General features: G+C 67.4%; 54 protein-coding genes (1 of these 54 running past the window's edge). 18 read left to right on the top strand and 36 right to left on the bottom strand.

Translation table 11 applies throughout. The features are described 5' to 3' along the window. Window positions 1-155, bottom strand: the 5' end (the start) of a protein-coding gene (locus BR47_RS31105; protein ID WP_020103406.1) for a hemophore. Its footprint begins 379 nt before the window's first position; the window shows 155 of its 534 coding nt (coding positions 1-155); it begins with the start codon at window positions 153-155; its stop codon lies beyond the left edge, outside the window. Window positions 156-566: 411 nt separating this feature from the next. On the opposite strand from BR47_RS31105, the gene BR47_RS0121680 reads away from it, so the two are divergent. Next, the gene (locus tag BR47_RS0121680) at window positions 567-3485 is read left to right on the top strand and encodes an MMPL family transporter (protein ID WP_029120757.1); all 2919 of its coding nucleotides are present in this window, start codon (window positions 567-569) and stop codon (window positions 3483-3485) included. Next, window positions 3482-4021, top strand: coding sequence for a helix-turn-helix domain-containing protein (locus tag BR47_RS0121675; protein ID WP_029120756.1), 540 nt, complete (start codon window positions 3482-3484; stop codon window positions 4019-4021). The genes BR47_RS0121680 and BR47_RS0121675 overlap by 4 nt, the downstream gene beginning before the upstream one ends. Window positions 4022-4100: 79 nt before the next feature. On the opposite strand, the gene BR47_RS0121670 is transcribed toward BR47_RS0121675, so the two are convergent. Both BR47_RS0121670 and BR47_RS0121665 read right to left on the bottom strand, forming a co-directional pair. Then, window positions 4101-4790, bottom strand: a complete 690-nt coding sequence (locus BR47_RS0121670; protein WP_020103403.1) for a hypothetical protein — start codon at window positions 4788-4790, stop codon at window positions 4101-4103. Then, window positions 4787-5455, bottom strand: coding sequence for a hypothetical protein (locus BR47_RS0121665; RefSeq protein WP_020103402.1), 669 nt, complete (start codon window positions 5453-5455; stop codon window positions 4787-4789). Before BR47_RS0121665 ends, BR47_RS0121670 begins: the two co-directional genes overlap by 4 nt. A 59-nt stretch (window positions 5456-5514) precedes the next feature. Here BR47_RS0121665 and BR47_RS0121660 point away from each other — a divergent pair, with 59 nt between their 5' ends. After that, a complete protein-coding gene (locus tag BR47_RS0121660) occupies window positions 5515-7488 on the top strand; it encodes a M13 family metallopeptidase (protein WP_029120755.1) in 1974 nt (657 codons plus the stop codon). A gap of 57 nt (window positions 7489-7545) precedes the next feature. Here BR47_RS0121660 and BR47_RS31100 read toward each other — a convergent pair whose 3' ends face one another. Beyond that, window positions 7546-8628, bottom strand: coding sequence for a L,D-transpeptidase (locus BR47_RS31100; RefSeq protein ID WP_036427648.1), 1083 nt, complete (start codon window positions 8626-8628; stop codon window positions 7546-7548). 222 nt (window positions 8629-8850) lie between these two features. Here BR47_RS31100 and BR47_RS0121650 point away from each other — a divergent pair, with 222 nt between their 5' ends. From BR47_RS0121650 to BR47_RS0121635, 4 genes are all read left to right on the top strand, one after another. Beyond that, window positions 8851-9150 (top strand): MTH1187 family thiamine-binding protein, encoded by a 300-nt coding sequence (locus BR47_RS0121650; protein WP_029105672.1) that lies wholly within the window; start codon window positions 8851-8853, stop codon window positions 9148-9150. A gap of 82 nt (window positions 9151-9232) precedes the next feature. Continuing rightward, a complete protein-coding gene (locus tag BR47_RS0121645; RefSeq protein WP_029120754.1) occupies window positions 9233-10642 on the top strand; it encodes an allophanate hydrolase in 1410 nt (469 codons plus the stop codon). Then, a complete protein-coding gene (locus BR47_RS0121640; protein ID WP_020103397.1) occupies window positions 10639-11337 on the top strand; it encodes a cysteine hydrolase family protein in 699 nt (232 codons plus the stop codon). The genes BR47_RS0121645 and BR47_RS0121640 overlap by 4 nt, the downstream gene beginning before the upstream one ends. Window positions 11338-11350: 13 nt before the next feature. Next, window positions 11351-12943, top strand: coding sequence for a SulP family inorganic anion transporter (locus tag BR47_RS0121635; RefSeq protein ID WP_029120753.1), 1593 nt, complete (start codon window positions 11351-11353; stop codon window positions 12941-12943). An 89-nt stretch (window positions 12944-13032) separates the two neighbouring features. Here the strand turns inward: BR47_RS0121635 and ricR are convergent, their stop codons facing one another. Next, window positions 13033-13386, bottom strand: a complete 354-nt coding sequence (gene ricR, locus BR47_RS0121630; RefSeq protein WP_029120752.1) for a copper-sensing transcriptional repressor RicR — start codon at window positions 13384-13386, stop codon at window positions 13033-13035. Between the two features lie 75 nt (window positions 13387-13461). On the opposite strand from ricR, the gene ilvD reads away from it, so the two are divergent. Further along, on the top strand, window positions 13462-15162 hold the full coding sequence (gene ilvD / locus BR47_RS0121625; RefSeq protein ID WP_036427647.1) for a dihydroxy-acid dehydratase: 1701 nt from the start codon (window positions 13462-13464) through the stop codon (window positions 15160-15162). Window positions 15163-15371: 209 nt separating this feature from the next. Continuing rightward, window positions 15372-16538, top strand: coding sequence for an ankyrin repeat domain-containing protein (locus BR47_RS0121620; protein WP_029120750.1), 1167 nt, complete (start codon window positions 15372-15374; stop codon window positions 16536-16538). Here BR47_RS0121620 and BR47_RS0121615 read toward each other — a convergent pair. The 7 genes from BR47_RS0121615 to BR47_RS0121585 all read right to left on the bottom strand — a co-directional run bounded on the left by BR47_RS0121615 (window position 16475) and on the right by BR47_RS0121585 (window position 22975). Next, a complete protein-coding gene (locus BR47_RS0121615; RefSeq protein ID WP_051634939.1) occupies window positions 16475-17305 on the bottom strand; it encodes a PaaX family transcriptional regulator C-terminal domain-containing protein in 831 nt (276 codons plus the stop codon). The two genes, BR47_RS0121620 and BR47_RS0121615, sit on opposite strands and share 64 nt — an antisense overlap. 91 nt (window positions 17306-17396) lie before the next feature. Continuing rightward, window positions 17397-18608, bottom strand: a complete 1212-nt coding sequence (locus BR47_RS0121610; RefSeq protein WP_029120748.1) for a saccharopine dehydrogenase family protein — start codon at window positions 18606-18608, stop codon at window positions 17397-17399. Next, complete coding sequence (locus BR47_RS0121605; RefSeq protein WP_051634933.1) at window positions 18605-19675, bottom strand: alpha/beta hydrolase family protein; 1071 nt, start codon at window positions 19673-19675, stop codon at window positions 18605-18607. The genes BR47_RS0121610 and BR47_RS0121605 overlap by 4 nt, the downstream gene beginning before the upstream one ends. A 77-nt stretch (window positions 19676-19752) precedes the next feature. Then, complete coding sequence (locus BR47_RS0121600) at window positions 19753-20499, bottom strand: DAPG hydrolase family protein (protein WP_029120746.1); 747 nt, start codon at window positions 20497-20499, stop codon at window positions 19753-19755. Then, window positions 20496-21836, bottom strand: a complete 1341-nt coding sequence (locus BR47_RS0121595; RefSeq protein ID WP_029120745.1) for an FAD-binding oxidoreductase — start codon at window positions 21834-21836, stop codon at window positions 20496-20498. The genes BR47_RS0121600 and BR47_RS0121595 overlap by 4 nt, the downstream gene beginning before the upstream one ends. Window positions 21837-21914: 78 nt before the next feature. After that, window positions 21915-22310, bottom strand: a complete 396-nt coding sequence (locus BR47_RS0121590) for a hypothetical protein (protein WP_020103387.1) — start codon at window positions 22308-22310, stop codon at window positions 21915-21917. Then, entirely contained in the window at window positions 22310-22975 is a 666-nt protein-coding gene (locus BR47_RS0121585; protein WP_029120744.1) for an O-methyltransferase, read from the bottom strand. Before BR47_RS0121585 ends, BR47_RS0121590 begins: the two co-directional genes overlap by 1 nt. An 84-nt stretch (window positions 22976-23059) precedes the next feature. Between BR47_RS0121585 and BR47_RS0121580 the strand changes: the two genes are divergently transcribed. Beyond that, window positions 23060-24064 (top strand): DUF4331 family protein, encoded by a 1005-nt coding sequence (locus BR47_RS0121580; RefSeq protein ID WP_029120743.1) that lies wholly within the window; start codon window positions 23060-23062, stop codon window positions 24062-24064. A 99-nt stretch (window positions 24065-24163) separates the two neighbouring features. Here BR47_RS0121580 and BR47_RS0121575 read toward each other — a convergent pair whose 3' ends face one another. The 4 genes from BR47_RS0121575 to BR47_RS0121560 all read right to left on the bottom strand — a co-directional run bounded on the left by BR47_RS0121575 (window position 24164) and on the right by BR47_RS0121560 (window position 27368). Then, a complete protein-coding gene (locus BR47_RS0121575; RefSeq protein ID WP_020103384.1) occupies window positions 24164-24655 on the bottom strand; it encodes a TIGR04338 family metallohydrolase in 492 nt (163 codons plus the stop codon). Continuing rightward, complete coding sequence (locus BR47_RS0121570) at window positions 24652-25401, bottom strand: DUF2786 domain-containing protein (protein ID WP_020103383.1); 750 nt, start codon at window positions 25399-25401, stop codon at window positions 24652-24654. The genes BR47_RS0121575 and BR47_RS0121570 overlap by 4 nt, the downstream gene beginning before the upstream one ends. A 76-nt stretch (window positions 25402-25477) precedes the next feature. After that, window positions 25478-26515, bottom strand: coding sequence for an alpha/beta hydrolase family protein (locus tag BR47_RS0121565; RefSeq protein ID WP_020103382.1), 1038 nt, complete (start codon window positions 26513-26515; stop codon window positions 25478-25480). 13 nt (window positions 26516-26528) lie between these two features. Beyond that, window positions 26529-27368 carry an alpha/beta hydrolase gene (locus BR47_RS0121560; protein WP_020103381.1) on the bottom strand — a complete coding sequence of 280 codons (840 nt, stop codon included), beginning with the start codon at window positions 27366-27368 and terminating at the stop codon, window positions 26529-26531. 60 nt (window positions 27369-27428) lie between these two features. Between BR47_RS0121560 and BR47_RS0121555 the strand changes: the two genes are divergently transcribed. Both BR47_RS0121555 and BR47_RS0121550 read left to right on the top strand, forming a co-directional pair. After that, on the top strand, window positions 27429-28460 hold the full coding sequence (locus tag BR47_RS0121555) for a sigma-70 family RNA polymerase sigma factor (protein ID WP_029105666.1): 1032 nt from the start codon (window positions 27429-27431) through the stop codon (window positions 28458-28460). Between the two features lie 190 nt (window positions 28461-28650). Further along, window positions 28651-29778, top strand: coding sequence for an NDMA-dependent alcohol dehydrogenase (locus BR47_RS0121550; RefSeq protein WP_029105665.1), 1128 nt, complete (start codon window positions 28651-28653; stop codon window positions 29776-29778). 71 nt (window positions 29779-29849) lie between these two features. On the opposite strand, the gene BR47_RS0121545 is transcribed toward BR47_RS0121550, so the two are convergent. Further along, on the bottom strand, window positions 29850-30737 hold the full coding sequence (locus tag BR47_RS0121545) for a helix-turn-helix transcriptional regulator (RefSeq protein ID WP_231388117.1): 888 nt from the start codon (window positions 30735-30737) through the stop codon (window positions 29850-29852). A gap of 191 nt (window positions 30738-30928) precedes the next feature. Between BR47_RS0121545 and BR47_RS0121540 the strand changes: the two genes are divergently transcribed. Further along, complete coding sequence (locus BR47_RS0121540) at window positions 30929-32239, top strand: hypothetical protein (RefSeq protein ID WP_141772283.1); 1311 nt, start codon at window positions 30929-30931, stop codon at window positions 32237-32239. 65 nt (window positions 32240-32304) lie between these two features. Here BR47_RS0121540 and BR47_RS0121535 read toward each other — a convergent pair whose 3' ends face one another. Both BR47_RS0121535 and BR47_RS0121530 read right to left on the bottom strand, forming a co-directional pair. Next, a complete protein-coding gene (locus BR47_RS0121535) occupies window positions 32305-33213 on the bottom strand; it encodes a DUF4349 domain-containing protein (RefSeq protein ID WP_020103376.1) in 909 nt (302 codons plus the stop codon). Window positions 33214-33412: 199 nt separating this feature from the next. After that, the gene (locus BR47_RS0121530; RefSeq protein WP_029105664.1) at window positions 33413-34189 is read right to left on the bottom strand and encodes an SDR family NAD(P)-dependent oxidoreductase; all 777 of its coding nucleotides are present in this window, start codon (window positions 34187-34189) and stop codon (window positions 33413-33415) included. Window positions 34190-34343: 154 nt separating this feature from the next. Between BR47_RS0121530 and BR47_RS31095 the strand changes: the two genes are divergently transcribed. Beyond that, the gene (locus tag BR47_RS31095; RefSeq protein ID WP_177127415.1) at window positions 34344-35165 is read left to right on the top strand and encodes a maleylpyruvate isomerase N-terminal domain-containing protein; all 822 of its coding nucleotides are present in this window, start codon (window positions 34344-34346) and stop codon (window positions 35163-35165) included. Between the two features lie 20 nt (window positions 35166-35185). On the opposite strand, the gene BR47_RS0121520 is transcribed toward BR47_RS31095, so the two are convergent. Both BR47_RS0121520 and BR47_RS0121515 read right to left on the bottom strand, forming a co-directional pair. Further along, the gene (locus tag BR47_RS0121520) at window positions 35186-35566 is read right to left on the bottom strand and encodes a hypothetical protein (RefSeq protein WP_029120742.1); all 381 of its coding nucleotides are present in this window, start codon (window positions 35564-35566) and stop codon (window positions 35186-35188) included. A 68-nt stretch (window positions 35567-35634) separates the two neighbouring features. Further along, window positions 35635-36069 (bottom strand): MarR family winged helix-turn-helix transcriptional regulator, encoded by a 435-nt coding sequence (locus BR47_RS0121515; RefSeq protein ID WP_036427646.1) that lies wholly within the window; start codon window positions 36067-36069, stop codon window positions 35635-35637. A gap of 76 nt (window positions 36070-36145) precedes the next feature. On the opposite strand from BR47_RS0121515, the gene BR47_RS0121510 reads away from it, so the two are divergent. The 3 genes from BR47_RS0121510 (at window position 36146) to BR47_RS33265 (ending at window position 38771) form a co-directional block, all read left to right on the top strand. Next, on the top strand, window positions 36146-36904 hold the full coding sequence (locus BR47_RS0121510; protein ID WP_029120740.1) for a pirin family protein: 759 nt from the start codon (window positions 36146-36148) through the stop codon (window positions 36902-36904). Window positions 36905-37074: 170 nt separating this feature from the next. Next, window positions 37075-38181, top strand: coding sequence for a phosphodiester glycosidase family protein (locus BR47_RS0121505; protein ID WP_081633528.1), 1107 nt, complete (start codon window positions 37075-37077; stop codon window positions 38179-38181). Beyond that, window positions 38181-38771, top strand: coding sequence for a hypothetical protein (locus tag BR47_RS33265; RefSeq protein WP_141772281.1), 591 nt, complete (start codon window positions 38181-38183; stop codon window positions 38769-38771). The genes BR47_RS0121505 and BR47_RS33265 overlap by 1 nt, the downstream gene beginning before the upstream one ends. A gap of 80 nt (window positions 38772-38851) precedes the next feature. Here the strand turns inward: BR47_RS33265 and BR47_RS31090 are convergent, their stop codons facing one another. From BR47_RS31090 to fadD5, 14 genes are all read right to left on the bottom strand, one after another. Next, a complete protein-coding gene (locus tag BR47_RS31090; RefSeq protein ID WP_020103368.1) occupies window positions 38852-41224 on the bottom strand; it encodes a hypothetical protein in 2373 nt (790 codons plus the stop codon). A gap of 491 nt (window positions 41225-41715) precedes the next feature. Beyond that, the gene (locus tag BR47_RS0121490; protein ID WP_020103367.1) at window positions 41716-42519 is read right to left on the bottom strand and encodes a hypothetical protein; all 804 of its coding nucleotides are present in this window, start codon (window positions 42517-42519) and stop codon (window positions 41716-41718) included. Window positions 42520-42533: 14 nt separating this feature from the next. Continuing rightward, complete coding sequence (locus tag BR47_RS0121485; protein WP_029120739.1) at window positions 42534-43097, bottom strand: Rv1363c family protein; 564 nt, start codon at window positions 43095-43097, stop codon at window positions 42534-42536. Continuing rightward, window positions 43097-44032, bottom strand: coding sequence for an RDD family protein (locus BR47_RS0121480; protein ID WP_029105660.1), 936 nt, complete (start codon window positions 44030-44032; stop codon window positions 43097-43099). Before BR47_RS0121480 ends, BR47_RS0121485 begins: the two co-directional genes overlap by 1 nt. Before the next feature lie 32 nt (window positions 44033-44064). After that, window positions 44065-44700, bottom strand: a complete 636-nt coding sequence (locus tag BR47_RS0121475) for a hypothetical protein (RefSeq protein WP_020103364.1) — start codon at window positions 44698-44700, stop codon at window positions 44065-44067. After that, on the bottom strand, window positions 44670-46229 hold the full coding sequence (locus BR47_RS0121470) for a virulence factor Mce family protein (RefSeq protein ID WP_029120738.1): 1560 nt from the start codon (window positions 46227-46229) through the stop codon (window positions 44670-44672). Before BR47_RS0121470 ends, BR47_RS0121475 begins: the two co-directional genes overlap by 31 nt. Before the next feature lie 3 nt (window positions 46230-46232). Then, window positions 46233-47420 carry a virulence factor Mce family protein gene (locus tag BR47_RS0121465; protein WP_231506749.1) on the bottom strand — a complete coding sequence of 396 codons (1188 nt, stop codon included), beginning with the start codon at window positions 47418-47420 and terminating at the stop codon, window positions 46233-46235. Then, on the bottom strand, window positions 47420-49039 hold the full coding sequence (locus tag BR47_RS0121460) for a virulence factor Mce family protein (protein ID WP_020103361.1): 1620 nt from the start codon (window positions 49037-49039) through the stop codon (window positions 47420-47422). The genes BR47_RS0121465 and BR47_RS0121460 overlap by 1 nt, the downstream gene beginning before the upstream one ends. 10 nt (window positions 49040-49049) lie before the next feature. Next, entirely contained in the window at window positions 49050-50627 is a 1578-nt protein-coding gene (locus BR47_RS0121455) for an MCE family protein (protein ID WP_029105659.1), read from the bottom strand. Beyond that, window positions 50624-51655 carry a virulence factor Mce family protein gene (locus tag BR47_RS0121450; RefSeq protein WP_020103359.1) on the bottom strand — a complete coding sequence of 344 codons (1032 nt, stop codon included), beginning with the start codon at window positions 51653-51655 and terminating at the stop codon, window positions 50624-50626. Before BR47_RS0121450 ends, BR47_RS0121455 begins: the two co-directional genes overlap by 4 nt. Next, on the bottom strand, window positions 51652-52932 hold the full coding sequence (locus BR47_RS0121445; RefSeq protein ID WP_029120737.1) for an MCE family protein: 1281 nt from the start codon (window positions 52930-52932) through the stop codon (window positions 51652-51654). The genes BR47_RS0121450 and BR47_RS0121445 overlap by 4 nt, the downstream gene beginning before the upstream one ends. A gap of 4 nt (window positions 52933-52936) precedes the next feature. Beyond that, the gene (locus BR47_RS0121440) at window positions 52937-53806 is read right to left on the bottom strand and encodes an MlaE family ABC transporter permease (RefSeq protein WP_020103357.1); all 870 of its coding nucleotides are present in this window, start codon (window positions 53804-53806) and stop codon (window positions 52937-52939) included. Between the two features lie 4 nt (window positions 53807-53810). After that, on the bottom strand, window positions 53811-54614 hold the full coding sequence (locus BR47_RS0121435) for an MlaE family ABC transporter permease (RefSeq protein WP_020103356.1): 804 nt from the start codon (window positions 54612-54614) through the stop codon (window positions 53811-53813). A gap of 262 nt (window positions 54615-54876) precedes the next feature. After that, complete coding sequence (gene fadD5, locus BR47_RS31085; RefSeq protein WP_051634938.1) at window positions 54877-56499, bottom strand: fatty-acid--CoA ligase FadD5; 1623 nt, start codon at window positions 56497-56499, stop codon at window positions 54877-54879. A 136-nt stretch (window positions 56500-56635) separates the two neighbouring features. On the opposite strand from fadD5, the gene BR47_RS0121425 reads away from it, so the two are divergent. Continuing rightward, window positions 56636-57334, top strand: a complete 699-nt coding sequence (locus BR47_RS0121425) for a GntR family transcriptional regulator (RefSeq protein WP_020103354.1) — start codon at window positions 56636-56638, stop codon at window positions 57332-57334. A gap of 4 nt (window positions 57335-57338) precedes the next feature. Here BR47_RS0121425 and BR47_RS0121420 read toward each other — a convergent pair. Beyond that, window positions 57339-57671, bottom strand: a 333-nt coding sequence (locus tag BR47_RS0121420; RefSeq protein WP_020100013.1) for an integrase core domain-containing protein, incomplete at its 5' end; no start/stop codon positions are given.

Below are 57671 nucleotides of genomic sequence, written 5' to 3'. Positions count from 1 at the left end.
ATGCCGATGGTCTTGGCGACCTGACTGGCCGCGCACGGATCCTGGCCCGCACCGGCCGACGGCGCCCCGAACGACGTCACCATCACACCGCCGAGTGCGGTTACAGCGAACGTCCCGGCAAGCCCGCGGCGAACCGCGACACTGGTGGTCTTCATGGCAAATCTCCTCACCGGTTTACGAGCCAGAGACGGCCATGTAAACACTCGGCAAACACTGGTTTCCCGGGGTAGCGCCGATGGCGGCGCCGGCCTCATCCGGGATTCGGCTCCCGCCATCTTGCCATCGCGGCGAGGGCGGTGCCCAATCCACACAGCAAACATCCAGGTCACTGCGGTGTTCAAACCTGGCGCCGAAGCCCGCCGACGGCCTCCGACAACGTTGCCGGCGGGGCCGGCCAGGGGGCCGGTTGCAGTTGGATCAAGGTTCCCGTCAGGCGCCTCATCGCCGCTCGCGAGCCGGTCACCCTACCCCATACTGGGGTAGGGTCGGCGGCACGAAACGCCGATCAAGACACTCCGGTGGCAACCGGGACGACCGCAGGAAGAGGGTTCGCCATCCAGCAGTTGATGATGCGGCTGAGCGGTCTGCTGCGGCGCTGGCGCTGGGTGGTTTTCGCCACCTGGCTGCTGCTCATGGTGCCGTCTCTGTATCTCGCGGCGACCCAGTCCAGCAACCTCAGCGGCGGCGGGTTCGAGGTCGCCGGCTCCCAATCGCTGCACGTCCAGCGCGAACTCGAGGACCACTTCCCCGACGAGGGCGCCTCGCCGCTGGCTCTGGTCGCGGCTCCCAACGCCAACGCCACGCAGGAAGACATGACGGCCGCCGTCGACGAGCTCAAACGCATCGCGGCCGGAGTCTCCAGCGTCAAGGTCGTCCCCGACCCCAATCAGGCCGAGCCGCAGGCCGGCAAACCCTATGTCGTGACGTTGCGCCTCGACTTCAACAACAGCGGCGCCGTCGACATCGCCAAGAAGCTCCGTACCGCGGTCGGCATCAAGGACGGTAAACCCGGCCAGACCGCCGACGGCAAGGTCCGGCTGTACGTCATCGGGCAGGGCGCACTCGGCGCAGCCGCCAGCGAAACCACCAAGCACGACGTGGCCGAAGCCGAGAAGTGGAACCTGCCGATCGTGCTGATCGTGCTGCTGGCGGTGTTCGGTTCCCTGGCCGCCGCGGCCATGCCGATGCTGCTCGGCGCCTGCACGGTGATCGTGACGATGGGAGTGGTCTACCTCCTGTCCATCTGGGTCACCATGAGCGTCTTCGCGACGACGACGCTGTCGATGTTCGGCATCGCGCTGGCCGTGGACTATTCGTTGTTCATCCTCATGCGCTTCCGCGAGGAGCTGCGGGCCGGCCGCGATCCGGAACAGGCCGTCGACGCGTCGATGGCGACCTCGGGCCTGGCGGTGGTGCTGTCCGGGCTCACCGTGATCGCCTCGATCACCGGCATCTACCTCATCGGCACGCCGGTGCTGTCATCGATGGCGACCGGCGCCATCCTGGCCGTCGCCATCGCGGTGCTGACCTCGACGACCCTGATCCCGGCGGTGCTGGCCACGTTCGGCAAGCGGGTCGCCAAGCGCTCGTCGTGGCTGCACGTCTCGCGCCGCTCCGACGCCACGCAGTCGCCGTTCTGGACCCAGTGGACCGAACGCACCATGCGCTGTCCGTGGCTGTCGGCGCTGCTGGCCACTGTCTTCCTGGTCCTGCTGGCGGCACCGTCGTTCGGCATGCAACTGGGCAACAGCATGCTGCGCCAGTTCTCCCCGACCCATGAGATCCGCAGCGGCGTGGCCGCAGCAGCGGAAGCGCTGGGCCCGGGTGCCCTCGGCCCCCTCCGGGTGCTCGCGACGTTCCCCGACGCGACGGCCTCCGACCCGCAGAACACCGCGACGCTCGACGCGCTGCACCAGACCATGACGCAGGCGCCGGACGTGGCCCAGGTGGCCCCGCCGGTGTTCAGCAACGACAACCGCAGCGCCCTGTTCACGGTCGTGCTGTCGGTCGACCCCGAAGACCTCGTCGCGCGCGACTCCATCACGTGGCTGCGACAACACCTGCCGGGCGTCGCCGGCCCGAATGTCGCCGTCGCGGTGGGCGGACCGACGGCGCTGATCATGGACTTCGACCACCGCGTCGCGAACACCGAGGTCCTGGTGTTCGTCTTCGTCTCGCTCATCGCGTTCGTGATGCTGCTGATCTCGATCCGCTCGGTCGTACTGGCGCTCAAGGGCGTCCTGATGACGGTGCTGTCGGTGGCCGCGGCCTACGGCAGCCTGGTGATCGTCTTCGAGTGGGGCTGGTTCAAGGCGCTCGGGTTCAAACCCCTGGAGTCGCTGGACACCACCATTCCGCCGCTCGTCCTGGCGATGACGTTCGGCCTGTCCATGGACTACGAGATCTTCCTGCTGACGCGCATCCGGGAACGCTTCCTGCAGACCGGCAACACCCGCGACGCCGTCGCGTACGGCGTCAGCACCAGCGCCCGCACCATCACCAGCGCCGCGCTGATCATGATCGCCGTCTTCATCGGTTTCGCGTTTGCCGGTATGCCGCTGGTGGCCCAGATGGGTGTGGCCTGCGCCGTGGCCATCGCGGTCGACGCGACGGTGGTGCGGCTGGTCCTGGTACCGGCGCTGATGGCGATGTTCGACCAGTGGAACTGGTGGCTGCCCAAGTGGCTGGACCGCCTGCTGCCGTCGGTGGACTTCGAGAAGCCGCTGCCCGCCACCGATACCGGCAGCCTCGTCATCATCCCCGACGACATCTCCGCGCTGGGACCCTCCGGCTCCGAACTGCGCAGCGTCGTCAAGTCCGCGGCGAAGCTGCAAACCCTTGCCGCACAGACGGTTACGGTCGCCGACCCGCTGGCGTTCAGCGGCTGCGAGCCGGGCGAGCAGCAGTACGTGCCGCGCGCCGTCCCCCGCCGGATCGCCGCGGCGCCCCCGCGCAAGGACCGCTCCCGCACCGGGCTGGCGCTGCTGCGGCGGCGCGCGCACGGCCAGTCCCGGTCCGCGTCGGACAACCCCGACGTGCACCCCGTCACCATGTGGGGCGGACGGCTGTCGGTCGCGCTCGACGCCCTGTCGCTCGACGAGACCGACGGCCCCGCCATCGAACGCCGCAGCCCCGTGGAGACGACGACGGTGCTGCTGCCCACGGGCGACCGGCTCGAAATCCCGACGGGCGCCGAGACGCTGCGGCTCAAGGGCTACCTGATCATGTCCCGCAACAGCGTTCAGGACTACACCGACTTCGTCGATCTGGTGTCGTGCATGGACATCCGGACCGCAGCCGCGGTTCTTGCCGGAATTGACGGGTATTACTGTGGAGAACGGTCGAAGAACCAGTGGGTCGCCACCCAGTTGGTCCGCAGGTTGGCCGACCCGCACCCGTTCGACGACCACGAATCGGCAGATTGGCCCGACGTCAAACAGCGTTGTCTGGCGGTGGCAGTGGCCATGTTGGAGGAGGCGAGGTGACGTTGACATCCGAGGTGAGGGACACCCCTTCTGGTGCCGACGATCCCCGTGAGCCCACCGCATCCGGCACCAACGGGGCACCCACCGTCGCATTCCCGGCGCAGGCCCCCGGAGAGAAGCCCGTCGAGTTCTGGTCGACGTCCGCCATCCGCGCCGCGCTGGAGAACGACGACCTCGCGGTGTGGCAGCGCATCGTCGTCGCCATCAAGCGCGACCCCTTCGGCCGTACCGCTCGTCAGGTCGAGGAGATCCTGGCGACCACCAACCCGTACGGCATCTCCAAGGCGCTGGCCGAGGTGCTGTCCCGCGCCCGCACCCAGCTCGAGGCCAACGAATGCGCCGAGGTGGCGCGCCAGATCCGGTTGCTGATGGAGCGTTCCGGTCTCAGCGAGACCGAGTTCGCGTCCCGCATCGGTGTTGGCGCACAAGAACTTTCGGCCTACACCGCAGGCACCACCAGCCCGTCGGCCGCGCTGCTGGTACGCATGCGCCGGCTCTCGGACCGGTTCGCCCGGATGCGTTCCGCCCGCTCGTAGCCACCCGCCGAGAAGGACCAAATGGTCGCTTCTCGCGCGCCGAGACGACCATTTGGTCCCTCTCGAGCGGCTACCACCCCTACCGCGACGCGATCGGGGTCACGTCCATGACGAGCCAGCGCCCGTCCTGCTTCGTCAGCGTGACCCGCAGCCCCAGCACCGTCGCCTGCGCGGGTTTGTTCGGCGCGTTCTGCGAAGCCCGCATGACCACCGCGACACTGGCGAAGTTCGGGCCGATGGTCTCGATACCGGCCGAGATGGTGCTGGCCTGCCCGGCCACCCCACGACTGGTCAGGTCCTTGGCGACAGCATTGAACTCGTTGCGGTAGGCCTCCGCGCGCTGCGGCGCCATCAACGACGTGGCCCGGTCGATCGACACGTTCGGCGCGCCGGGGGTGAAGGTCGCCGACGCCTCCGCGACGCTGCTGGCGATGCCGACCACCATGGACATGTCGGCGCTCGTGGTGCGATCCGGCACCGTCCACTTGGTGTAGCCGACGATGGCGGCCGCGACCACGGCGACCGCCGTCAGCCCGACGACCGCGAGCCGCAACCTGGGCGCGTCGTCATCGGTGCCCATGGTGACGCCGTCACGGCGGAACAGCACGAAGTTGACGATCGACGCCTGCAGCACCAGCAGCCCGACGATGGTGCCCACCACGACCCACCACAGCGGCCGCTCCAGCGCCAGCCCGATGTAGACGAGGCTCGCCAGCACCGCGAGCGGCGCCAGGATGTCGAAGACCAGTACGCGCCACGCGTTCCTCATCGCAGCGTCTCCAATCGCGAGATCAGCAACTTGCCGCCGACATCGGACACCCCGAGGCGCAGCCGCCAGCGCACGGTCTGCGGCTTGGCACCGGCGTTCTGGCTCACGGACGTCGCGATCACCAGCACCGTCGTCGTATCCGAGGAGATGGCCGCCAGCTCCGGCTGGACCGCCGGTTTGCCCTGCTCCCCCGGCGGCGCGTGATGCAGCGTCTCCAGCGCGACGGACTCGATCTGCCCCGTGGTCTGGCTCTGCAGCTTCTGCACCAGCTGGGTGAACGGCGCGACGGTGGCGTCGAAATCGGCGTTGAGCTGGCCGACGGTGCCCTCGTGCAGCTTCGGCACGTTGACGGCGACGTTGTCCTTCGTCATGTTGATCAGCAGGCCGGCCCAGTCGGCGGCGGCCTTCATCGCCTGCGCCTCGTGCACGCGGTCCTTGTCGTCGGCCCGGTGCCCCAGGTAGACCCAGGTCGCGACGACGACGGCGACGGCCGCCACGACACCCAGTACCGCGGAGGCGATGCCGTAGCGGCTGAAGATTCCCTCAGCCTGATCGCTCGGCGGTGCGGCTTTGGCGGCGGGCTTGGTGTCACTGGCCGCGCCGGCTGATGCTGTGTCTTTCGCAGCGTCTTTTTCGGCGGAGTCTTCGCTGCGCTCGTCGGGCATGGGCGTGAGGCTACCCGCAGCGCCCACCGGCACTGCAGCGGCGATGGCAGGATGGCGAGGTGACTCTCGAAGCTACCTCTCCCCGATCCGGTATCGACCTGAGCTACCTCGACCCCGACGCCCGTCCGCAGGACGACCTGTTCGGTCACGTCAACGGCCGCTGGCTCACCGACTACGACATCCCGGCCGACCGTGCCACCGACGGCGCCTTCCGCCTGCTGGCCGACCGCGCCGAGGAGCAGGTGCGCGATCTCATCACGACGGCCTCGGGCCCGGTCGGCTCGGATGCGCAGCGCATCGGTGACCTGTACGCCAGCTTCATGGACACCGAGCGGGTGGCTGCCGTCGGCCTCGCGCCGCTGCGGGCGGAGCTGAGTCTCGTCGCGAACGCTTCGACGCCGGAAGTACTGGCCGCCGTGCTGGGCGGGCTGCAGCGCGCCGGCGTCGGCGGTGGTGCCGCCGCGTACGTCGACACCGATTCCAAGGACTCGACGCGGTACCTGCTGCACTTCACGCAGTCCGGCCTGGGCCTGCCCGACGAGTCCTACTACCGCGAGCCGGCGCACGCGGCGGTGCTCGCGGCCTACCCGCAGCACATCGCCCGCATGCTGAGCCTGGTCTTCGGCGGCGATCAGGCCGAGACGGCCGCCCGCATCGTCGCGCTGGAGACCAAACTGGCCGCGGCGCACTGGGATGTGGTCAAGCGCCGCGACGCGGACCTGAGCTACAACCTGCGGCGGTTCGCCGATCTGGCCGACGAGGCGCCCGGTTTCGACTGGGACGGCTGGCTGGCGGCGGTGGGCGCGCCGGCCGATGTGGTCGCCGAAGTCGTTGTGCGGCAACCGGATTTCCTGGTCGCGTTCGCGGCGCTGTGGGCGTCCGAGCCGCTCGAGGACTGGAAGGCGTGGCTGAGCTGGCGCGTGATCAGCGGCCGCGCCCCGATCCTGACCGACGACCTGGTGGCGGAGAACTTCGACTTCTACGGCCGCACCCTTTCCGGCACCGAGGCGATCCGGGACCGCTGGAAGCGCGGCGTCGGTCTGGTCGAGAGCCTGATGGGCGACGCCGTCGGAAAGCTCTATGTGGACCGGCACTTCCCGCCGTCGCACAAGGCGCGGATGGACGAGCTGGTGGCCAATCTGCGCGAGGCCTACCGCGTCAGCATCACCAACCTGGAGTGGATGACGCCCGAGACGCGGCAGCGCGCGCTGGCCAAGCTGGACAAGTTCACCCCGAAGATCGGTTACCCGGCGCGCTGGCGTGACTACTCGAACCTGGTGATCGACGCCGGCGACCTGTACGGCAACTACCTGCGCGGCCAGGCCGTCGAGCACGACCGGGAGCTGGCCAAGCTGGGCAGCGAAGTGGACCGCGACGAGTGGTTCATGACGCCGCAGACGGTGAACGCCTACTACAACCCGGGCATGAACGAAATCGTCTTCCCCGCAGCCATTCTGCAGCCGCCGTTCTTCGACGCCGAGGCCGACGACGCCGCCAACTACGGCGGTATCGGCGCGGTGATCGGGCACGAGATCGGGCACGGCTTCGACGACCAGGGCGCCAAGTACGACGGTGACGGCAACCTGGTCGACTGGTGGACCGACGCCGACCGTGCGGAATTCGGTTTGCGCACAAAGGCTCTCATCGAGCAGTACGAGGCCTTCACGCCGCGGGCACTGGAGGCGGGCCACCACGTGAACGGCGCGTTCACCGTCGGCGAGAACATCGGCGACCTGGGCGGACTGTCGATCGCGCTGCTGGCCTACGAGCTGTCACTGGGCGGCGAGGAGGCGCCCGTCATCGACGGCCTGACCGGTGTCCAGCGCGTCTACTTCGGCTGGGCGCAGGTGTGGCGCACCAAATCCCGTGACGCCGAAGCCATTCGGCGCCTCGCCGTCGACCCGCACTCGCCGCCGGAGTTCCGGTGCAACGGCGTGATCCGGAACATCGACTCGTTCTACGAGGCGTTCGACGTCAACACGACCGACGAGCTGTACCTGGATCCCGCCGAGCGCGTGCGCATCTGGAATTAGCCGAACAAAGCGAAACCCCCTATTTCGTTGGAAATAGGGGGTTTTCGCGTTGCCGGGTCAGCGGGTGCTGGCGCCCGATCCTGAGCCCGAACCGGTGGACGGAGCGGCGGGGGTCTGCATGCCCCACTGCCAGTCGCCCGCGCCGTCGGAGTAGTTGTACAGGCCGACAGAGTTCTTCACGACGATCGGGTCACCGCTGCCGAACTGGTCGTAGAACCACTTGGCGTTGTCGGGCGCGAGGTTGATGCAACCGTGGCTGACGTTGCGCTTGCCCTGGTCGGACACCGACCACGGCGCGCTGTGCACGAACGCGCCGCTGTTGTCGATGCGGACCGCCCACTGCACCTTGAGCTTGTAGCCCTGCGGTGAGTCGACCGGGACGCCGTAGGTCGACGAGTCCATGATCACGTCCGGGAACTTCTCCAGCACGTAGTAGGTGCCGTTCTTGGTCTCGTCGCCGGTCTTGCCCATGGACATCGGGAAGGTCTTCTCGACCACGCCGTTGCGGCTGATCGTCATCTGGTGCGTCGCGTTGTCGGCGGTGGCAACCAGCGAGTCACCGGTGCGGAAGCTGGACTTGGTGCCCGCGGCGTCGATGTTGACGACGGTGTTCGCCGGCCAGAAGGCGATGGGCCGCCAGCGCAGCTGGGTGTCGGTCACCCAATAGAACATGCCGGGCACCGGCGGGTTCGACGAGATGTGCACGGCGTCCTGCGCCATCTGCTTGTTGGCGATGGGTCGCGCGAAGTTGATGTAGATCGGCTTGGCCACACCCACCATGGACCCGTTCACCGGGTTGAAGGTCGGCGGGTTGAACGGCGGCTGGCCGACGAACGGCGTCGGGTTCTGGCCGGCCGGGGTGCCTGCCGGGATCGGCTGCGGCTCGCCGGGGATCGGGGCGCCCGGGATGACCGGAGCCGGCGCGACGGGCGCGCCGGGGGCGAGCGGGTCACCGACCGGCGGGATCGGCGGCGGCAAAGGGGCCTCAGTGGGAAGGCCGGGGTCGATCGGCGCTGCTGCCACACCGGGGTCCGGCGCATCCGGGTCGGCCACCGCCGACGGGGTTGCGACGGTCATTCCGGCGACCAGTCCGGCCGCCACGACCGCGGTCAGTAGCTTGCTCTTGTTCCACTGCGGCATCCGCCACCTCCAGTTCACAACGTCCCCAGTCTCTCATAGCGCGCTGACCGGCCCCTCCCGCGAAAGGCCGTCATACCCCGCTTCCGGCCCCATCGAAGGCCGCTGAACTGCACAGTTGATCGCCTCAGATATGTCGGGCGTTACTGTCCCGGCCCGCGCTCGACACCCCCGAAACGCCGCGGACGGCTGTCGAAGCCCGGGGATCCGCGCACAATCGGACCTGTGATTGTTGCCTTCAGCGTCAGCCCGATGGGCGGCGACGAGTCCGGCGGTGTCGCCGCGGCCGTCGCCGCAGCCGTGCGGGTGGTGCGCGAGTCCGGCCTGCCCAACGAGACCAACGCGATGTTCACGAACATCGAAGGTGAGTGGGACGAGGTGATGGCCGTGGTCAAACGAGCCGTGGAGGCCGTGGCTGCGGTGTCCCCACGCGTCAGCCTGGTCCTCAAGGCCGACATCCGGCCCGGCTACACCGGCCAGCTGACCGCGAAGGTCCAGCGCATCGAGGACGAACTCGGCGCCTAGCCGGCACTCGGCCGACGACCCCTAACACGATCGACACACGCCCGTACTGCCGGCGCCATCATGCTGCTGACAATGGTCAGGCATGGGTTCTGATGTGCACGGGTTCGCCACCGGTCCGACGATCGGCCCGTCGGTGGCCGAAATCCTGGATTCGCACGCCGGCGGCACCGGCTCCCCGGTCAAGACCGCGGCCCGCGTGGCCGATGCGATAGCCGCCCGCGGGGACGACGGCACCTGGTTGTCCGTCGTGCCGCGCGAGGAGCTGCTGGCGGCCGCAGCCGAGATCGAGAACCGGCCCGGCGCACGTACGCTGCCGCTGTACGGCGTGCCGTTCGGGGTGAAGGACAGCATCGACGTCGCCGGGGTGCCCACGACGCTGTCCTGCCCGGACTACGCGTACGTCGCCGAGCGGACCGCGCCGGCGGTGCAACGCCTGCTCGACGCGGGTGCGCTCTACGTCGGCAAGACCAACCTCGACCAGTTCGCCACCGGCCTCAACGGCACCCGGACGCCCTACACGGTGCCGCGCAGCGTCTATGGCGGTGGCCTCATCTCGGGCGGGTCCAGTTCGGGCTCCGCGCTGGCCGTCGCCCTGGGCCAGGTGCCGTTCGCGGTGGCCACCGACACCGCCGGGTCCGGGCGGGTCCCCGCCGCCCTCAACGGCGTGGTGGGTTTCAAACCGTCCCGCGGGCTGATCAGCACCGTCGGACTGGTACCGGCGTGCAAGTCGCTGGACTGCCTCAGTGTGATGGCGGGCTGCATCGACGACGTGGACCGGGTGTTCGACGTGCTGGCCGCCCGCGACGACGCCGACGCCTGGTCGCGCGACCGGGGACCGCGTCACGGCGACGGTCCGATCCGGGTCGGCCTGCCGCCGATCGCCGAGCTGGAGTTCTTCGGCGACGAGGCCATGCGCGCGGCGCATCTGAGTTTCCGTGAACACCTTGAGCGCCTGGCCGACATCGTCGAGGTGTCACTGGCGCCATTTCTCGCCGCGGGCGCCCTGCTCTACCAGGGCCCGTGGGTCGCCGAGCGGCTCGTCGAGTTCGGTGATTTCCTTGCTGCGCAACCCGATTCGATCCACCCCGTGGTGCGGGACATCTTCCGCAGCGGGCTGAACTACACCGCGGTGGACGCGTTCGCCGCCCTGCAGAAACTGCAGGAGCTCAAAGCCGAGGTGGGCCGCCTCTGGCAGACCATGGACGTCCTCGTGGTGCCGACCATCGGAACCACCTTCACCGTCGAGCAGGTGTTGGAGAACCCGATCAACTGCAACACGATGCTGGGCCACTACACGCACTTCGGCAATCTGCTCGATCTGCTGGGCGTCGCGGTCCCGCTCGGCACGACCAGTGACGGCCGGCCCTACAGCGCGATGCTGCTGGGCAACGCCCTGGCGGACGACACCGCGCTGACGCTGGCCGCGCGCATCCTCGACGAGCCCCGCGCGACGACCGAGGTCGCCGCGGCGGCGGTCACGGAGCTCGCATGACGTCCGTCGCGGTACCGGCCGCACCGACACCGTTCACGCTGACCGCCGGTCAGACCGCGCTGATCGTCATCGACATGCAGCGTGATTTCCTGCTGCCCGGCGGCTTCGGCGAGAGCCTCGGCAACGACGTCGACCAGCTGCTCAAGGTGGTGCCACCGCTGGCGGCGCTGCTCGCCGCGGCCCGCGCGGCCGGGGTCATGGTCATCCACACCCGCGAGGGCCACGAACCCGACCTGTCGGACTGCCCGCCCGCCAAGCTGAATCGCGGTGCGCCGTCGAAGCGCATCGGGGACCCCGGCAAGTACGGGCGCATCCTGATCCGCGGCGAATACGGTCACGACATCGTTGACGAGCTGGCCCCTATCGACGGCGAGTTGGTGATCGACAAGCCCGGCAAAGGCGCCTTCTACGCCACCGGGCTGCAGGACGCGCTGACCGGCGCGGGCATCACGCAGCTGCTCGTCACCGGTGTCACCACCGAGGTGTGCGTGCACACCACCACCCGCGAAGCCAACGACCGCGGCTACGAGTGCCTCGTCGTATCCGATTGCGTCGGTTCATATTTCCCGGAGTTCCAGCGCGTGGGCCTGGAAATGATCGCCGCGCAGGGCGGCATCTTCGGCTGGGTCGCGGACACCGCGGCCGTCATTCCGGCACTGCAACAACTCGCCGCCCCATCACCTTCCGCGGTCTAGAGAGGACCAGCCCATGTCCACCGACGTCTCCGATCCCCCGGCCGCCGGAACCCCCAAGCCGGCCCTGTCCATTCCGTGGTGGACGCGCGGCGACACCAACGCGTTCTTCGGGCTGGGCTTCAACATCCTGGTCAATGTCCTGACGCTGACGGGTCTCATGATCGGCGTCGTCAAGGTCCCCGCCGGCGACGTGCTCGGCACCATCCTGCCCGCGCTCGGCGTGGCCCTGATCCTCGGCAACCTCTACTACACGTTCCTGGCCCGTCGCCTCGCCCGGCGCGAAAACCGCACGGACGTAACAGCTTTGCCCTACGGCCCGAGCGTGCCGCACATGTTCATCGTGGTGTTCGTGGTGATGCTGCCGGTCTACCTGCACACCAAGGATGCGATGCAGGCCTGGCAGGCGGGGCTGGCGTGGGCCTTCATGATCGGCATCATCGTGATGATCGGCGCCTTCGTCGGCCCCTACATCCGCAAGCTGACACCCCGGGCGGCCATGCTCGGGACGCTGGCCGGCATCTCCATCACCTTCATCTCGATGCGGCCGGCCGCCCAGATGTGGGAGGCGGCCTGGATCGGGCTGCCCGTGCTGGCGATCATCCTGATCGGCTTCTTCACCGACGTGAAGCTGCCGTTCGGCATCCCGACCGGACTGGCCGCGCTGCTCGTCGGTACCGCCATCGGCTGGATCGGCGGGTTCATGTCGGCGCCCGATGTCGCCAAGGCGGTGTCCGACATCGCGATCGGGCTCCCCGATCTGCGGGTCGGCATGCTGCTCTCGGGCCTGTCGCATCTGGCCCCGCTGCTGGGGACCGCGATACCCCTCGGCGTCTACAACTTCACCGAGGCGATGAGCAACGTCGAGAGCGCGGCCGCCGCCGGCGACAACTACAACCTGCGCAGCGTGCTGCTGGCCGACGGCGCGGGTGCGGTGATCGGGTCGGCCTTCGGCTCGCCGTTCCCGCCTGCCGTCTACATCGGCCACCCCGGCTGGAAGGACGCCGGCGGCCGGGCCGGGTATTCACTGGCCAGCGGCGTGCTGATCGGAGCCTTCTGCTTCCTGGGCCTGTTCGGCGTACTCGACGCGCTGTTGCCGGTGCCCGCGATCGTGCCGATCCTGCTCTACATCGGTCTACTGATCGGCGCACAGGCCTTCCAGGCGGTGCCGCGCCTGCATGCCGTCGCCGTCGTCGCGGCGCTGCTGCCCAACCTCGCGCAGTGGGCCGGCGGCCTGGTCGACAATGCGCTGAACGCCGCGGGCACCTCGGCCTCAGCTGTGGGCCTGGACAAGCTCAACGGCGCCGGCGTGGTCTACCAGGGGCTGCAGACGCTCGGCGAGGGCGCGGTACTCGTCGGCCTGATCCTGGGGACCATGGTGACCTTCATCCTGGAGAAGAAGTTCCTCTACGCGGCGATCGCGTCGGCCGTCGGTGCGGCGTTGTCCTTCATCGGCCTCATCCACGCACCCGAGGTGGCATGGGCGGCCAATCCACAGGTCGCCCTGGGCTACCTGTTCTTCGGTCTGGTGTGCGCCGCGTACTCCCGGTTACCCGGGGCCGATGAACCCGTCACGGTCGACGAGTCGGACGTCGTCGCCGGGCATTAGCGTCGCGGCACGATCACAACGTCCGGCTGAGAGCGTCGTTGAACGTATAAACGGTTATCGCCGCTCTCAGCCGAACGTTGTGATCGGCGTCAGGACCGGACGAGCCGCGCAATCGCCGCGGAGGCCTCGGCCAGCTTCTGCTCGGCCTCGTCGCCGCCGACGGCCACCGCATGGCTCACGCAGTGCCCCAGGTGCTCGTCGAGCAGCGCCAGCGCGACCGACTGCAGGGCGCTGTTGACCGCGCTGATCTGCGTCAACACGTCGATGCAGTACTTGTCCTCGTCGATCATCTTGGCGATGCCGCGGACCTGTCCCTCGACGCGCCGCAGCCGCTTGGCGTAGTTATCTTTGTTGGGCGAGTAGCCGTGCTGGGCTTCCTTCGGCGCATCGCCGTGCGAAGCCTCAGGGTGGCCCCCTGGTGCCCCCGACTCGTCTGCCGTCATAAGCCCAGCGTACCGCATACCCCTTAGGGGTATCCAATGCAAGTTCGCTTGGTAGCGACCGGCATACTTACCTGCATGTCTGCAGATCAGCCCGATATCAAGCCCCGCAGCCGCGACGTCACCGACGGTCTCGAGAAAACCGCAGCCCGCGGCATGCTGCGCGCGGTAGGGATGGGTGACGACGACTGGGTCAAGCCGCAGATCGGCGTCGGGTCGTCGTGGAACGAGATCACCCCCTGCAACATGTCGCTGCAGCGGCTGGCGCAGTCGGTCAAGGAGGGCGTGCACGCCGCCGGCGGTTACCCGCTGGAGTTCGGCACCATCTCCGTCTCCGACGGCATCTCGATGGGCCACGAGGGCATGCACTTCTCGCTGGTGTCGCGCGAGGTCATCGCCGACAGCGTCGAGACCGTCATGCAGGCCGAGCGCCTGGACGGCTCGGTGCTGCTCGCCGGCTGCGACAAGTCGATCCCCGGCATGCTCATGGCTGCCGCCCGCCTGAACCTGGCCAGCGTCTTCTTCTACAACGGCTCGATCATGCCGGGCGTCGCGAAGCTGACCGACGGCACCGAGAAGGAAGTCACCATCATCGACGCCTTCGAGGCCGTCGGTGCGTGCGCCCGCGGGCTGATGTCCCGCGAGGACGTCGACATCATCGAGCGCGCCATCTGTCCGGGCGAGGGTGCCTGTGGCGGTATGTACACCGCCAACACCATGGCGTCGGCAGCCGAGGCACTCGGTATGTCGTTGCCGGGCAGCGCATCTCCCGTCGCGATCGACAAGCGCCGCGACGAATACGCCCGCAAGTCCGGTGAAGCCGTCGTCGAGATGCTGCGCCGCGGCATCACCGCGCGCGACATCCTGACCAAGGAAGCATTCGAGAACGCCATCGCCGTCGTCATGGCCTTCGGTGGCTCCACCAACGCGGTGCTGCACCTGCTGGCCATCGCCCGCGAGGCCGAGGTCGAGCTGACCCTCGCCGACTTCACCCGCATCGGCAACAAGGTGCCGCACCTGGCAGACGTGAAACCCTTCGGTCGCCACGTGATGAAGGACGTCGACGAGATCGGTGGCGTGCCCGTCGTCATGCGCGCCCTGCTGGATGCCGGTCTGCTGCACGGTGATTGCCTCACCGTCACCGGCAAGACCATGGCCGAGAACCTCGCCCACATCGCGCCGCCCGACCCGGACGGCAAGGTGCTGCGCGCCATGAACAACCCGATCCACCCGACGGGCGGCATCACCATCCTGCACGGCTCGCTGGCCCCCGAGGGCGCCGTCGTGAAGTCGGCCGGCTTCGACTCCGACGTGTTCGAAGGCACCGCAAGGGTTTTCGAGCGCGAGCGAGCCGCCCTCGACGCACTGGAGGACGGCACCATCACGCACGGCGACGTCGTCGTCATCCGCTATGAGGGCCCCAAGGGCGGCCCGGGCATGCGCGAGATGCTCGCCATCACCGGCGCCATCAAGGGCGCCGGCCTGGGCAAGGACGTACTGCTGATGACCGACGGCCGCTTCTCGGGCGGGACGACGGGCCTGTGCGTCGGGCACATCGCGCCGGAGGCCGTCGACGGCGGACCCATCGCGTTCGTGCGCGACGGTGACCGCATCCGCCTCGACGTCGCCAACGGCAAGCTCGACCTATTGGTCGACGAGGCCGAATTGGCTTCGCGCCGTGAAGGTTTCGAGCCGCTGCCGCCGCGCTACAAGACCGGCGTGCTGGCCAAGTACACCAAGCTGGTCCAGTCCGCCGCCGTCGGCGCCGTCTGCACCTAGCCGGGTGTTTGTGCACGATTTTCCGCGGTAGGCGCGGAAAATCGTGCACAAACACCCGGTGGGCGGGCTCGGTGATAGCGTGAGGTCGGGCGCGCAGGACCGCCCGACGTCCGCTCGAAGGGGCTCAGCCTCCCTGCTGATTGCTTTACCTTGTGACCGACCTCTTCTCGGCCCGATTCGCGGACGCGGGCGCATGAGAGGAGGCCGTCATGGCCAGCACACTGCCCACCAATCCGTCCCTGGACAAACTGCGCGTCGAAGCCCGCCAACTGCAGCGGGCGGACGGCATCGCACTGCACGCCGCGCAGTTCGCCGTCGCCCGTCGCTATGGCTTCACCGGCTGGCCCGCGCTGGTGCACTACCTGCGACTGGCCGCTGATCTGAGCGTCGACCCGGGCGCGGTCGACGAGGACGCCCTCGACCCGGCCGACCGGTTCTGCTCGTGGGCGTCGTTGCGCTACAACGAATCCGACGCCCCGCCCCGGTGGCAGTCCGCCGCTGAGCTGCTGGCCGCTGATCCCGGGCTGGTCGACCGCAGCATCTGGGCCGCGGCCGCCGCCTCGGACCCGGTCGCGCTGGCAGACCATCTCGCCCATCGCCCGACGCTGGCCGGTGCCGGCGGCGGGCCGTTCGGCTGGGTGCCCATGATGTATCTCTGCTATTCGCGGGTTCCCCTGGGCCGCAGTGCAAATGACGTCCTGGCGGTCGCGACGCTCCTGCTCGACGCCGGCGCCGACCCGAACGACGGTTACCTGTGGTGCGGCATGTCGACGCCGTTCACACTGTTGACCGGCGTGTTCGGGGAAGGCGAGCAAGGGCCGCGGCGGCAGCCCCGGCATCCGTATGCCACCGAACTCGCGACGCTGCTCCTGCGCCGCGGGGCCCATCCGGTTGATCAGCAGACGCTCTACAACCGCATGTTCCGCCCGGACGATTCGCACCTGGAGCTGCTGTTCGCCCACGGTCTCGCCGACGCCGGACCCAGCCCCTGGGAACGACAGCTCGGCGAGGCGATGGAGACCCGAGAACAACTGTGGCAGCGGCAAATTCACTGGGCCGCCGAGCACGGGTTCCGCGACCGCCTCGACCTGCTCGCCCGGCACGGCATCGACGTGTCCGGCGTCGAACTCGTCACGCAGACCTTTCCCGATGATCCCAACGCCCGTGACGATGAGGGCGCGACGCCACTGCACCAGGCCGCGTGGGAGGGCGACCTGCCGCTGATCCGGCGGCTGCTCGCGGCGGGTGCGGACCCGTCCCTGACCGACGGACGGTTCGAGTCGACGCCGTTGCAGTGGGCCGAGCACGCCTATCAGACCGAGGCGGCGGAACTGCTGCGCGCCGCGACTTCGGCCACCACCTCCGAATACCACTGAAACAGCCTGATGCGGTGCGGGGCTTCGCTTTTGAGTAACTCCGCCCAGCATTCCGCGACCTTCGCGCGGGCGGCGACGCCGATCCACGGCTGCGGCAACAACTCTGGTGGCAGCAGCGGGTCGGCCTCGAGCGCGCGGGTGAATTCGGCGGCCAGTTCGATGGCCGTGGTGAGCTGCGCGGTCGGGGTGGCGTCCGGCAAGGCGGACAGTGCGCGTTCGGCGACGGCGAGCAGGCGCCGGTGACGTTCGGCGATGTCGTGCAGCGGCCAGAGGTGGTCGGCGACGGCGCGCGGCTCGGCGCGGCCACCGACAGCCAAGTCGGTGGTCGTCAGCGTGGTGACGTGGTCGGTGATCGCCAATTGTTCGGCCGTGGCGGCGATCTCACGCTCCCAGTCGTTCGGGGAGACGTACAGACCACCTTGAATCGCGGCGCCACCGAGGCGCACGATCGCGTCACGCATCGCGTCACGCGCCGACCGCACCGACTCCGGGACCGCGAACGCCACGACGTGCCAGCGGCCGTCCCACGGCGCGTCGCCCCGGTCCTGGGCGTACATGAGCCGCAGATAGTCGAGGTCCGGGGTGATGCTGCTGCGCAGCTCGTCGGTCGCCCGCAGCACCGCTTTCCGGCCGCGCCCGTCCTGGACGAACTGCCCGTCGGCGACCAGTCGCTTGATGCACAACCGCACCTGCTGGTCCGTCATCCCGAGTTCGCCCGCGACGTCGTACAGCGCACCGGCGTCGATGGTCGCGTCGTCCCGCAACATGCTCTCGACCAGGGTGCGGGTCGGCACTTCGATGGGTGCGTCCAACGGTCAGCTCCTTGTGCCCGCGATACGACGGGCGGGGCTCCCAAGTCTAGGCACGCTCGTCCTGTTCGACGATGACGAGCGGCCGGCCGTCGGGCCGATCGAGTTGGCGGGCCAGGTCGGCGAAGAATCGCGGCGCGTCGATGACGGCGTCGGGCGGGTGCACTCCCGGACGCCGCGCGGTGCCGTCGACGATCTGTGCCAGCCCCAACGCCAGCGGGATGCCGGTGGCCCGGGCCATGTCCCCGAACAGTCCCGCCGCGGTACCGGACAGGTCGAGATGGGTCAGCACCGTGCGGTCGCGTCCGGCGCGGGTGCCGGATACCGCGGCGAAGAACGGCGGCAGCGTGCCCGGCCCCTGGCTGCGGACCGACAGCCGAAGAGATCGCAAGTAGCGCAACAGGTTCGGCTTCGCGAACTGCAGGGCCGCCGTCTCGTGCGTCAGTCGGCGCCGGTCGGTGTCGCGGCGCAACACGTCGAGATACGCCAGCGTCTGCGGCCGCATCACCATGAGGTTGACGGCCTCGCCCGTGAGCCCGAGCGTGCGCCGCAACGTGATGGGCTCGGGGTGACCGACCGTGTATGCGGTGCCGCGGCGGCCACCCGGCAGCGTCAGCCCGACCGGGCGCAGCGGACGCTCGAACGTCAGCTGTCCACCCCGGACGGTGCAGATTTTGCCGCTGCTCTGCAGCATCCAGTGCACGGCAGCCGCCGACGGCCGACCGTCTGGGCCCAACAGCACCTCGCCGCCATCACCGCCCGTCCCGGACACGTCGACCGGCCATGCGGTGTAGGCGTCGCACACCGTATCGAGTTCGGCGGCCGCCGTGGCGGCGAGCAGGTTGCTCACACCCGGGCTGGCGCCCATCCCGATGACCGCGCAAACGCCTGCGGCACGGGCGGTTTCGTCGAGTTCGAGCATCTGCACCGTCGGTTCCCAGTCGTCGCAGATGTCGACGTACTGCGTGCCCGTCGCGATTGCGGCGCGTAGCACCGGAACTCCGAAGCGGTAGTACGGCCCGACGGTGTTGACGACGAGGTCCGCCGGGTCGAGGAGCCGGCACAGGGCCGCCTCATCCGTGACGTCGACCTGGGCGGCACTCACCCGCACCGGCGCCTCGGCGAGTTGTCCGCACAGGCGGTGCGCGGCGGCGCCGTCCCGGTCCGCGACGACGATCTCGTCGACCCCGGGCAGCCGCGCGGCGAGCCGGACCGCGACTGCGCCCATGGCCCCGGGGCCACCCAACGCGAGAATCCTCATCGGGCCTCCTTGGCGGCCGGCAGTTCCTGGACGTAGCGCCGGAGATTGTCGAGGTAGCTGGGCGCATAGATCTGCCGCGGCGCGAAAGTTCCCATCACATAGGCCTTTACGCTGTTGGGGTTGTTCTCCAGATCCTCCTTGGCGAGGCTGTGCGAGGCGTGCGGGTAGGTCTGGACCGTCAGCAGATCGCGATGCACCAGTTCTCGGTAGACGCGCTCGGTCTCAGCCACGTCGACGTTCCGGTCGCCCTCGCCGAGCTCCAGCAGCACCGGGACCGTGAGGTGCGGCAGCGTGGCGCTGACGTCCGCACGGTAGTTTCGCGCGACGAATCCCCAGCGGTCTGCGGACATCGGCGGCGCGTCGATGCCGGCCGTGCGGTACTCGTGGTAGGTCGCGCCGGTGCGCAGCAGCTGATTCGTCCGCTCCCGCCGGGCCAGCGCAGCGGCCAGTTCCGACTGCGGCGCCGCGCGCGCCTTCAGCTCGGCTCGCAGGTTGTACTCACCCTGCCGCATCCAATTGATCGCTGGGCCAACGAGAATCACGAACTGCAGGTCGGGTTTGCGCACTGCTACCTCGGGCGCCACCCAGCCGCCCTGGCTGATACCCCAGATGCCGACGCGGTGCGGATCGATGTCCGGCCGGGTGCGGGCCCAGTCGATCGCGGCGCTCGTCTCGGCGGCCCGGTCGGCCATGCTCTGGTTCAGCCAGTTACCGGGTGCACCGCCGACACCGGGCTTGTTCCACGACAACGACGCGTAGCCGGCTTTCGCGAAGGACTCCCAGATGGGCCGGTAGAACGCGTCGCGGCTGGCGTCGGCGGGACCGTCGCCGTGGACGAACACCACCAGGCCGAACGGCCCCTTCCCCGTCTTGGGCAGGACCAGCACGCCGTCGAGGGGCTGCGCCGGCGCCGGGATGGTGACGCGCTGCTCGCGGATCGCGAAGTCGTTGGCGTACAGCACCCAGCCGCCCGCCGACAGCACGACCGCGACAACACAGCCCAGTGCGATCAGCGCGCGGCGTACCCAGGCAGGCAAGCGGCGACCCGTCGTAGAACTATCACTCATGAAACGATCGTAACGTGTTTGATAGTTCATGGAGAGTGGCGTCAGCCACACCCGCCGCCGGCCACCTCGCGCGCGGGCTAACCGAACTGCGCGTGGAGCTCCGGCAGGAAGCCGGCGAGGTGGTTCATCTCCTGCGCGCAGTGCACCAGCAGATCCCGCGGCTGCGGCAGCTGACGCGCAGCGAGCACCCGAAACGCATGGTCCGCCAAGGACTTACCGGCACGGAAGCTGACGTGCTGCCCACCCATCCAGAAGCGAGAGCGCATCTCGGCACCGTCCGGGGTCGGCCGCACCTGATGAACCAGCCAGCCGATGTCGACCGGGATGTCCGGCGACCCGAGGCGGGCGACGATCGCCAGCCCGGCGTGCCCTTGCGACTCCGGGTCGACGAACTGGATCGCGACCGAGCTGAGCGCCGAGCCGAGGTACTCCTCGACCAGCGAGGTCCGGCCGACATAGGCCAGGTCGTCACGGCCGTCGCGCCACTGCGCCGACACGTGCGCCCGCGGATGCCACAGCTTGTAGCGGCGCGCGTCGCAGCCGTGCCAGCCGAACCACCAGTCCCACATCTGCGGCGTCACGCCCGGCATGTCGGTGCGCACGGCGACGGTGTAGCCGCCGTCCGACAGCGTGCCGTAGCCGTTCTCGGTCTGCTGATAACCGTCCGCGGCCAGCGGTTCCCCGAAATCGGGCAGCACCGGACCGGCCTGCGGCCCGTGCTCGAGCGCCTCCACCACGTGGCGTGGGAGCGCCGCCATCTCCGGATTGAAGAACCTGCCGAACGGTGTGTCCGCGTCGTCACCGCGGTAACCCAGGTAGCTCATGTCCGTCCCATCCAGGCGTAGAAGCGACCCTCCGGGTCATATTGTGCGCGCACCGCATCCAGTCGCGCCATGGCCGCGTCGCTGGCGAACCGGGCCGGCCGGGCACCGAGGTTCTCGTCGGCCAGCTGTATCCCGGTGGCCAGGTGGGACATCGCCGCCATGTTGGATCGGGCCCAGTCGCCGTATTTTTCGTCATCGGCTGCGTCCTGCCAGCCGGCGTAGAGCGCCAGGTACACCTCGTCTTCCAGGCTGTAGGCCATGTCCTGACGGGCGGGCGACGGCCCCCAGTTCAGCCAGAGGAAATGCGATGGATGCGGCGGCATGGTCTCGAGGATGTTGCGCACGCCGGGCAGCAGCTCGGCCGTCGACGCCGACGTCCACATGTTGTCCGCGGCGTACCGGTGATCGTTCAGGTAGTTGCTCATCACCGCGTCGTACCAGGTGGGCAGGTTCGTCGGCGCGAACGGCACGGCCATCAGGGCGTGGGGACGTGCGGGGCACGTATCCAGCAGTGCCACTGCGGCTTTCGCGTCGTCGTCGCTGTCGGCGAACACCGGAGAAGCCAGCACGATGCCCGGCGTATCCAGCCCCGAGCTCGGCATGGCGCGGGAAGCGACGATCTGCAGCTCCACCCGGCGGTCCACGTCGGCACTGATCGCGCGGGCCCACGTATAGATGTCGTCGGCGGCCCCGAAAGGGTAGACGTACAGGCTGCTGCCGCACACCGGCGGCTTCGGATAGAGGCGCAGGTGGAACGCCGTTACGACGCCGAAGAATCCCGGACCGGATCCCCTTGCCGCCCAATACAAGTCGGGGTGATGCTCGGCGTCACACCGAATCTGCTCACCGTCGGCGGTGACCACATCGAGCGCCAGCACGCTTTCGCACGCCGGCCCCAGCACGCGGCTGTTCCACCCGTAGCCACCCTGCAGCAGGTAGCCGCCGAGCCGCACGCCCCGGCAATGACCTGACGGGAAGAACAGGCCCTGCTGCTCCAGCTCGCCGGCCAGCACGCTGCCGCCCTTACCGGGCCCGACCACGGCGGTCATCGCGTCGCGATCCACCCGGCACGTGTCGAGCCGGCTCACGTCGAGCAGTAGGCCGCCGTCGCGCAGGTGATTGGCCGACCAACTGTGCCCGCCGGAGCGGATACCGACCGCCAATCTGTTTGCACGGGCGTAGCGGACCGCCTCCACCACATCGGCAGTACACGACGCCTGCACGATGATGTCCGGAAAACGCTGCGGCACACGCGCATTCCACACCGTCGCGCAGCGCGCCTCTTCATAGCCCGCGTCACCGCGGCGGAAATGTCGGACTTCGGCCAAAGCTGTCACCGCAACTCCTCACGCCTCGACGCCCCACCGAAACGTAACACCGGAAATCAGCGGCTGCGTCAAATTTGAGTTGCGGGCCTACTCGGCCGTCAGCACCGCCCGAGCGCCGACGGGACTGGCCAGCGGCACGATGATCTGGCCGGGCATGATCATCATGGTGCAGACCATCCGCTCGCGATCCGACCGCCGGCCCGACGTCAGAGTGACCACCACGGTCTGGTCGGTCTCCGTCGCGGTGGCGTGCACTCCGTAGCAGTCGGGCGATCCGACCGAAACATTCAGCGCCACAGCAGGTTCGGGGTCCATCCGGCTCCATGACTCCGCGGCCAGCGGATGGGGGTCGACGATCGCCGGATCGTCGACGAACGTCGTTCCCGGCGACAGCGGCGCCTCCGGAAGCGGCACCGGGTCCGCCGAGGCCGTCGGCGCCAGGCCGACGGCCAACCCCAGTCCCGCGGCGGCGACCCTGAGCACTACGCCCCGACCCGTGCCACGGCGAAACCGTCCCAGCCCTTGGCGCCGACGGTCTGGATGGCGGCGGCTTCCAGGCGCGGGTGGTTGCCCACCAGCTCGAGCATGTTGCGTACCCCGTGCGCCTGCAGGTCATCGGCCGCCGGTTCGAGCACGCGGCCCATGCGGGTGACGTTGTCGACGACGATCACCGCGCCCGGCGCCGCCAGTCGCACCGCCCAGTCGACGTAGGCGCTGTTGTTCTCCTTGTCCGCGTCGATGAAGAAGAAGTCGAACTGCGCGCCGCGTTCCGCCAGCTGCGGCAATGTGTCGAGCGCTGCGCCGACGAGCACCTCGACGCGGTCCGCGACGCCGGCCCGCTCGAAGTTGGTCTGCGCGACCGCGGCATGTTCAGGGGAGTACTCCAGCGTCGTCACGCGACCCTCGGCACCGACGCCCCGGGCGAGGTTGATGGTGCTGTAGCCCGCAAGGGTGCCGATCTCGAGCACCCGGGTGGCGCCGCTGATGGTCGCCAACAGCGACAACAACTTTCCGTGCTGCGCCGAGACCTCGATGGCCGGCATGCCCGCCGTCACCGCGGACTCGCGCGTCGCCGCCAGCGCTTCGTCCTCGGTGCGCAGCACCTGGTTGAACATCTCGTCGACAGCCTGCGGCTCGGGTTGGGTCATGGCCTCAGGCTAGCGCGGGCGCCACAGGTCCGAGATTGACCGATTCTGGTTCGGCACGAACCGCCGACCACTTAGATGACGTTCATGTCGAATCACTTCACGGGGCTCAGCCTCGGCCCACCCCTGGGCGACCAGCGCCTGGACCTCTGCGACCTGTACGCATTCCAATCGCCGGCCGACCCGGCCCGGACGGTGCTCATCCTCAATGCCAACCCCAGTGCCGACGCCCTGCACCCCGATGCCATCTACCGGTTGGCCATCGACAACGACGGCGATCTGCGCAACGACATCGCGTTCAGCTACGTGTTCTCCGAGCCGGATTCGGGCCGGCAGACCGTCGACGTGTACCTGGCAACCGGCGAGGCCGCCAGATCACCGGAGGCGGTGGGCGACAAGATCTTCGAGGGCGTCGAGGTGTCGTTCGGCAAGGAGCCCGTGATCGCCGAGTCCGGCGACTACACGTTCTTCGCCGGCGCCCGCAGTGATGCCTTCTTCTTCGATTTCGACGGCATCAAGAACCTGTTCGACATCAGAGGCGGGCGCAACTTCACCGCCCTGCACCTCAGCGGCGAGTTCCCGTGGACCGGAGTCGATTCCAATACGAAGGCCAACGTGTGCTCGATGGTCCTGGAACTGCCGACCACACAACTGCTGGGCACCACGCCCGACTTCCGGATCTGGGGCCGCTGCAGCGTCCGCCGCGACGGCACGCTGCTGCATGTCGACCGGGCCGGGCATCCGTCGGTCAGCAGCTTCTTCAATACCGACGAGACCAAAGAGGAGTACAACGCCAGCGAGCCGGAGCACGACCGGGACCGGTGGATGCCGATGTTCGTCCACCTGCTGGGGCACACCGGCGGCTACACGGACGAGGAGGCTGTCGCCGCCGTCGATGCCGAGGGCATCCTGCCCGACATGCTGACGTTCAACCCGTCGCTACCGGCCAAGTACCCGAACGGGCGGACGTTCACCGACGACGTGATCGACTACCGACTGGCGTCTTTGACCAAGGGCGACTGCCCACCGTCAGGTCTGAGCCCACACGCCGACACCTTGGACGTCTTCCCGTATCTGGGGCCACCGCACTAGACGATCACCAGAGGGACGCTCGCCGGCCGCGAGCGTGCGCGGAGTACACGCCGAACGCGGCGTGTCCATGTACAAACACGCACGCTCGCGGGAAAAGGGTTAGCGCACTCCCTCTTTGGCATAGACCACCCGCAGGACGTGCCCGACCTCCGGGCCCATCACCAGCTCCGCCAATTCGCAGAACGCCGCGGTGAACGCCGGACCGTGCGGCGGCACCGCGGCCGACAGGTGGTGGGCCAGCTCGTGCAGAACCACCAATTCCCTCAGCGCCCAGGTTGATTGGCGTTCAGGTACCGCGATGACCGCGCCGCCCTCACCCGCCTCGTAGTGGGCGGCCGTCACACCCCGCCGTGCCCGTACCGCCACCGCACCCGCGTCGGGCCACCGCGCCGCCACCGCCGGCATCGTCAACACCTGGTCGACATAGCGCCGCACCGCGTCGACGGACCCGAAGCGAGCCTCGGGCGGCAACGTCAACTGTGCCCCGAAGAACTCGACCGACCGATTGCCGCGCTCCCCGGCGCGGTCGAACAACGTGCGCACGAACTGCTCAGCGGCGTACACCGCGGACCGTTGAACGTCCCGGGTCATCGCTCCAGAGCCGTACGCGCACCGGACAATTCAGGACTCGGCCCGAGCCGCGCGCGGCGCCCGGCCCGGTCGCCGGCCCGCCGCGCCGCCGACGAGTAGCCGGCCGAAGCACTCGTCGCCCGCCAGCTCCCCCGCGCCTGCGACGTCTTCTTGTAGAACGACACCAGCTCAAGGTCCTTGTTGCGCAACGCAAGCGCGGTCCCCGGCTGATCGGCGCGCTCGGCCGTCGCCGCCTGCCGGGCCTCCTCGCGCGCGTCGACGAGCCGCTGCCCGACGCGCGCGCCGAACGCCAGCTGGAAGTTGAGCCGGGCGGTGATGGTCGGCGTCGGCCGGTGCGCGCCCGTGGAGATGTAGGCATCCGACGACTTGACCATCTGCACCACCACGCTGGCGTACAGGGCGTGGGTGGCGTCGATGTCCTCGGCGAACCCGTAGGCGTAGACGAACGTCGAGTTGGACGCGATATCGCATTTCACGTCGTTGGCCCGCGCGATCAGCACGAACAACTGCACGAACGTGCGCAGACCCCGGGTGCCCGCCTCCCCGATGGTCACCGTGCGCTGCACCGGCTCCTGGGCCGCGGTCCGGGTCGCCGAATGCGCCCGCGCCACCGCCAGATCGATAGACGTCGTGGTGGCCAGCCGCTGCGCTGCCGCCATGAACGCCTCGGCCTCGTGCGGGTTGTCAGTGTTCTCGGCCTGCCGCAGCAAGGCCGCGATCCGAGCCAACATCCTGTCGTCACTCATGGCGCCAACCACCTTGTCCGACAAGAACTTTCAGATACATTGCGCTTGATCTATCCCCCATGGCGGCAGTGTACGACTACCTTCCGACAAATCCGTCCAGCGCGCCCGTCAGCTGCGGGGACAGCGGCGCCTTGTTGGCGTAGTTGGCGACGTTGTCGGTCGGATCGTCGCGCAGCACGTGGCTGACACCCTTGAGCGGAACCACGGTGAGCGCGGTGTGCGCCAGCGCGGCGATCAGCGGCTGCTCCGCCTCGCAGAAGGCCTGGACGTCCGAATCCGAGCAGGTCAGCAGCACCGGCATGCCGTTCGGCAGCTTCGCGGCCAGCGCCAGCGGGTCGATGGCGTCCGCCTCCAGCACCGCCTTGGCGTTGGCGGGGTTGAGGATCGCGCTCAGGCCTTCGGGCAGCTTGGCCGGCGGGGTGCCGGTGGCGCGCGTCGACGCGACGGCCGCTGACCAGTCCGCCAGCACCTGGTCGGCCTGTTGCCGGGTCTTGGCGCCGGCTTTCACGTCGGCGTCGACCGAGGCCCGCACGCGGTTGGTGATGACATCGAGATACCGGCCGGCCAGCGGCTGCAGCAGCGCGAGCGAATGGATCTTCGGGGCATCCGGGCCGGTGTCGGTGGCGAGCGCCAGCGCGTGGACGGTGCCCTCGCCCAACCCGTAGACCGAGATGCGCGCGGTGTCGGTGCCCTTCTGCGCAGCCAGGAACTTCACGGCCGCCTTGGCGCCGGCGGTATACACCGCGCTGCCCACGTCACGCAGGTTCTGGGCGTGCGGCCCGAGCCCGGTCTTGCCGGTGCCGACCTTGTCGTACCGCAGGCTGTCGACCTTCTTGTCGGACAGGTACTCGGCGAGCTGGCGCATGTTGCCGACCTTGCCGGCGACGGCGTTGTCACCGTTGCGGTCGGTTTGGCCGCTCTCGGAGATCAGCAACACCGACGGCGCCGCGGCGGCTCCGGGCACATGGCGGTAGCTGCCGTGAATGGTCAGGCCGTCGGCGACGAAGCTGACGTCCTCATCGACCCAGTCGCTGCCACCGCCCGGCTTGTCCGAACCGCACGCCGCCACCGCCAGCACCGCCAGCCAAACCAACAGGCGCACAGCCCATTTCACGCGAGCACCCCCGTCACAGCCGCACTTCGATCCAGCTCACGACGTCGTCGAGCACCACTGCCTTCTCGGGCTCGTTGAACACCTCGTGGTACAGCTTCGGGTAGACCTTCAGCGCCACGTCGGACGAGCCGACGCACTCCACCAGCTTGCGGCTGCCGGCCACCGGGACCAGCTTGTCGTCCTCGCCGTGCACCACCAGCAGCGGCGCGGTGAGGGCGGCGGCGCGCTGCGGCATGGTCTCGCCGACCCCGATCAGCACCTTGCCCACCCCGGCGGGCACCTTGCCGTGATACACGAGCGGGTCGGCGTTGTAGGCCGCGACCACCTCGGGATCACGCGACACCGCGTCGAACGGCAGGCTCTGCGCGGGCAGCCCGGGAAGGATGGAGCCCAGCAGCTTCGCCGCCAGCGCCAACGGCAGGCCGACCTGGGACCGGGCGTCGACCGCAGGACCGGACAGCACCATGAGGTGATAGTCGTCAGGGTGCTCGACGCCGTACGCGAACACGATGCCGCCGCCCATGCTGTGGCCGAGCACGACCCGCTTCAGCTCGGGGTATTCGGCGGTCGCAATGCCGACCAGGTGGTGGAAGTCCCCGGTGTACTCGGAGATGTCCCGGACGAACACGCGTTTGCCACCCGAGCGGCCATGGCCCCGGTGATCGAGCGCGAAGGTGATCAGCCCGGCCTCACCGAACCGTTGCGCGACATGGTCATAACGACGGGCATGCTCGCCGAAACCGTGCGACAGGATCACCACGCCCGTCGGGTCGGTATCGGGCACCCAGACGTCGTAGACGATCTTGGTGCCGCCGATGCCGTCGAAGCTGCGTTCGCTGCGGGTCGTGGCCATGGAGAGACAATATCTGGGGTCCGGCCCCAGCGCGTCCGTCGCCGCCGTGACGCCCGCCGGATGTCACACCCCCTGCGTACCCTGGGTCACGTGAGTGTCCTCAGAGAAGACGCGGCAGCCACACCGGCACAGTCCAGGGACGCGTTCCTGGCCGACGCCCAACGGCACCGGCGTGAGCTGCTGGCCCACTGTTACCGCATGACCGGTTCTCTGCACGACGCGGAGGACCTGGTGCAGGAGACCTACCTGCGCGCCTGGAAGGCCTACGACAACTTCGAGGGCAAGTCGTCGGTGCGGACCTGGCTGTACCGCATCGCCACCAACACCTGCCTGACCTCACTGGAAGGCCGTCAGCGCCGGCCGTTGCCGTCGGGGCTGGGCCAGCCGGCGGCCGACCCGCAGGCCGAGATCACCGAGCGCACCGACACCGCCTGGCTCGAGCCGCTGCCCGACGTGCACGACGCACCGGGTGATCCGCAGACCATCGTCGGCTCCCGTGAGTCGGTGCGGCTGGCGTTCATCGCTGCGCTGCAACATCTTTCGCCCCGCCAGCGCGCGGTGCTGGTGCTGCGCGACGTGCTGCAGTGGAAGGCCGCCGAGGTCGGCGAGGCCGTCGGCACTTCCACCGCCGCCGTCAACAGCCTGTTGCAACGGGCCCGTGCCCAGCTCGATGCCGTCGGCCCCAGCCAGGACGACGCCCTCGTCGCCCCGGAGTCCGACGAAGCCAAGGACCTGCTGGCCAAGTACGTCAACGCCTTCGAGTCCTACGACATGGACGCGCTCGTGAAGCTGTTCACCGCCGACTCGGTGTGGGAGATGCCCCCGTTCGACACCTGGTACTCGGGCCCGCGGGACATCGTCGAACTGTCCCGTTTCAAGTGCCCCGCCGAGCACCCGGGCGACATGCGGTTCGTCGCCACCACCGCCAACGGGCAGTCCGCCGCGGGCATGTACATGCGCAATGCCGAGACGGGCCGGCACGAGGCGTTCCAGCTGCACGTGCTGGACATCAAGCCCGACGGCATCTCGCACGTCGTCGCGTTCATGGACCCGACGCTGTTCGAGAAGTTCGACCTGCCGGCCCACCTCTGAGCCCTCCGCCACCGTTCCAGCCGCGAACCCGGCCGGCCTCGACGCGCCCGTTTGCGGCACCCTGCGCACTACTGCTGCTAGTTTTTGATAATTCCCTACAACATGTTCTGACGCCATATTGATGCAGGTAGACGGCCTGCCATAGCATCTTTCTGGAACGTGTTCTCACTTTGTGGCTATGATCTTCGTCATGAAGACCAAAGGTGCTCTGCTGTGGGAAGTGAACTCCCCCTTCCAGGTCGAGGAGATCGACCTCGGTGACCCCGTCGCCGACGAAGTACAGATCCAGATGCATGCCGCCGGCATGTGCCACTCCGACTACCACCTGACCACCGGCGCGACCCCGATGCCGCTGCCGTGTCTGGGTGGGCACGAGGGCGCGGGCGTCGTCACCAAGGTCGGCAAGAACGTCACCGGCATCGAAGAGGGCGACCACGTCATCCTCGCGTTCATCCCGGCCTGTGGCTCCTGCCCGCCGTGCATGAAGGGCTTCCGCTCGCTGTGCGACCGCGGCGCCGTCCTGCTGGGTGGCAAGTCGATCGCCGACGGCACCAACCGCATTCACACCGCCGGCGGCAAAGAGGTCGCGGCGATGAACCTGCTGGGCACCTTCGCGCCGTACATGACGGTCCACAAGGACTCCGTCGTCAAGATCGACAAGGACATCCCGTTCGAGTCGGCCGCCATCATGGGCTGCGCCGTGCCGACCGGCTTCGGCTCGGCCACCAACGTCGCGCAGGTCCAGCCCGGTGAGACGGTCGCCATCGTCGGCGTCGGCGGCATCGGCATGAGCGCGCTGCAGGGCGCGGTGATCTCGGGCGCCAAGCACGTCATCGCGATCGACCCGAACCCGTGGAAGCGCGAGCAGGCGATGAAGTTCGGCGCGACGCACGTCTACGCCTCGATGGCCGAAGCCATCGCGCCAATGATCGACCTGACCTGGGGCCTGATGGCCGACAAGGTCATCATCGCCGTCGGTGAGATGAAGGGCGAGTACATCGAAGAGGCCATGATCCTGACGGCCAAGACCGGCACCTGCGTCGTGACCGGCATGGGCTCGATGATGGACGCCGACGTGAAGCTGAACCTGTTCCTGTTCACGATGTTGCAGAAGACGTTGAAGGGCAACATCTTCGGTGGCGGCAGCTCGCACATCGAGACCCCGCGCCTGGCCGCGCTGTACAAGTCCGGCCTGCTGAATATCGACGACATGATCACGCGGACCTACAAGCTCGAGGACATCAACCAGGGCTACCAGGACATGTTGGACGGCAACAACATTCGTGGCGTCGTCACCTTCGACGAGTCCGACTGGTAACTGTTCTTTCGCGAACAGCCGAAGCTGCCCCTTTTCCGCGGAGAAGGGGCAGTTTTGTGTCCTGGCCACGATCACCGGGCGTTCCGATACGCACTGGGCGATACGCCGACGCGCTTCCGGAACGCGGTGGCGAAGTGGTTCGGCGTCGAAAAGCCAACTGATGATGCAATTTCGGCGATACTCGTCGCGCTGGACATCAACAGCATCTTGCCACGGTCGATCCTCAAGTCCAGGAGGAACTGGTACGGCGTGGTGTGAAAGGCCCGGCGGAACGCGCCGATGAAAGCGTGCACCGGCATTCCCGCCAACTGCGCCAGTGCATCCAGATGAATCTCGGAATCCATTCCGTCGCTGAGGAAGTCGACGAGCCTGGAACGAGTCTGGGCGTCGAGGTGCCGATGCCCTGGTTTCCTCGGTGCCGTCGCGGTGTACTTCTCGCAGATCAGCAGGCGGGTGGTTTCAGCCAACGAGTGGGTGAGTAATCGCGCCATGGCGTCGTCACGGTCGGCAACGCTGTAAATTTCCTCGACCAAATGGTGAATGAGCCTGTCCCGGTACTTGATTCGGGGCAACAGTGCCGTGTCGTCGATCACCCCGCGCGGGACGGCAATCTCACAAATGCCGGCGACATCGCCTTGGACCAGCGCCGCACATTGAACGCCCGCCGGCTTCCACCAGACGTCTCCCGCCGTCGGCGGCACCTGGCCCGATGGTCCCCAGTCCAGCGCGGTCTGGATGGAATGCATGGCGCCACCGCGATATACGTACACCAGATGATGCGTGTCACTGAAGCTGCACCAATCCGTTGGCGCCGAGATGCGCTCCGTGGAGAAGGCGAACGACAACCCGCGCGCCGCAACATCCTCGCGCTCCAACACTATTCGCGGCGTAAGCGGGCGGTCGCCGTCCCACGGCTTCATCCCCATCGGAAACCCCACTGGCACATCATTTTCGATCACACGGTCGGCGGAATGCTAGGCCTTCCGAGATGAACCGTGGCTGGTTTTGCAAACCTACCTTCTAGTAACTTCGCCTGGTTTGAATATTTGAAAAGCCCTACAGAATGTGAATGCACATCTGCCGTTCAGTCCGTACTTTTTGGGCCGGTCAGTGACAGCTGACCTCCTCGACTGAACCAAAGGAAACCGAGTTGAGTCTCGCTCTACGCCCGTATATGAACGCCGGCGTCGCGCTCGTCGGCGCCGGCGTCATTGCCCTCACCCCCGTCACGGCTTCCCCAGCGGCCGTTCATGTTCCGGCCCTGCGCTCTGCCGCAACGGTCGAACTCACGGCATTCACCAACCCGCTGGAGACCTGGGCGTCGGTTGGGCAGGCGACTGTGGGCAATCTGCTGGACATCGGTCATTACCTCGCGGCACACCCTGCGCCGGTCCTCCAGCAACTCATCGCAAACCGTATGACGGACGCCAACACGTTGGGCACAATTCTTCAGACCGTCGCGACAGGGCTTCAGGGATGGCTCAGCCCCTGGAGCCCGGATGGTATCGCCCACTACGCGCATGTTGCGGCCGATCAAGCCCGCGCAGGCGACCTTCGAGGAGCGACCGACAGCTTGTACAACGGGATCGTCAATGGGTTCAAGTTCAAAGTAGGGCTGCCGTTGCTGGGCACGCTCGCCATCTGGCAGAGCGTGGCAAAGGACGTGTACACCATCGCCACCGAACTGCCGTACGCTCTCGCCATCGGGCCGTTCCAGTACTCTTTCACCGCCATCAAGACATTCCAGATGGCAGTTGGTGACACCCTGCAAGGGTTCGGCGACGCGCTCAAGGCGCGCGATCTCGTCACCGCGGCGAGCTTTCTCATCAATGCACCGGCAGTGATAACCGGCGCAGTCCTGAACGGCTATTCCTATTTCGACACCGCTGGGGTCCTGGGCGAGGACGGCGTGATCAATCAACTGATCAGATATACGCGCGAAAGGGTCGCACAGGCTCTCAAGCCCAAATCAACTGCAGCCGTGGCACCTCGATCAGATGTTGACTCGGCAATTTCAGACTCGACTGCCGCATCGGCGATCACTCCGTCCACCAATCCTGCAACCGCATCGTCAGGGACGGCGGTCCCGACGAAGCCCGGTTCAGCTCCCGCGCCGGCGAATTCGACGAAGAGCGAATCGACGCCAACAACAATTGACACGACCGCAGCCGCATCGACAACAACCAGCCAGGAAGCTGCGGTTCCAGTCGCCAAGACCGTCGCCGGCCCCACACCGACCCAAGCAGTCAAGGACGTCGAAAAAGCTGCGGCGAAGGCGATCTCGACTGCCGGTAAGCAGATCACATCTGCCACCAACAAGTTCGGCGAGGATCTGAAGAAGACTTTCACGAAGCCCCGCAAGCCCGCCAAGACGGATGCATCGACCAAGCCGACAAAGCCCGACTCAGACAGCAGTGGCGCGAACACGGGCCAGAAGGCCAGTTCGGGGGCAGCCAAGTAGAGATCGCACCCGCGAACGCCCCCAATTCCTTTCGAGATCGGGGGCTTTCGCACGACGTGCGGAAGCTACTCCTCCGTTTTGGAGGCGGGCGCCACAGGCTCGGCTGGTGCGCTCTTGTGACGCGAGCCCGACCACTTGACGAAGACGTAAAGCGCCCCGCCGAGGACCGCCAGTGGAATCAGCCACGGCAGCAGGAATCCGAACGCCAGTACGAGGTGAGAACCGAAGGCCCACAACGTGTCCCAGCCATGTTCGATCTGCCCGAAGAAGCCGTGATAGCGCTCCGGGGCTGGGCCGCCGCGACGCTCGGCGGTGATCTGGACGTCGACCGAGCTGTAGGTGATCTGGTCGCGGAGGGTGTCGCGCTGCGCCTGCAGGCTCTGTAGCTCGGCCTGCCGCGACGACAACGCCTCCTCGGCCTTGATCAACGCATCGGGGTCCTTCGAGTCACGCATGATCCCGAGCAACCGATCCACCGACGTCTTCAGCGCGGTGATCCGGGCATCGAGGTCGACACGACGTGCGGTGACGTCGTCGGTCTTGACCTCGAGCGTCTGGACGGTGCCGAGCCCCTTGAGCGCCGCCAGGGCAGGGTCGAGCCCGTTGGCCGGCACTCTCAGCACCAGGTGGACGCTCGCGCGGCCGGACGTCGACCCCGCGTCGTCCGAGCGCTCGTCGACGCGGCCGCCCGCTTTGTCGACGATCGTGGTCGCCTTGTCCGCGGCCGCCGTCGGGTCCGCGGTGACGAGGATCAGCGACGCGGTCTTGACGATGTCCCGCGGTTGTTCGACGGGCGGCGCCGGCGCCTCGGGGGCACCGCCTTTGAAATCCGCGCCACTCTTGAGCGGCGCCGGTGCCGCCGGGGCCGACTCGGAATGCCGCGTCGAGTTGCCGCCGCTGCACCCGGCCACCAACCACAACGATGCGATCAACAGAGCGAGAAATACGACCGGCCGGAACCGCGTGCGCGTCATGCCATCCGAGCGTACCGAGCGATTCACAGGAATTCGGCGGCGAATGTGCAGCCAGATCGCTTGAATACGCCGGCTGGATCCGCAATCTCTGCGCACATTCGGTGCGGGGTCGGCGCGCGCAGTCCCGCGGGGCGACCCCGCAACAAAACTGCCCCTCATCCGAAGACGAGGGGCAGTTTCGTGTCTGTTCGCGAAAGAACTACTTCGGAGGCATCCGGATGCCGCCGTCGACGCGGACGACCTCGGCGTTCATGTACGAGTTGGTGATCAGCTCGATGACCATGGAGGCCAGCTCCTCGGGCTTGCCCAGGCGGTGCGGGAACAGCACCGACTCGCCGAGCTTGGCCTTGAAGGCCTCCGAGGCTTCGCCCTCTCCGTAGATCGGGGTGTCGATCAGGCCGGGGGCCACGGTGTTCACGCGGATGCCGACTGCCGACAGGTCGCGCGCGACCGGCAGGGTCAGGCCGACGACGCCGCCCTTGGACGACGAGTACGCGGCCTGGCCGATCTGGCCGTCGAACGCCGCGACGCTGGTCATGTTGACGATGGCGCCACGCTCACCGGACTCGGCGAGGTCGTTCTTGCTCATCTGGGTGGCGGCGATGCGGATGCAGTCGAAGGTGCCGACCAGGTTGATGTCGAGGACCTTCTTGTACAGGTCCAGGTTGTGCGCCGACTCGAACTCGCCGTCCTTGCCGATGGTGCGCTGGGCCCAGCCGACACCGGCCGAGTTCACGAGCGCACGCAGCGGGCCGAGGTCAGCGGCGGTCTTGACCGCGTCGATGATCTGCTCGGTGTTGGTGACGTCGACGGTGACGAAAACGCCGCCGATCTCCTTGGCGAGGGCCTCGCCCTTCTCGGCCTGGAGGTCGGCAATGACGACCCGGGCACCCTTGGCGGCCAACTGACGGGCAACAGCCGCACCGATTCCTGACGCGCCGCCGGTGACGACCGCGCTAGCTCCATTGATATCCACGCCGACAGCGTATGCGAGGCCGTCCGCTCACCGGGACGGACCTCGCAAAGCTCATCCGGCGTCGACATCATGCCGATCGAACCCGGCGAATCGGCCGAATCGGAGGTCGGCTGAAACACCTCGTCGTCGGTCCGCCCGGTGCGAGGATCTGTGCGTGTCCGGCATCGATCTGGCAGGGACCCGGGAGGCCTTGCGGGCCGCAGCGTCCCGGACATCCGCACTCGTACGCAGCGTGAGCGATCCCGCCGCTCCGGTCCCGAATCTCTCCTGGACCGTGGCGGAGACCGCTGCTCATCTGGTCACCGGCTTGCAGCACTACGCGGGGCTTGTCACAGGGGAGACGGACATTCAGGAGTACCTCGCGCTCGCGCCGCCGCGTGCTACGCCAACCGAGCGAGGGGTGATCGCAAACGCTCGCATGCTCGAGGAGTTCACGGAACGGGATCCGCGCCGGCTCGCCGACCTGCTGATCAGCGCAGCGGAGAACTTCATCGCGGTATCCGACCGGCGGCCAACTGACGAACCGATACCGGCCTTCAACGGTTTGGCCATGACCGTTCCGGTCATGGCCAGTGCCATGCTGGGCGAGCAGCTGCTCCACGGCCTCGATATGGCCCGCGCTGTCGGGGGCGACTGGACGATCTCGAGAGCCGAGGCGTTGCACGTTATAGCCGGTGTAATGGCGATGATTCCCGACTATGTCGACCGGCAGAAGGCCGCCGGACTGCACCTGGCTTATGAGCTGCGATTCCGGGATGGTCCCCGCTATCGCGTCACGATCGAGGACGGATCCGCCGCCGTGGGCCCGGCCGGCGGGGCCGTCGACTGCTGGATTTCAGCCGACCCCGTCGCGTACCTGTTGGTGGGCTATGGCCGGACCAGCCAGTGGGCGTCGATTCTGCAGGGCAAGATCCTGTCGGCAGGCCGCAAGCCCTGGCTCGGCGCCAAACTCGGCCAACTGTTCGTGAAAGTGTGATGCGACGCCGCGAACGGCTACTACTGCGGGCAGACCAGCACGGTCTCGTGGAAATGCCAGCTGTCGATGTTCACGTATTCACCGGGTGCGCCGGGCACCGAGCCGCTCGAATTGAGTTCCGGGATGTAGACGGCGTTGATCCGCGCGCCGAAACCGAAGCCGGTGTTGTATTTGACGCCGCCGGACTGCTCGATGGTCCAGTTCACCATGCCGTCGGCGTAGGTGTAGGTCCGGTTGATCTGAAGGTCCTTGCCGATGCCGACGCTCTTCTCGCGCTTGAGCACCATCGGGGTGCCGTCCAACGGCACACAGCGTTCGGCATGAGCCAGCGGGGCCGGCAGCCACGCCAGCCCAGCGGCCAGTGCGCCCGCTGCCGCAACGGTGGCTACCGAATGTTTCACGTGAATCCTCCCCGCAAACCCGACGACCCCTACTGTAACCGCGAATTCGCCCCGGCTCCCCGGCTCCGTCAGTCCACTCGCTCGAGCACCGTCGCGGTCCACCGCCGCAACGCGTCCGCCTGCGCTCGGCTCATGCCGTCGAACACCGTCGCGCGTACCAACTCGGCATGCCCGGGGGCGGCGGCCTCGAGCGCCTCCCGCCCTCCCGTGGTGACCGTGACGACGGCGGCGCGCCGATCGTCGGCGGCCCCGGACCGCTCGATCAGACCGCGCGTCCGCATGCGCGCCAACTGGTGAGACACCCGACTCTGCTCCCACCCCAGATGGGCACCGAGTTCACCCATCCGACAGTCGGGCAGCTCACTGAGTGCGACCAGGACGTCGTAGTCCGCCAGCGACAAGCCGTGATCGCGCTGCAGCTGCCGGTTGAGTGCCGCCTGCAAGCGGCCGCTCATGGCCAGGTACGCGCGCCAGAGTTCCTGTTGGTCGTCGGTCAGCCACATGAAATATATGACACATCATTTATGTTGTGCCGTCCAGTAGGGACACCTAAGCTCACCGACAACGACAGGGGCCGCCATGACCGAAACCATCGACATCCGTCGCGCCGCCGACCGCGACGCCACCCGCATCTCGTGGCTGGACTCCAAGCATTCGTTCTCGTTCGGCGGTCACTACGACCCGGCCAACACCCACCACGGCCTGCTGCTGGTGAACAACGACGACCGCGTCGCACCGGGTTCGGGATTCGAGACGCATCCGCACCGCGACATGGAGATCGTCACCTGGGTGCTGCGCGGGTCGCTCGTGCACCAGGACTCGACCGGCAACTCGGGCGTCATCTATCCCGGACTGGCGCAACGGATGTCGGCCGGACGCGGCATCCTGCATTCGGAGAAGAACGACTCCTGGCGCCTGAGCGGGGCCGAATCACACAGCGAGCCGGTGCATTTCGTGCAGATGTGGGTCGTGCCCGACGAGTCCGGCAAGACGCCCGGCTACCAGCAGCTCGAGATCGAGGACGAACTGCTGCGCGGCAAGCTGGTCACCATCGCCTCGGGCATGCCCGGCCACTCCAATGACACCGCCATCACCATCGGCCAGCGCAACGCGGCACTGCACGGCGCCCGCCTGGAGCCCGGCGACAGCGTCCAACTGCCGTCGGCGAAGTACTTACACCTGTTCGTGGCCCGCGGCGAGGTGGCGCTCGAGGGTGCCGGGCCGCTGCAGGAAGGTGACGCCGTCCGGCTGACGGCGTCGGGCGGGCAGCGCGTCACCGCCACAACACCGGCCGAGATCCTGGTGTGGGAAATGCACACCGATCTGCTCGGCTCGTAACCCAGCACCAACGGCCCCGCCCCGACTCCGGTCGGTGGCGGGGCCAATTACCGTGTCCGCCACGGTGATTCATCCGTCGCCGAGCCGTGATGCGGACGTGACCAAAGTTGACAGAGTGTTTGCTGTGGCTACGCTGAAGGTCGTTGTATCGGACCGGAGGAAGGGCCACAATGTCGTTTCTCGGGCCGGTTACCCGACGCGACACCATCCGTCGCGCGCGAAAGATCGTCAGGCGCACAACGCTTCTGGCCTTGTGCGCCGGCCTGGTCGGCACCATTGGCGTGCCGGCCGCCCAGGCCGCCGACGGGCGCTCGCTACTGGTCAACGCCATCACCAACTACCGCGGCAGCTTCCTGGTCTACAACTTCGGCGGTGATCACCCCGCGCCGATGCTCAACGCCGCGGGCAACTGGTACGAGTCCGGCAACGGCGGGCACCTGCTCGTCATCAAAGCAGCGTCCCAGCGCATGAATCCCCGCCTGCTCGTCGACTCCCACCGTGGCATCCAATCCCGCTGCGAACGCGATCCCCGGGCCCGTACCGCCGAAGGTCTGTTGCAGGCTTCCGAAGTCTTCACCCCACTGGAGGCCTGGCAGGCACTGGGCCGGCCCACCATTGCGGTGAACGCCAACTTCTTCGACATCCGCGGCCAGCAGGGCGGCTCGTGGACGTCGACGGGCTGCAGCTCGCCGCTCGGCGCGTACGTCGACAACACCCGCGGCCAGGGCCGCGCCAACGCCGCGGTCACCGGCACCATCCCCTACGCGGGCAAGCAGGGCCTGTCCGGCGGTAACGAGGTATGGACGGCGCTGAGCACCATGATCATCCCATCCGATGGCGCGCCCCACATGATCACCCCAAGCAGCACAAGCGATTTCAACGCTGCGACGGGCCCGATCAACAACCTGGTGAACCAGGGTGCCCGGTTCGTCGCCGTCAGCGGCATCGGCCTGCTGGCGCCCGGCGACACCGGCCAGCTGAACGACGGCGGCCCCAGCGCCGCCCGCACCGCGCTCGCGTATGTCCGAAGCCGCGACGAGATGTACATCTTCCAGGGCGGCAGCCACACCCCCGACCAGATTCAGGACCTGTTCCGGGGACTCGGCAGCGACACCGCCATCCTGCTGGACGGCGGCGGCTCGTCCGCCATCGTGCTGCGCCGCGACACCGGCGGCCGCTGGGCCGGTTCCGGTACCCCGCGGGGTTCCTGCGACACCCCGGCAGTGCTGTGCGACTCCAGGGAACGCGCCCTTCCCGGCTGGCTCGGCTTCGCCTGATGCGTCAGGCGGCAGGCCGCTCCGCCACCGGTGCCGCTGTCGGCACCGGGATCAGCCTTGGCGCCAACGTTTTTCGGCTCCTTCTCGACCTCGGACCCGCCCGACCGGGACGTCCGTTTTCTGCCCGCGCCATGGTGCGGCTCGCCCTTCTCGCCATCCCGCGCCGACACCGACCTCCCGTCACCGGACTCGAGATCGAACGCTTCCCGGCGTGCCTGCGGATCGGCCTGAAGATCGGCCTCCGTATCGGTCTCGGGCTCTTCTGCCTCGGGCTCGGCATCGGGGTCTGTCTCGGCCTGTGTCTCTGGCTGTTGGGCCGGCTGCTCGTCGGCATCGTCGTTGCCGCCCGCCGACTACTGGCCAGCGTTCTTCACCTGCGAGCCAGTCACACCGGCCCGGTTGCGCGACAGCGGCGCGGAATTGAGAGACGCACGCACGATGGCGGCCGTCAGGCCGGCGGCGCCGGCGTGCGGCGACGGCACGCTGCTCGTCAGACCTGCGCGAGACCGACCACTGTGCCCAGAAAGTCATTGGGCAGCAACCGGTTTGGTGGCGAAGCGCGGCCCCGACGACGCGTCGCGTACCACTGACGGAGAGCGACCAGCCCATCTGACCCGACCGAAAAGAACGCCCGACGTGAATCCACGTCGGGCGTTCCTGTTGCCGTGTGTCAGCCGGCGTGGGCGGCTGAGCCCCCGCCGGTCGCGGCGGTGGACTTCGCGGCGCCGTCCTTCTTCTGCTTCTTGGTCTTCGGGACGTCCTTGGTGACCTTCTCGGACTTGTCGGTGCCGGCCTTGGTGGCCTTGGTGTCCTTGTCGGCCTTCGCGGGCTTGTCGGCCTTCTTGTCCTTCTTGTCCTTGCTCACGGTCGACGTGCCGTCCGCGTCGTCGGCGGCGTGCTTGGGCTTCTGGCCGCTGTCCGGCGTGGACGGGGTGCCTTCGGGCGCGGCGTGCTTGCCCGAGGAGTCCTCGGTGCCCGTCTTGGTGTCGGACTTCGGGTCGGTCTTGGTCTCGGTCTTCGGGTCGGTCTTGGTGTCCTCGGCCGTGGGCTCGGCCTTCGGGTCGGTCTTGGGATCTTCGACGGCCGGCGTGGTACCGGTCTTGTCCTCGGCCGTCTTGTCCTTCTCGCCGGCCGTCTGGTCGGTGGCCTGCTTGCCGTCCTTCTTGCTCGTGCCGGTGAAGCCGGTGAGGTTGGCCGACAGCGGCGCCAGCTTCGGCGTGGTCGACGGGATGTCCGTCGCGGCCGCCGAGCTGACGACGCCCTCCTTGGCCGCCAGCGAGTTGATCGTCGCGCCCTGTGTGAGGCCGCCCAGCGTGCCCAGCACATTCTTGAGCAGGTTCTGCACCGTGCCGGCCAGGCCACCCAGCGGGTTGAAGCCGCCAAGCTTGCCGCCGGTGATCAGCTTGATCAGCGCTTCGACAGCGTTGTCCGGCGCATCGGTCGGGTTGGCGCTGAAGAATTCCTTCTTGAATCCGGCCACCAGCGAGTTCATGATGTCCGCCGGCACCTTCTGCCAGTTGACATTCGGGAACGAGAAGAACGGCGTCGGGGTGCCGGGGTCGTTCAGCGTACGGCTGTAGGTGCCGTCCGCGTTGCGGACCACGTCGGTGTAGCCCAGGTTCACCAGGCTCGTCATGGCCGGCGCGAGGGCGTTCGCCAACTTGTAGATGGGGCTGCCCAGCGTGCCGAAGCTGACCATGTTCAGCACGTCGCCGGTGAGGTACATCGGTTCCATCAACGGCAGCGTGTTGGTCGGGATCGTCAGATAGATGTTGACGGCCAACGGGTTTCCGGTCAGCAGGCCACCGGTGAGTGCGCCGAGCTGGGTGGTCAGCTGGCTCGTCAGCGTCGCGGTCGAGATGCCGCGCAGCAGGTAGGTCGGCAGCGTGCCGGCGACCAGGTTGTTGGCCAGGCTGAACGGGTTGGGCCAGGCGGCCAGGTCCGAGAACGGCTGGTATTCGAGGGTGGCGTCCACCTTGATGGGCAGCAGGTTGGCGCCGCCGATGCCCAGTCCGGTGTTCAGCAGCGGGATGCCGCCGCTGTTCGCGGCGTGCACGTCCGGGGTGATCAGGTTGATGCCCAGGAGGTCGCCGATCGGGTAGAAGCGCGCCAGCAGGCCGCCGTTGGCGCGGCCCAGGTTGTTCAGCAGGATCATGGGCAGGACGGTCAGGCTGCCGAGCACCGGGCCCGCATGATTCGCACCGCCCGGCTGGTTCGCCAGGTCCGCGAGCACCTTCGAGTACGCCTGTCCCATCGAGAACGCCCCGAGTCCGAAGCCGACGCTGATCGGTACGCGCACGTCGATCAGGTCCAGCTTGTCCAGGCCGATGGCACCGCCGACGGTGTCGATCGCGAGCTGCAGGGCAGTGACCAGCGGCCCCAGCACCGGAAGTTGCCCAGCTCGGCTCAGCACGGTGTCCAGCAGACCCATGGCGCCGACATCGAGGTACTCGGTGTTGTTGATCGCGTTGGCGATGGCGTTGGCGGTGCCCGGGGTCCAGCCGAGGTCCAGGCCCGCGATCTTCAGCAGCGTGAACACCGGACCGGCGGTGACGATGTTGACGCCGGGAACGTTCAGGTCGCTCAGGTCCAGGATGTTGTCAAGGTGAATGCCCAGAATGTCCAGCAGACCGCTCAGCGTCACGTTGCCCTGGGCGTCCATGATGCCCAGCCCCTTCAGCAGCGGGACCAGGGCACCCGTGAGGAGCGGGCCCAGCGCCGCGTTCAGCAGCGGCGTCAGCTTGATCGGCAGCGCATCGAGGATCTGGCTCAACAGGTTCTTCGGCAGCTGGTTGATCAGGTTGGTGAGGTTGAGCCCGCTGAGACCGCCGATGCCGCTGAGCGCCTGGACGAGCGGCGGAAGCAGCGCCTCGACACCGCCCTGGGCCAGGTTGTAGGCGGCGTTGCCGACGCCGAAGGTGATGTCGGGCAGCACGCCCGGTTTCGGGAACGGCGTGGTGAATGCGGACAGGTTGACGGCCGAGTGCGACGACGGCACCACGCGCGGCGCCGGCGCGTTCGGCACCGAGGCCGTCACGGTCATGGCGGTAACTGTTGCAGCAGTCACCCCCAGCAATGCCGCCCGCTTTGCTTGAACCCGCCCTGCGAGATGCGTAACAGCCATTTGCCCCGTCCCCTCAGCCGCCACAATCGGTTATCAACCGGACGGTAACATTAATGCATCGCAGCTCCAACACGCACTTTGACCTGCCCCTTTCCCAGATTTGGCAAACAGGTGAACGGAGCTCGCGCCAACGGTTGAACGCCACGAAGTCAGCTAATTTTCGCGTCGCGAAAATTGTTTGCTGGTCGAGAGGCGGGGCGGTTTTCACCCGGGGCCGGACGCCGGCAAATATTGACGCCGACAGTCACTGTGATGTGCGACCGCTGCAGGTCCAGACGTGATTCACGCCATAGCCGGCCTGTACGCCGCGCGCCCTCCGCCATTTGCAACCGCCCCGCGACAGGCGATTCACAGTGTGCTGACAGGTAGCGCGCGTCAATTCAGGCAAACACGCCCAAAGCGGGCTGCCGTTACAGCTGGGGAGTCAGATCCAATTTGGTCAGGGCGCTCATCTGACTGACCTTCCAATCAGCGCCGGAACGCTTCAAGGTCAGCCGGTACGACAGGTACCGCAGCGAGGGGATGCCCTTGGTCAACGGACTCGTCGCGACGGAGTTGGTGTAGACGATCGCGGTGGCCTCATTTGCACTGATACTTTCCACCGCTGTGCCCATCACCTTGGTCTGGTTGGTGACCTGAGCCTGCTTGTTGCTGGCGACGATCGAATCGACGAACTTGCGGTACTCCTCGGCGAAACCACCGGCCAGATACTGCTGCGACCGGTCCGCCAACTTGTCCATGTCGTTGGGCGAGTACGACCACAGCGTGGTCACCGCCGCGGCAGCGATCTTGGCGACCTGGAACTTGTTCTGGACCAGGGCGCGATCCGCCAGATACGGCTGCGCCGCGGCACCCGCGAACGCCGACGCACCGACGAACAGCGCCGCCGCCACGACACCGGCGATCAACAGCTTGCGTCCGGCGGGGCGATGCGGCACCAGCGTCACCGGAGCCGCCTCTTCCGCGGCTACCTCGTCAACCGTGTCGCCGTCCGAATCTTCCTGCGCGGCAGCCTCTTCCGGCTGCTCATCGGCTGCTGCGGCCTCATCGGCCGGGGCGGTAGCAGCGTCGTCAACGGCCTCGTCAGCCGGCGCGGTGTCCTCAGCGCCGGCGGCATCCGCAGCAGGCGCGGCGTCGGCGGCCTTCTGCCGGGGCAGCCGGTGCCTGCGCCGGGCGGCCTTGCCCTGCGGGGCGTCGGCCGGAGCATCGGCCACAGACTCCCCGGGGGTCACATCACCGGATTCATGCGGCTGATCTTCCACTGCTGCCCTTCCTGCGTAGCCGTTACCACCCAACGCGAGCCGCTTTCCACGGTCGCGTTGCCGTCCGGCGTCGTCGTCGTCAGCTTCATCGCGATCAGCACGTCCGCGCTGCCGTCGTCGTTCCACCGTTGCACGCCCGCGTCTTCGACGGTCCCCTCCGCCGGTTGCGCGCGCGCCACCTGCATCAGGATCTGGTCGTGCTTGTCCTTGAACTGTTTGGCGAAATCGCCGGTGGACTGGCCCGCGATCTTCTCGACGTAGGCATTGGCGTGGAACGGGTCGACCGCGGTGAAGCCCCTCATGAACTCTTTCACGTAGCCCAGTACCGCCGCGGACTTGGCGTGACTCGCCACGTCCTTCTCGTGCTGGACCAGCAGGTAGGTGCTGGCTGCGATGGCGGACATCACCAAAACCGTTGTGACGCAGGCGATCACGATCAGCGTGACGCGCCGGGGCACCGCCGCAATAGCTTTGAAGTAGTCACCGGCGACGAAGCGCTCGGCGGCATCGATCTTGCGACGCGGGCTCATCAGCGTCCTCCCCGCGGGCTCTTGAGCACCGTCAGATTCGACAACTGCCACTTGCCGTCAGACGACTTCACGAAGTCGACCCGCACGGTGGCGGTGATGAAGCGCAGCGTGTTGGCGTCGACGCCACGTTGTCCCTGCAGCGCAAGCAGCATCGTCGCCTGATCAGTGCCCGCGCTGAGGATCGCGCTGCTCACCGCGTAGTACTGGTTGGTCGTCGGCTTCTTGCTCACCGCCTGCTGCTGCTTGATCAGCTGGTCGCGGTAGCCGTCGGTGACCAACGCCTGCGCGGTCTTGAAGTCGTTCTGATACGTGTCGATGCCGTAGCTCAGGACGTGCTCGACGATCTTGGGACCCTGCTCGGAAATCTGTTGCCGCGCCTCGTCGACCGCGCGGTCGTGCCGGAACTGCACGCCGTAGCTCAGCCCCACCGCCGCGATACAGACCAGGGCACCGGCCGCCAGCACCTGCCCGGCCCGCCGCGACGGGTCCCGCTCGGGAGCCGGTACGACGCGAACTTCGGTGTGCAGCAACAGATCTGCGAAGGTGCGGTGCCGCGGATCCCACAGCGGCCACAGCCAGCCCAGCAGCACCGCGACGGTGTCCAACAGATGCGCGAGGTCACGCAGGACCAATCGGCCCATGCCGGCCGGAACGCCGGCGGGCACCCGCTCCACCCGGATGGCGAACAGCGACCGGCCCAGGCTCCATCCGGTGATCGACGGCAGCAGCCACCGGTTCACCAGGATCGCGGCCACGGCCAGTGTCGCCACGGCGGCGTACACCCACAGCGTCCAGTCGGCCCGGGCGGCGTAGCCCAGCTGGGCCATGACGGCGATGATCGCCACGCCCAGCAGCACGTCCAGTGCGAAGGCGCCGGCCCGTGCCGGCCACGAGGCCAGCACCGGTGCCGCTTCGAACTCGGATCCCGTGCTCACTGACTCGGCGCTCGTCGTCTCCTGACCAACCGTCACGAGGTGACCTGGTCGAGCTTGGCCACCTTGAACTTGCCGTCCACCGGTGCCATCTGCGCCCGCATCCGGTAACCGACTTCCTTGTCCTTCTCGGCGCTGTTGTTGATCTTCACGCGCACCGCCACCAGGACGTCGATCGAACCGTCGTCATTGTGTTTCTCGACGGCCGCCCGCATCTGCGAGATCTGCACCTGCACGTTGGCGGCCTTGTACGCCTCGAGCGTGATGCCGCTCATGAACGACGCCTGCGTCTGGTACGCGCCGGTGGCGCACTCGATGATCTTCGTCTGCGCGGCGATCATGGCCGACGTGTCGGGTGCCTGGGTGGCCGTGACGCAGTCCTTGGCTGCCGCGATGGCGGCCGTCTCGTTCGCCGCGAGTGCCTGGCTCTCCCGATGCGATTTGAGCGCGAACCAGCCACCCGCGCCGACCGCGGCGGCCAGCACCACGAGCGCCACACACACCGTCAGGGCGATGCCCCGCCCGATCCGGGCGGGGCGCTCTGATTCGCCGGTTACGCCCGGCGCCTCGATCGATTCCTCGGCAGACGGCTCTGTCGTCACCACGTCCTGGGACGTGACGTCCTGCTCATCGGTGGGGTTCAGCTGGCTGGTGCCAGCATCTCCTTCCATCCGTCGTCTCCTGGGTTGCTCGAGTTACTGACCGAATACTTCACACCATTCGGTCCGACCACCTGACCGCTTTGCGGGTTGTAGGTGGCCTCTGGTCCTGCTGCCGGAGTGTAGAGGCACTTGTTGGGTTGCTGCCCGCTGCACTCCACTGTGCCCTGCCCCGGTGCGCTGATCGGGTCACTGGACGGCGCCGACGCCCGCTCCGGGGGCGGCAGCAAGTTGGCCGGCAGCGGGTTCATCCCGTTGTTGATCGACGGCGCCGGGATCACCTTGCCCGGGTCGACCGGCTGATCACAGCGCGCCGCGGGAGCCGGGCAGTTCACGATCTGGTCCGGGGTGCCGTACCACGGGTTGGTGCCCAGCGGCTCGTACGGCTTGTTGTCGCGGCACTCCATCGGGCTCGCCGCGCGCTTCGCCGGTGCATCCACACACGGCAGGTTGCGCGAACCGCGGACCGTGTTCTGGGCGTCCTTCGGGATCTTGCAGTACAGACCCGACTCCAGCGGCGCGGTCGACGTGTCGGCCGGTGACCGCCACTGCGACGCCGGCAGGAAGCCGGTGAGGCACGGCGGCGGCTGGTTGATGCCCAGCGCCAGGTTGATCGGGAGTTCCTTCTCGTAGACCGCGGTCAGCGAGTCGACGATCGGGCCGGCCATCGGCAGCACCACGAGCACCTGCTCGAGGCCCTTGTTGTAGCGCTTCAGCATGTCGAGCACGATCTCGACGTTGGCCAGCGACTGCGGCAACGCGTCCCGGACCTCACCGAACACGGCGTTGAGCTGATCAGCCGTCGGCGCGCCCTGCTGGATGGCGCTCCGCAGCGCCGCGTCCTGCTGGGCCGACTGTCCGGCCAGCACATTCAGGTTCCGGGCCCACCGCGAGATGGCGTCACCGGACTTGACCTGGCTGTCGATGATCGGCGCCGAGTTCTGGATGATGTTGTCGACCGAACCGAGGTTGTCCTTGAAGTCCCCCGCCAGCGCCTGCGTGCCGTCGACGAGGTGCTGCAGTGACGGGCCGAGCCCACCGACCGCCTCGGCGGTGTAGTCGAGCAGCGCCCCGATCTTCTCCTTCGGCAGCGCTTGGAGCGCGTTCTGCGTCGCGTCGAGCGCCGGGCCGACCTCCTTGGGCACCGACCCCTTCGTGATCGTCTGGCCCGAAGAGAGGTACTTCGTGGACGGGTTCTCCGGCGGTACGAGGTCGATGAACTGCTCACCGACCGCCGACACCGAGTGCACGTTCGCCACGACGTTGTCGGGGATCTTCAGCCCGTTGTCGACGTCCATGGTCACCCGGGCGCCCTTGGCGGTCGGCTCGACGGCCAGCACCTTGCCGACGGTGTTGCCGAGGTAGGTGACGTTGGCGGTCTTGTACAGACCGGCCGAGTTGGGCAGTTCGGCGTACAGGCGGTACATGCCCACCCCGAGGTACGTCGGCAACTTCAGGTACACCAGGGACAGCCCGACCAGCGCCGCGACGGTCACGATGCTGAAGATGATCAGCTGAATCTTCAGAAACCGGGTGAGCATCGGTCACTCCCCCCTTTCAATTCGCGGACCGCCAGGCGCATTGGCCGGGTTCGGGGTGAACCGGACATCCGGGATCATCGTCGCCGGGTCACGGCCCCACGACTGTTCCAGAGCCCGAGCCATGCCCGAGAGTCCCGTGCCGGTCAGGATGCCGTTGTCGATGGCGCTCAGCGTCAGGTCGAGGTGCAGCGAGATGTTCATGTAGTCGCCGCGGATGACCTTCGGGATGTTGTCGATCGGGAAGGGCAGCGTGAACAGCAGCTTCATGGCCGGCACCAGGTTCGGTGACGTCTTGGCGATCTGCTTGAGCGCCCGCTGCAACGTCGCCAGGTTGGTGTGGAGGTTCGCGTTGCTCTTCGACAGCGTGGTGTCCGAGGCCTTCGACAACCGGCCCAGCGCCAGCAGGGCGTTCGAGAACAGATCCTGGGTCTTGTTGAAGTGCTCGATCAGCGGCGGCGTCTCGGTCAGCACCCGGTCCAGGGTGTCGTTGCGATCCGCGACCACCTTCAGCAACGTGTCGCTGGAGCGGATGGCCCGCGTGATGTCGTCGCGCTGCTGATTGATCTCGTCGGTGAAGGTGTCCAGCCGGTGCAGGAACTCTTTGATCTGATCCGCGCGCCCGTTGAGGATGTTGTAGACCTCGGACTGGATCTTCTCGACGTTCGGCACACCGCCGCCGTTGAGGATTCCGGAGATACCGGCCAGCGTCCGCTCGATGGTCGGGTACGCCGACGAGTTCTTCAGCTCGATGGTGTCGCCGTTGCGCAGCGGCTGCGACGACGGGTCGGCCGGCGGGTCCAACTCGAGGTGCTGGGCACCCAGCAAGCTGGTCTGGCCGATCTTGGCCTGCACGTTGCGCGGCAGGTTGATGCCGGGGTTCAAATCCACGGTGAGCGTGGGAACCCAGTTCTTCAGCTCGATCGCACGCACGCGGCCGACGAACACGTCGGCCACCCGGACCCGGCTGTTGGCGTTGAGGCCCAACGTTTCCGGCATCTGGATGTAGATCGTCGAGTGGCCCGCCTCCGTGCCCGGACCACCGGGCAGCGGCACGTTCGCGATACCGCGCCAGCCGCAGGAGCTGAGGATCAGCGCCGCTGCCGACAACACGCCGGCCCGCCGGGCGTTACGCGCCCATCCGCTGCGGCGCGGCGATGCCGAGGGTGACTTCGGCCCCATGGACCCGGTCATCATTGGCCTCCAACTTCGGCAGGAAGTGCGGGTCCGGCCGGCGCGGGCGCCGGAGCCGGTCCTGGTGCGGGCCCAGGTGCCATGGCACTCATCGGGCTCGGATCGTTACCCGGTCGCGGCGGCGAGACCGGTCCCGGCTGCGGGTACCACGGCGGGGGCAGCGGGCTGCTCTCGTTGTAGGCGTTCGGCGGACCCGACATGTTCACGCCACCGGTCGGCGGAATGATGTCCGGGCCACCCATGAGCTCGTCCAGCGACTCCGGCGTCAGCAGGTCCTGCGTCGACTGTCCGACCTTGAGTCCCTGCATGCCCGGCGCGGTGATCCAGCCCGGCTCGTGCTGGCCGTGCGACCACGGGGTATCGGGCGAGAACACGCCCGGCACGGTGGTGTCCTTGTACCCGCCCGGGGGCTGCAGGCGCGGCTCCGAGTAGGTGACCAGCTTCGGCAGCGTCATGGCGGTGGTCGCCATGTTGATACCGAACGGCAGGTAGTTGAACTTGATCGCGTCCATGACCGGCGCCAGGTACTGCGCGCACAGTTCGGCGGAGTCCTGGTAGCCCAACCGGCTGCCGGCCTGGATCGAGCTGCAGATGAACTGCAGCGGGTTCGAGAAGTTGGTCACGCCCGGCAGCACACCGGAGGCGATCAGACCGCCGGTGGCCGGCGAGTAGATGTTCTCGAGGTTGGCCAGGAAGTTCGGGTAGGCGTGCAACGCCCGTTCCAGACCGTCCCGCGGCTCCGGCTGCAGGATGGCCGTCGTCGCCTCCGAGACATCGTTGATGTCGTGGGCCAGCACGCTGCCGTTCTTGTCCAGGAAGCTCCTGGTCGTCGTCATGACCTGGTTGAGGTCCTTGAGCGCCGACGCCAGCTCCTGGTCGGTGTTGGTGAACTTGTTCGTGAACGAGGCCAGGTCGTTGTTCAGCGAGACGAACTGCTGGTCACTCTTGTGCAGCGCGTCGACGAACACCGCCAGGCTCTTGATCACCTGGAAGAAGTCACCGCGGCCGGTGTTCAGGGTGGTCACCGCATCCGACAGACCCTTCAGGGTCTTGTTGAACTGAGCGCCCTTGCCCTCGAAGCCGTCGGCGAACGATTCGATGATGTCGCCGAACGGGCCCTTCGGTTGCTCCTTGGTCGGACCCAGCTCGGCGAGGATGCGCGTCAGCTGGTTGCGCAGCTCGTCGTACTCGATCGGGATCTGGGTGCGTTCCTTCGGGATCACGGCGCCCTCGGCCATCGTCGGTCCGCCGGTGTACGGCGGCGACAGCTGGATCACGCGCGATGCGACGAGGCTGGGGTTCAGCACCGACGCCGACGCGTTCTGCGGCACCTTGAAGTGATTCGAGTAGTGCATGACGACCTTCATCTGGTCGCCGTGCGCCTCGATGGTGTCGATGGCCCCGACCTCGACGCCCATGATCAGGACCTTGTCGCCCGGATACAGCGCGAGGACCTCGGGGAAGTACGCCGTGATCGTCGTGGTGGTGATCTTGCGGTACAGCTGCAGACCGAAGAAACCGAGCAGCACGATCGCCACGAGCGCGATGGCACCACCGATGACCGTCCCCTTGGACAGGTTCGGCTTCTTGATGTTCCGGATGCTGAAAACAGTCGACATCGTGGCGGCCCTATCCTTGCGACCCTGGCGGGAGGAACGGCGGGTTACCCGGCAACGGCGCGGTACCGGCCGGACCGGCGTTGGGACCAGGTCCCGGCGGCGCCGGCGGCGCGATCAGCGGCCCGGGAATCGGAGCGAATCCAGGCGCGATGTCGCTGTCACCGGGCTGCGGCGTCAGCGGAACCGTCCGGGCACCGACGGGTGCCGGCGGCAACGGCACCGGCGTACCGGGCACGTTCTCAGCCGGTTGTCCCGGGAAGGCGGCCGACGGCACACCGGGTCCGGTGGGAACCCCGGCCGGGTTCGGCGCCGACGGGACGACGTCCGGCGGCCCGTAATTGCCACCGAACGGGTTGTTCCCGAACGGACCGACAGTGAGGTGCGAGCACGGCAGCGGATCGGCCGGCGACGGATCGGCACCGGGTCCGGGTGTGTACGAGCACGGCGAGCCGGGAGGCACCGCAGGCCCCGGATGCTCCGGTGTGCCTTCGAGCTTCGGCGGAGCCGGCGGCGGCGCACCGTTGGCGAAGCGCTTGCCGTTGGGGTCCGGCCACTGCGCTTCCGGCAGACCGGCGCTGCGCCAGAAGTCCTCGGGGTTCAGTCCACGCTTCTTGAACGCGGCGTCCACGAAGGGCTGCATCAGCTGCGGCGGCAGGATGTTCTCGACCATGACCTTGAAGTACGGGCCGGAGGCGATGGCCTCCGACAGCGAGGCCACGAACTTGCCCGCCGACACCAGGGTGTCCGCCAGGTCCTGCTTGCGGGCGACCAGGATGTCGCCGATGGTCCTGAGCTGTTCCAGGACGTGGTTGATGTTCGGGTTCTCGTCGATGGTCGCCTTCAGCTGGTGCGACACCCGGGAGACGCGCTCCAGCAGCAGGCTGATGGCCTCGCCGCGCTGGTTCAAGGAGTGCAGCAGCGCCTGGGCATTGACCAGCAGCGCGTTCACCTGGCCGCTGCGGTCGCCGAGGATCGTGGCGATCTTGTTGGCGTTGCCGAGCAGCGAGCGGACCTGCTCGTCACGCTTGCCGATGGTCTCGGACAGCTTCTGCACGCCCTCCAGCGCGGCAGTGAGGTGCGGCGACGTCTGATCGACGGTCTCGGACAGGACGTTCAGCGATTCCTTGACGACCTTGGTGTCCCAGCCCTGCGAGGCCCGGGTGACGTCGAAGATCGCGTCGTAGATCTGGTACGGCGTCGAGGTCTGGCCCAACGGCAGGGTGCCGCGCGGCGCCAGCTTGTGGGTGCCCTTGGCCTCGATCTCGATGGCCTTGCGACCCAGGATCGTCTCGGTCTTGATCAGCGCGCGGCTGTCGGTACCGATCGTGTTGGTACCGATGTCGAAGCCGATGATCACCTTGTCGCGATCGATGTCCATGCTCTTGACCGTGCCGACGTTGACACCGTCGATGCGGACGTAGTCGCCGACCACCAGGCCGCCGGAATCGCTGAACTGGCCGTAGTACGTCGGCGAAGCAAACAGCATGGGCACCTGGGTCACGGATGCACCCACGGCCGTGACGAGCACGACGGCCGCCAGACCCATCATGCCTCTGCGGACCCGATCGGACCCTTCTATGGACCTCACTTCGGCGTGCACCTTCCCGACGGCTGGTTGGTGAGCTTGACTGTGCGCACGGGGCCACCCGGCTGCAGACCGTTCATCTTCAACTCGATGTCGCAGACGTAGAAGTTGAAGAAGTCGCCGTAGACACCACCGGAACGACCCAGGATCTTCAGCGCCTGGGGCACCTTCTGCAACGTGTCGTTGAGCTGTTCCTTCTGGTCGACCAGCGACTGCTGCGTGGTCTCGAGGTAGCCGAGCGTGCTGTGCAGCAGCTCGCGGTTGTCGCCCAGCAGGTCGGCGAGCGAGCCGGCCGCGTTGCTGATGTTCGCCACCGAGTCCGCGATCGGATCGGAGCGCTTCTTCAGCCCGGTGACCAGGGACTCGAAGTTCTTGATGGTGTCGTCGAACTGCTGCTGGTGCTTGACCGTGGTGTCGAGCACCGTGTTGAGGTTCTTGATCACCTCACCGATCGCCTGGTCCTGCTCGCCGATGGTCGACGAGAACGACGCGGTCTGATCGAGGATGTTGTTGATGGTGCCGCCCTCGCCCTGGAAGATCGTGATGAGCGACGAGGCGATGGTGTTGACCTTCTGCGGATCCAGCGACCGGAACAGGGGCCGGAAGCCACCAACCAGGGCATCCAGGTCCAGGGCCGGCTCGGTGCGGTCGACCGGGATGGTGCCGCCCGGGGGCAGCACCTGGTTGCTGTCACCGCGGCGCAGATCCAGGAACCGGTTACCGATCAGGTCCAGGTAGCGGATGTGTGCCGTGGTCCCCTGGTAGAGCGACAGGGACTTGTCGACGGTGAAGTGCACCTTCGATTTGCTGCCACCGTCGATGAGCTCGACCCCGGTGACCTTGCCGACCTCGACGCCGTTGGCGCGCACGAACTGGTCGGCCTTCAAACCGCTGCTGTTGGTGAAGATCGCCGAGAACTCGTTGGTCCGGCTGAACCGGAACTGCCCGAAGACGATGAAGATGCCTGCCGTGAAGGCCAGCAGGACCGCGGAGAAGATGGCGAGTTTGAACGCCGTGCCCTTGATGCTCATGGGTTGATCGTGTTCTCCCCGTCTTGACGACCCCAGACGTACTCCGATGCGAACGGCGATCCGAGACCGAAGTGGTTGTACGGCGCGATCGACGCGCCGGTGTCCATCACCATGTAGGGCATCGGGAGGATGTCCTTGGTGACCGTCCAGCAGCCCGGGCGTCCCATCGGACCGCCGGAGGCGTTGATCCGTGGGAGGTTGTCCGGGTACACGTACTGGTTGGCCGCACCGACGAGTTCGGTGTGGGTTACCAGCGAGTAGCCGTTGCCGCCGAGGCCCTTGGCCGCGGCCGGCGCACCGGCGGCGAATCCGCGGAACAGGCAGTCGAGCTCAGGGGCGTACTTGTCGAGCACCCGGGACGTCGGCAGCAGGTCCTCGGCGCCGCGGACCAGGTAGGGGCCACCCCGCTCGAGGATGTCACCACCGGTGTTGCCGAGGCCGACGGCCGACATGAGGGCCTGGTCGATGGTGCCGCGCTGGTCGTTCAGGGTGCGCTCGGTGGTCACCGCGTTCTTCAGACCGCCCCACAGATCCGGCGAGGCCTTCGAGTACACCTCGGACAGATCGGCGAGGGCCTTGGTGTCGTGCCGGATGGTCGGCATCCGCTGGTTCAGATCGGCCAGGATGACGTTGCCGTTGACCAGCGACTGCCCGAACTTGTCACCGAGGCCGTCCAGCGCCTGCGCCGCGGCGGTCAGGGTGGCGTTCAGCTTGATCGGGTCGACCTGCTCGGAGATCGCCGTGATGGTCTCGAACAGGGTGTTGAGCTCGGTGGTGACGCAGGCCGTGGCCGGCGTCGGCGGCGAGCACTTGGAGACGTCGATGGTGTCGCCGGTCTTGAGCCGGGCGGCCTCCGGATCCGTCGGCGAGGTGAACGAGACGTACTTGCTGCCGAAGACCGTGGTGGCCAGCAGCTTGGTGTTGACGTTCTTGGGCAGCAGCGCGAGGTACTTCGGGTCGACGTCGAGCTGCAGGCGGGCCTTCGTGTCATCTTCTTTGCCGATGACGTCGATGACCTTCACGCGGCCGATGGGCACGCCGTTGTAGGTGACCTTCGAGCCCGGGTCCATGGACAGCCCGGACCGGGGCGACACCACGTACAGCTTGGCCTTGGTGTCGAAGTAGCCACGGAACTGGAACCAGACCACGACCAGGACGAGGGCGGAGATCACGGCCAGGACGACACCGACGACCTTGTACGGCGGGGTGCGGTCGGTGTTGAGCGGGGCGTGGACCTGCCCCTCGGCGACCGGAGGCTTCGGCTGTGGATTCGTCATCGCGTCACACCGTCAGGTTGAAGTTCGGGTCGGTGCCGTACAGCGCCAACGAGAAGAGCAGGACGACAACGACATTGGAGATCAGCGACGTACGCATCGAGCGGCCCACGGCCTCGCCCACGCCGACGGCACCGCCGCTGGCGTAGTAGCCGAAGTACGCGTGGTTGAGCAGCACCACCATCGACATGATGATGACCTCGAGGAACGACCACATCACGTCGTCGACGCGCAGGAACGTGTGGAAGTAGTGCTCGTACGTACCGACCGACTGACCGTAGAAGAGCGTCGTGACCAGCTGGGCCGACAGGAACGACAGCAGGATGGCCAGCGCGTACAGCGGGATGATGACGACCATGCCGGCGATCAGGCGGGTCGACACCAGGAAGGACAGGGACTTGACGCCCATGACCTCGAGGGCGTCGACCTCTTCACTGATGCGCATGGCGCCGAGCTCGGCGGTGGCGCCGGCGCCGACGGTCGCGGCCAGCGCCGTACCGGTGACGACGGGTGCGACGACGCGGATGTTCGCCAGTGCGGCGAAGAAGCCGGTGAACGCCGCGACACCGATGTTGCCCAGTGAGGCGAAACCCTGAATGGCGATCAGCGAGCCCGCCGCCAGGGTGACGAAGCCGATGATGGCGACGGTGCCGCCGATGACGGCCATGGCGCCGGTGCCCATGCCGACCTCGGCGATCAGGCGCAAGACCTCTTTGCGGTAGAAGCGCAGAGCGTGCGGGATGTGCCCGACGGCCGTCACGACGAAGACCCCGACGTGGCCGAGGCTGGCGAGCAGGCGGCCCGGCGCGCCACCGAATTCCTTGACGCGCGAGAAGACCCGGGGGAACCGGCCCTGCAGAACTGTCGATGTGCTCATGTCGCTACCCGGCCTGCGTTCCGAACTTGATTCCGATGGTGGTGAGCACGACGTTGACCGCGAACAGGGCGATGACGCAGAGCACCAGCGTTTCGTTCACCGCGGTACCCACACCCTTCGAGCCGCCCGCCACGGTGAGTCCGCGGTAGCAGCCGACCAAGCCGGCGATCAGGCCGAAGACCGTGGCCTTGAGCACCGAGATCACGACTTCGGGGAAGCCCGTCAGCAGCGTCAGCGTCGACACGTAGGCGCCGGCGTTGACGTTCTGGATGTACACACCGAAGAAGTAGCCACCGACCAGACCGATGATGATCACCGCGCCGTTGAGCATGAAGGCCACGAAGGTGGAGGCGACCACACGCGGGACGACCAGGCGCTCGATCGGGTCGATGCCGAGCACCTCCATGGCGTCGATCTCTTCACGCACCGTGCGGGCGCCGAGGTCGGCGCAGATGGCCGTCGAACCGGCACCGGCCACCACGAGCACCGTCACCAGCGGTCCCAGCTGGGTGACGGCACCGAGGGCGGCACCGGCGCCGGACACGTCGGCCGCGCCGAATTCACCGAGCAGGATGTTCAGTGTGAAGATGATCAGCACCGTCAGAGGAATGGAGACGGCCAAGGTGGGCAGGAACGCCACCCGGATCAGGAACCAGCACTGAAGGATGAACTCCTTCCACTGGAACGGCCGAGAGACCAGCGCCTTGAAGGTGAGGATGCACATCTTGACGAAGCCGCCCACCTTGGTGAATGGCTTGTCGAGCTGGTCCTTGAGATACCCGACCAGGGAGTTGTCCGAGGCTGTCACAGATCAGCCATCCCTTCCGGAAAACGGCCGTTCCGCGGCGTCACGCGTGGCACGTCCCCTCCTTAGCCACTAGCACAAACTGAGTGATTTCCGTCTCGCTACTCCCGAGTAGTAAGACGGACCACAGGAGAGTACCCGATACAGCGCGTACCCCGTGACCCAACTGAGGGATAATTGCGTTCGGTTTCAGCAAACGCGACATAGGCCCATCCGCCCTCCACTCAGGTGGTCGAATTCGTCAGCGCTCCGTCACTTGCCGCGCTCACGACACACTTGTATCACCGAACCGCTCGCGGAGTTCCGTTTTAAGGACCTTGCCAGAAGGATTTCGCGGCAGTGCATCGACGATTTCCAGTGCTTTCGGGTGCTTGTATCGCGCCAGCCGTTCGGTCAGAAAATCGTCGAGATCCGCCAGGGTCAGGGCACTTTCGCTCCCGGCGTTCCCGTTCGGCGCCATGGCGATGACGGCCACCGGGACCTCACCCCACTTTTCGTGCGGCCGTCCGATCACCGCGACTTCGGTTATCGCGGGATGTGCGGCCAAAATGTTCTCTACTTCTGCACAGTAAATATTTTCGCCACCGGAAATAATCATGTCTTTTTTACGATCGACGACCCAGATGTAACCCTCCTCGTCCTGGCGAACCAAGTCACCGGAATGGAACCAACCACCCGCGAAAGCCTCGGCCGTCGCCTTCGGGTTGTTCCAGTACCCGGCCATGAGAGTCGGGGCACGGTAGACGATCTCCCCGACCTCGCCCACCGGAACGTCATTCATGTTGTCGTCGACGACGCGGGCGGCCACCGTCGGAATGACCCGGCCGACCGACCCGAGCTTGCGCAGCGCGTCCTGGCTCAGAAGCATGCACGTGACGGGTGACATCTCGGTCTGACCGAACGCAGCAAAGATCTGCGTTCCCGGGAACGTCGACGCCATCTCCCTCAGAAGAGTGTCCGACGCGGGCGCCGCGCCCCACGAAAGAACGCGCAACGCCACCTTGCGCGGCTGCGCCTGCTGGGCCGCGCACACGGCCTGCCACTGCGCCGGAACCAGGAAGATCGACGAGACGCCCTCGGCCTCGAGCACGTCGAGCAGGGCGCCGGGATCGAACGCGCCCAGTGGATAGATGACCGTCGGCAGGCCCAGGAGCAGGCCACCGATCATGTTGCCGATGCCGGCGATGTGGAAGAACGGGACGCCGATGAAGCCGACGTCGTTGTTGATGTCCGGCGCGATCGTGAACAGGTTCGTCATCGCCTGGCCCATGATGTTGACGTGCGTCAGCACGGCGCCCTTCGGATACCCCGTGGTGCCCGAGGTGTACATGATCAGCGCCGGAGAGTCCTCGGGGATGTCGACGGGCGCGGGTGGCGCGCCGTCTTCGGCGAGGACGTCCTCGTAGCCCAGGACGTTCCCCTCGGTTGCGCCGCCGGCGACGATGACGGTGGCCAGCGACGGTTCCAGCTCCCGCACCGCGGTGGCGACCGGGGCCAGCACCTGTTCGGTGATCACGGCCTTCGGGTCGCAGTCGCGCACCAGGTAGGCGATCTCGGGCGGCGTCATCCGGAAGTTGACCGGCACCGCGATGGCACCGAGCACGTTGGCGGCCAGGAACGCCTCGACGTATTCGGTGCGGTTCAGCATCAGGATCAGCACGCGGTCGCCGAAGCCGACCCCTCGACGGCTCAGTGCGCCCGCGAGCTTGGTGACGCGTCGCTGCAGCTCACCCCAGGTGACCGTGTGTCCGACGAAACGCAGCGCGGTCCCCTCCGGCTGCATGAGGGCGTGCCGGGCGAGGTGGGTGGTCCAGTTCTGCCGGCGGGCCAGGTACGGCTGCTCGAGTGGTGCGGATGACACGGTCTGCTCCTGTGCCTCGATCGGCATCGCGGTGGGGTCGAAGTGATCGCGACACACGATGCTGATATTTGATCAAATATAGTGTTGCCGCCGTCACAATAGGGCGCGCGCACCATCCGGACAACCGCCGGGTGCCCCTACCCCGCCGACAAGAAGGACTGCCGTGAACGTCTCGGCGAAACCACGACCCGGCCTCGAGCGGGCCCGTCGGCGCGAACAGCTGTCCGACGAGGTAGCGGCCCATCTCCGGGCGGCGATCATGTCGGGCACCCTGCGGCCGGGCACCTTCGTCCGGCTCGACGAGACCGCGGCTGCGCTCGGCGTCAGCATCACGCCGGTCCGCGAGGCGCTGCGCACCCTGCGCGGTGAGGGCATGGTCGAACTCGAACCCAACCGCGGCCATGTGGTGTCCGCGTTCACCCGCGACGACATCGCCGACATCTTCTGGCTGCAGGCGACCATCGCCACCGAGATCGCCGCGAACGCGGCCCGGCGGATCACCGAACCGGCCATCGCCGAACTCGACCGGCTCACCGACGAACTCGCCGACGCCGTCGCCACAGGAGACGTGGACGCGATCGCGTTGGCGGAGTTCCTGTTCCACAAGGAGTTCAACCGCGCCGCGGGCCGGACCAAGCTGGCGTGGTTCCTGCTGCATGCCGCCCGGTACCTGCCGGTCCGCATCTACGCCACCGACCCGCAGTGGGGCGCGGCGACGGTCGCGAATCACCGCGAATTGGTTGCGGCGTTGCGGGACAGGGACTTCGATGAAGTCGTCCGACAGACCCGCCGTCAGTTCGACGACGCCGCCGCACGGTTGACCGGCCGCCTCGACGAACTCGGGTTGTGGCCTTCGGACTAGAGGGCTAGCTGTACTGACCTGAGAGGTTAGGTACGCGGCTGGCGGGTGGTTGACCTTTGAGTGCTGTGTGGCCGCGATGGTGATTGTAGGTGTGTAGCCACCGCGGGAACTCGGCGCAGCGTTCGGCGTCGCTGCGGTAGAGCCGGGCGTAGGCCCATTCGTCGGCAAGCGTGCGGTGGAAACGCTCGACCTTGCCGTTTGTCTGTGGACGGTAGGGGCGGGTTCGTCGGTGCTTGATGTCACCCAGAGCATCACGAAATTTGTGTGACCGGTAGCAGGATCCGTTGTCGGTCAACACATTTTGTACCGTGAAACCACACTCGTTGAACCAGGCGTT

The organism is Mycobacterium sp. UNC410CL29Cvi84 (assembly GCF_000686745.1).
GTDB classification, from domain to species: Bacteria; Actinomycetota; Actinomycetes; order Mycobacteriales; family Mycobacteriaceae; genus Mycobacterium; species Mycobacterium mucogenicum_B.
This window is presented reverse-complemented; position numbering and strand designations above follow the sequence as displayed.

Excerpts from the sequence above, each read along its gene's own strand:
- BR47_RS0121555 (WP_029105666.1), top strand. The coding sequence starts at position 27,429 with ATGTCACACCCCCTGCGTACCCTGGGTCACGTGAGTGTCCTCAGAGAA.
- BR47_RS0121585 (WP_029120744.1), bottom strand. The coding sequence starts at position 22,975 with ATGACCCAACCCGAGCCGCAGGCTGTCGACGAGATGTTCAACCAGGTG.
- BR47_RS0121450 (WP_020103359.1), bottom strand. The coding sequence starts at position 51,655 with ATGAGCATCAAGGGCACGGCGTTCAAACTCGCCATCTTCTCCGCGGTC.
- BR47_RS0121515 (WP_036427646.1), bottom strand. The coding sequence starts at position 36,069 with ATGTGGCTGACCGACGACCAACAGGAACTCTGGCGCGCGTACCTGGCC.
- BR47_RS0121600 (WP_029120746.1), bottom strand. The coding sequence starts at position 20,499 with ATGAGCTACCTGGGTTACCGCGGTGACGACGCGGACACACCGTTCGGC.
- BR47_RS0121550 (WP_029105665.1), top strand. The coding sequence starts at position 28,651 with ATGAAGACCAAAGGTGCTCTGCTGTGGGAAGTGAACTCCCCCTTCCAG.
- BR47_RS0121445 (WP_029120737.1), bottom strand. The coding sequence starts at position 52,932 with ATGACGAATCCACAGCCGAAGCCTCCGGTCGCCGAGGGGCAGGTCCAC.
- BR47_RS0121460 (WP_020103361.1), bottom strand. The coding sequence starts at position 49,039 with ATGTCGACTGTTTTCAGCATCCGGAACATCAAGAAGCCGAACCTGTCC.
- BR47_RS0121605 (WP_051634933.1), bottom strand. The coding sequence starts at position 19,675 with ATGAGTGATAGTTCTACGACGGGTCGCCGCTTGCCTGCCTGGGTACGC.
- BR47_RS0121465 (WP_231506749.1), bottom strand. The coding sequence starts at position 47,420 with ATGACCGGGTCCATGGGGCCGAAGTCACCCTCGGCATCGCCGCGCCGC.
- BR47_RS0121640 (WP_020103397.1), top strand. The coding sequence starts at position 10,639 with ATGACGTCCGTCGCGGTACCGGCCGCACCGACACCGTTCACGCTGACC.
- BR47_RS0121575 (WP_020103384.1), bottom strand. The coding sequence starts at position 24,655 with ATGACCCGGGACGTTCAACGGTCCGCGGTGTACGCCGCTGAGCAGTTC.
- ilvD (WP_036427647.1), top strand. The coding sequence starts at position 13,462 with ATGTCTGCAGATCAGCCCGATATCAAGCCCCGCAGCCGCGACGTCACC.
- BR47_RS0121665 (WP_020103402.1), bottom strand. The coding sequence starts at position 5,455 with ATGCCCGACGAGCGCAGCGAAGACTCCGCCGAAAAAGACGCTGCGAAA.
- BR47_RS0121635 (WP_029120753.1), top strand. The coding sequence starts at position 11,351 with ATGTCCACCGACGTCTCCGATCCCCCGGCCGCCGGAACCCCCAAGCCG.
- BR47_RS0121580 (WP_029120743.1), top strand. The coding sequence starts at position 23,060 with ATGTCGAATCACTTCACGGGGCTCAGCCTCGGCCCACCCCTGGGCGAC.
- BR47_RS0121570 (WP_020103383.1), bottom strand. The coding sequence starts at position 25,401 with ATGAGTGACGACAGGATGTTGGCTCGGATCGCGGCCTTGCTGCGGCAG.
- BR47_RS0121615 (WP_051634939.1), bottom strand. The coding sequence starts at position 17,305 with ATGTTGCGGGACGACGCGACCATCGACGCCGGTGCGCTGTACGACGTC.
- BR47_RS0121560 (WP_020103381.1), bottom strand. The coding sequence starts at position 27,368 with ATGGCCACGACCCGCAGCGAACGCAGCTTCGACGGCATCGGCGGCACC.
- BR47_RS0121505 (WP_081633528.1), top strand. The coding sequence starts at position 37,075 with ATGTCGTTTCTCGGGCCGGTTACCCGACGCGACACCATCCGTCGCGCG.
- BR47_RS0121670 (WP_020103403.1), bottom strand. The coding sequence starts at position 4,790 with ATGAGGAACGCGTGGCGCGTACTGGTCTTCGACATCCTGGCGCCGCTC.
- BR47_RS31090 (WP_020103368.1), bottom strand. The coding sequence starts at position 41,224 with ATGACCGTGACGGCCTCGGTGCCGAACGCGCCGGCGCCGCGCGTGGTG.
- BR47_RS0121470 (WP_029120738.1), bottom strand. The coding sequence starts at position 46,229 with ATGCTCACCCGGTTTCTGAAGATTCAGCTGATCATCTTCAGCATCGTG.
- BR47_RS0121440 (WP_020103357.1), bottom strand. The coding sequence starts at position 53,806 with ATGAGCACATCGACAGTTCTGCAGGGCCGGTTCCCCCGGGTCTTCTCG.
- BR47_RS0121485 (WP_029120739.1), bottom strand. The coding sequence starts at position 43,097 with ATGAGCCCGCGTCGCAAGATCGATGCCGCCGAGCGCTTCGTCGCCGGT.
- BR47_RS0121680 (WP_029120757.1), top strand. The coding sequence starts at position 567 with ATGATGCGGCTGAGCGGTCTGCTGCGGCGCTGGCGCTGGGTGGTTTTC.
- ricR (WP_029120752.1), bottom strand. The coding sequence starts at position 13,386 with ATGACGGCAGACGAGTCGGGGGCACCAGGGGGCCACCCTGAGGCTTCG.
- fadD5 (WP_051634938.1), bottom strand. The coding sequence starts at position 56,499 with ATGCCGATCGAGGCACAGGAGCAGACCGTGTCATCCGCACCACTCGAG.
- BR47_RS0121620 (WP_029120750.1), top strand. The coding sequence starts at position 15,372 with ATGGCCAGCACACTGCCCACCAATCCGTCCCTGGACAAACTGCGCGTC.
- BR47_RS33265 (WP_141772281.1), top strand. The coding sequence starts at position 38,181 with ATGCGTCAGGCGGCAGGCCGCTCCGCCACCGGTGCCGCTGTCGGCACC.
- BR47_RS31100 (WP_036427648.1), bottom strand. The coding sequence starts at position 8,628 with ATGCCGCAGTGGAACAAGAGCAAGCTACTGACCGCGGTCGTGGCGGCC.
- BR47_RS0121610 (WP_029120748.1), bottom strand. The coding sequence starts at position 18,608 with ATGAGGATTCTCGCGTTGGGTGGCCCCGGGGCCATGGGCGCAGTCGCG.
- BR47_RS0121475 (WP_020103364.1), bottom strand. The coding sequence starts at position 44,700 with ATGGAAGGAGATGCTGGCACCAGCCAGCTGAACCCCACCGATGAGCAG.
- BR47_RS0121535 (WP_020103376.1), bottom strand. The coding sequence starts at position 33,213 with ATGACGCGCACGCGGTTCCGGCCGGTCGTATTTCTCGCTCTGTTGATC.
- BR47_RS0121510 (WP_029120740.1), top strand. The coding sequence starts at position 36,146 with ATGACCGAAACCATCGACATCCGTCGCGCCGCCGACCGCGACGCCACC.
- BR47_RS0121645 (WP_029120754.1), top strand. The coding sequence starts at position 9,233 with ATGGGTTCTGATGTGCACGGGTTCGCCACCGGTCCGACGATCGGCCCG.